The organism is Vibrio profundi, assembly GCF_005281835.1.
GTDB classification, from domain to species: Bacteria; Pseudomonadota; Gammaproteobacteria; order Enterobacterales; family Vibrionaceae; genus Vibrio; species Vibrio profundi.
This window is the reverse complement of record NZ_RZIS01000002.1, coordinates 746,827-803,880: the sequence shown is the minus strand read 5'-3', so window position 1 is coordinate 803,880 and position 57,054 is coordinate 746,827. Positions and strand designations below refer to the sequence as shown.

General features: G+C 43.3%; 59 protein-coding genes (2 of these 59 cut by a window edge). 21 read left to right on the top strand and 38 right to left on the bottom strand.

The annotated features are described in order from the left end of the window. Both ELZ11_RS08550 and ELZ11_RS24080 read left to right on the top strand, forming a co-directional pair. A protein-coding gene (locus ELZ11_RS08550; RefSeq protein WP_137356955.1) for a phage portal protein crosses the window boundary here: on the top strand, positions 1-873 show its 3' portion. 96 nt of this gene lie to the left of the window's left edge; only the last 873 of its 969 coding nucleotides appear in the window; its start codon lies beyond the left edge, outside the window; it ends in the stop codon at positions 871-873. A 185-nt stretch (positions 874-1,058) separates the two neighbouring features. Then, a complete protein-coding gene (locus tag ELZ11_RS24080) occupies positions 1,059-1,277 on the top strand; it encodes an RING finger domain-containing protein (protein WP_137356954.1) in 219 nt (72 codons plus the stop codon). A gap of 119 nt (positions 1,278-1,396) precedes the next feature. Here the strand turns inward: ELZ11_RS24080 and ELZ11_RS08540 are convergent, their stop codons facing one another. The 11 genes from ELZ11_RS08540 to ELZ11_RS08490 form a co-directional block, all read right to left on the bottom strand. After that, positions 1,397-1,903: a hypothetical protein gene (locus ELZ11_RS08540; RefSeq protein WP_137356953.1), complete on the bottom strand. Its 507-nt coding sequence runs from the start codon at positions 1,901-1,903 to the stop codon at positions 1,397-1,399. Between the two features lie 2 nt (positions 1,904-1,905). Next, positions 1,906-2,451, bottom strand: coding sequence for a lysozyme (locus tag ELZ11_RS08535; RefSeq protein ID WP_137356952.1), 546 nt, complete (start codon positions 2,449-2,451; stop codon positions 1,906-1,908). Continuing rightward, positions 2,448-2,690 (bottom strand): hypothetical protein, encoded by a 243-nt coding sequence (locus ELZ11_RS08530; RefSeq protein WP_137356951.1) that lies wholly within the window; start codon positions 2,688-2,690, stop codon positions 2,448-2,450. Before ELZ11_RS08530 ends, ELZ11_RS08535 begins: the two co-directional genes overlap by 4 nt. A gap of 151 nt (positions 2,691-2,841) precedes the next feature. Continuing rightward, a complete protein-coding gene (locus tag ELZ11_RS08525; RefSeq protein WP_137356950.1) occupies positions 2,842-3,321 on the bottom strand; it encodes a hypothetical protein in 480 nt (159 codons plus the stop codon). Further along, complete coding sequence (locus tag ELZ11_RS23875) at positions 3,321-4,829, bottom strand: hypothetical protein (protein ID WP_208746691.1); 1,509 nt, start codon at positions 4,827-4,829, stop codon at positions 3,321-3,323. The genes ELZ11_RS08525 and ELZ11_RS23875 overlap by 1 nt, the downstream gene beginning before the upstream one ends. Continuing rightward, positions 4,826-5,356, bottom strand: coding sequence for a hypothetical protein (locus ELZ11_RS08515; RefSeq protein WP_137356949.1), 531 nt, complete (start codon positions 5,354-5,356; stop codon positions 4,826-4,828). Before ELZ11_RS08515 ends, ELZ11_RS23875 begins: the two co-directional genes overlap by 4 nt. Continuing rightward, a complete protein-coding gene (locus ELZ11_RS08510) occupies positions 5,338-6,381 on the bottom strand; it encodes a baseplate J/gp47 family protein (RefSeq protein WP_137356948.1) in 1,044 nt (347 codons plus the stop codon). The genes ELZ11_RS08515 and ELZ11_RS08510 overlap by 19 nt, the downstream gene beginning before the upstream one ends. Beyond that, entirely contained in the window at positions 6,378-6,779 is a 402-nt protein-coding gene (locus tag ELZ11_RS08505) for a phage GP46 family protein (RefSeq protein WP_137356947.1), read from the bottom strand. The genes ELZ11_RS08510 and ELZ11_RS08505 overlap by 4 nt, the downstream gene beginning before the upstream one ends. Further along, the gene (locus tag ELZ11_RS08500) at positions 6,776-7,381 is read right to left on the bottom strand and encodes a phage baseplate assembly protein domain-containing protein (protein ID WP_137356946.1); all 606 of its coding nucleotides are present in this window, start codon (positions 7,379-7,381) and stop codon (positions 6,776-6,778) included. Before ELZ11_RS08500 ends, ELZ11_RS08505 begins: the two co-directional genes overlap by 4 nt. After that, entirely contained in the window at positions 7,374-8,312 is a 939-nt protein-coding gene (locus ELZ11_RS08495; protein ID WP_137356945.1) for a phage tail protein, read from the bottom strand. The genes ELZ11_RS08500 and ELZ11_RS08495 overlap by 8 nt, the downstream gene beginning before the upstream one ends. Continuing rightward, the gene (locus tag ELZ11_RS08490; RefSeq protein WP_137356944.1) at positions 8,309-9,499 is read right to left on the bottom strand and encodes a DNA circularization N-terminal domain-containing protein; all 1,191 of its coding nucleotides are present in this window, start codon (positions 9,497-9,499) and stop codon (positions 8,309-8,311) included. Before ELZ11_RS08490 ends, ELZ11_RS08495 begins: the two co-directional genes overlap by 4 nt. A gap of 501 nt (positions 9,500-10,000) precedes the next feature. Here ELZ11_RS08490 and ELZ11_RS08485 point away from each other — a divergent pair. Together ELZ11_RS08485 and ELZ11_RS08480 are read left to right on the top strand one after the other, a co-directional pair. Further along, positions 10,001-10,663, top strand: a complete 663-nt coding sequence (locus tag ELZ11_RS08485; RefSeq protein WP_137356943.1) for an extensin family protein — start codon at positions 10,001-10,003, stop codon at positions 10,661-10,663. Positions 10,664-10,689: 26 nt separating this feature from the next. Next, entirely contained in the window at positions 10,690-11,838 is a 1,149-nt protein-coding gene (locus tag ELZ11_RS08480) for a hypothetical protein (protein WP_137356942.1), read from the top strand. Between the two features lie 46 nt (positions 11,839-11,884). Here ELZ11_RS08480 and ELZ11_RS08475 read toward each other — a convergent pair whose 3' ends face one another. The 10 genes from ELZ11_RS08475 to ELZ11_RS08430 form a co-directional block, all read right to left on the bottom strand. Further along, positions 11,885-12,118 carry an ogr/Delta-like zinc finger family protein gene (locus tag ELZ11_RS08475; protein WP_137356941.1) on the bottom strand — a complete coding sequence of 78 codons (234 nt, stop codon included), beginning with the start codon at positions 12,116-12,118 and terminating at the stop codon, positions 11,885-11,887. Between the two features lie 25 nt (positions 12,119-12,143). Beyond that, positions 12,144-12,362, bottom strand: a complete 219-nt coding sequence (locus ELZ11_RS08470; RefSeq protein ID WP_031342464.1) for a hypothetical protein — start codon at positions 12,360-12,362, stop codon at positions 12,144-12,146. A gap of 251 nt (positions 12,363-12,613) precedes the next feature. Next, positions 12,614-13,636, bottom strand: a complete 1,023-nt coding sequence (locus tag ELZ11_RS08465) for a pentapeptide repeat-containing protein (RefSeq protein WP_137356940.1) — start codon at positions 13,634-13,636, stop codon at positions 12,614-12,616. 6 nt (positions 13,637-13,642) lie between these two features. Next, positions 13,643-15,757 carry a rolling circle replication-associated protein gene (locus ELZ11_RS08460; RefSeq protein WP_137356939.1) on the bottom strand — a complete coding sequence of 705 codons (2,115 nt, stop codon included), beginning with the start codon at positions 15,755-15,757 and terminating at the stop codon, positions 13,643-13,645. A 3-nt stretch (positions 15,758-15,760) separates the two neighbouring features. Continuing rightward, on the bottom strand, positions 15,761-16,045 hold the full coding sequence (locus ELZ11_RS08455; protein ID WP_137356938.1) for a hypothetical protein: 285 nt from the start codon (positions 16,043-16,045) through the stop codon (positions 15,761-15,763). Positions 16,046-16,052: 7 nt separating this feature from the next. Beyond that, positions 16,053-16,346 (bottom strand): hypothetical protein, encoded by a 294-nt coding sequence (locus ELZ11_RS08450; RefSeq protein WP_137356937.1) that lies wholly within the window; start codon positions 16,344-16,346, stop codon positions 16,053-16,055. Then, positions 16,343-16,570 (bottom strand): hypothetical protein, encoded by a 228-nt coding sequence (locus tag ELZ11_RS08445; RefSeq protein WP_137356936.1) that lies wholly within the window; start codon positions 16,568-16,570, stop codon positions 16,343-16,345. The genes ELZ11_RS08450 and ELZ11_RS08445 overlap by 4 nt, the downstream gene beginning before the upstream one ends. Beyond that, positions 16,558-16,770 carry a hypothetical protein gene (locus ELZ11_RS08440; protein ID WP_137356935.1) on the bottom strand — a complete coding sequence of 71 codons (213 nt, stop codon included), beginning with the start codon at positions 16,768-16,770 and terminating at the stop codon, positions 16,558-16,560. The genes ELZ11_RS08445 and ELZ11_RS08440 overlap by 13 nt, the downstream gene beginning before the upstream one ends. Before the next feature lie 28 nt (positions 16,771-16,798). Next, positions 16,799-17,338, bottom strand: coding sequence for a phage regulatory CII family protein (locus ELZ11_RS08435; protein ID WP_137356934.1), 540 nt, complete (start codon positions 17,336-17,338; stop codon positions 16,799-16,801). A gap of 67 nt (positions 17,339-17,405) precedes the next feature. Beyond that, complete coding sequence (locus tag ELZ11_RS08430; protein ID WP_019275486.1) at positions 17,406-17,618, bottom strand: hypothetical protein; 213 nt, start codon at positions 17,616-17,618, stop codon at positions 17,406-17,408. 89 nt (positions 17,619-17,707) lie between these two features. Here ELZ11_RS08430 and ELZ11_RS08425 point away from each other — a divergent pair, with 89 nt between their 5' ends. Beyond that, entirely contained in the window at positions 17,708-18,334 is a 627-nt protein-coding gene (locus tag ELZ11_RS08425) for a phage repressor protein CI (RefSeq protein ID WP_137356933.1), read from the top strand. Beyond that, complete coding sequence (locus tag ELZ11_RS08420) at positions 18,335-19,330, top strand: HNH endonuclease (RefSeq protein ID WP_137356932.1); 996 nt, start codon at positions 18,335-18,337, stop codon at positions 19,328-19,330. It begins immediately after the preceding gene. An 11-nt stretch (positions 19,331-19,341) separates the two neighbouring features. Here the strand turns inward: ELZ11_RS08420 and ELZ11_RS08415 are convergent, their stop codons facing one another. The 4 genes from ELZ11_RS08415 to ELZ11_RS08400 form a co-directional block, all read right to left on the bottom strand. Continuing rightward, positions 19,342-20,016 (bottom strand): hypothetical protein, encoded by a 675-nt coding sequence (locus ELZ11_RS08415; protein ID WP_137356931.1) that lies wholly within the window; start codon positions 20,014-20,016, stop codon positions 19,342-19,344. A gap of 42 nt (positions 20,017-20,058) precedes the next feature. Further along, complete coding sequence (locus ELZ11_RS08410; RefSeq protein WP_137356930.1) at positions 20,059-21,159, bottom strand: hypothetical protein; 1,101 nt, start codon at positions 21,157-21,159, stop codon at positions 20,059-20,061. A 112-nt stretch (positions 21,160-21,271) separates the two neighbouring features. After that, positions 21,272-21,619: a nucleotide pyrophosphohydrolase gene (locus ELZ11_RS08405; RefSeq protein WP_137356929.1), complete on the bottom strand. Its 348-nt coding sequence runs from the start codon at positions 21,617-21,619 to the stop codon at positions 21,272-21,274. Continuing rightward, on the bottom strand, positions 21,603-22,415 hold the full coding sequence (locus ELZ11_RS08400; RefSeq protein ID WP_137356928.1) for an HNH endonuclease: 813 nt from the start codon (positions 22,413-22,415) through the stop codon (positions 21,603-21,605). Before ELZ11_RS08400 ends, ELZ11_RS08405 begins: the two co-directional genes overlap by 17 nt. Positions 22,416-22,607: 192 nt before the next feature. Between ELZ11_RS08400 and ELZ11_RS08395 the strand changes: the two genes are divergently transcribed. Then, the gene (locus ELZ11_RS08395; protein ID WP_137356927.1) at positions 22,608-23,639 is read left to right on the top strand and encodes a phage integrase; all 1,032 of its coding nucleotides are present in this window, start codon (positions 22,608-22,610) and stop codon (positions 23,637-23,639) included. Positions 23,640-23,774: 135 nt separating this feature from the next. Here the strand turns inward: ELZ11_RS08395 and ELZ11_RS08390 are convergent, their stop codons facing one another. Beyond that, positions 23,775-24,818: a GMP reductase gene (locus ELZ11_RS08390; protein ID WP_137356926.1), complete on the bottom strand. Its 1,044-nt coding sequence runs from the start codon at positions 24,816-24,818 to the stop codon at positions 23,775-23,777. A gap of 578 nt (positions 24,819-25,396) precedes the next feature. Here ELZ11_RS08390 and ELZ11_RS08385 point away from each other — a divergent pair. After that, on the top strand, positions 25,397-25,951 hold the full coding sequence (locus ELZ11_RS08385; protein WP_137356925.1) for an outer membrane beta-barrel protein: 555 nt from the start codon (positions 25,397-25,399) through the stop codon (positions 25,949-25,951). Positions 25,952-26,149: 198 nt separating this feature from the next. Continuing rightward, positions 26,150-26,713 (top strand): outer membrane protein, encoded by a 564-nt coding sequence (locus ELZ11_RS08380; RefSeq protein ID WP_137356924.1) that lies wholly within the window; start codon positions 26,150-26,152, stop codon positions 26,711-26,713. A 37-nt stretch (positions 26,714-26,750) separates the two neighbouring features. Here ELZ11_RS08380 and ELZ11_RS08375 read toward each other — a convergent pair whose 3' ends face one another. The 5 genes from ELZ11_RS08375 to ELZ11_RS08355 form a co-directional block, all read right to left on the bottom strand. Continuing rightward, a complete protein-coding gene (locus tag ELZ11_RS08375) occupies positions 26,751-28,229 on the bottom strand; it encodes an NAD(P)H-hydrate dehydratase (RefSeq protein WP_137356923.1) in 1,479 nt (492 codons plus the stop codon). Between the two features lie 90 nt (positions 28,230-28,319). Beyond that, the gene (locus ELZ11_RS08370; protein ID WP_137356922.1) at positions 28,320-28,757 is read right to left on the bottom strand and encodes a PAS domain-containing protein; all 438 of its coding nucleotides are present in this window, start codon (positions 28,755-28,757) and stop codon (positions 28,320-28,322) included. Positions 28,758-28,759: 2 nt separating this feature from the next. After that, positions 28,760-29,764, bottom strand: a complete 1,005-nt coding sequence (locus tag ELZ11_RS08365; protein WP_137356921.1) for a response regulator — start codon at positions 29,762-29,764, stop codon at positions 28,760-28,762. 194 nt (positions 29,765-29,958) lie between these two features. Next, positions 29,959-30,204: a hypothetical protein gene (locus ELZ11_RS08360; protein ID WP_137356920.1), complete on the bottom strand. Its 246-nt coding sequence runs from the start codon at positions 30,202-30,204 to the stop codon at positions 29,959-29,961. Positions 30,205-30,450: 246 nt separating this feature from the next. Further along, positions 30,451-32,343: a methyl-accepting chemotaxis protein gene (locus ELZ11_RS08355; protein WP_137356919.1), complete on the bottom strand. Its 1,893-nt coding sequence runs from the start codon at positions 32,341-32,343 to the stop codon at positions 30,451-30,453. A gap of 419 nt (positions 32,344-32,762) precedes the next feature. Here ELZ11_RS08355 and ELZ11_RS08350 point away from each other — a divergent pair, with 419 nt between their 5' ends. Then, positions 32,763-34,634 (top strand): PLP-dependent aminotransferase family protein, encoded by a 1,872-nt coding sequence (locus ELZ11_RS08350; RefSeq protein WP_137356918.1) that lies wholly within the window; start codon positions 32,763-32,765, stop codon positions 34,632-34,634. A gap of 182 nt (positions 34,635-34,816) precedes the next feature. On the opposite strand, the gene ELZ11_RS08345 is transcribed toward ELZ11_RS08350, so the two are convergent. Then, on the bottom strand, positions 34,817-35,194 hold the full coding sequence (locus ELZ11_RS08345) for an NADH:ubiquinone oxidoreductase (protein ID WP_137357044.1): 378 nt from the start codon (positions 35,192-35,194) through the stop codon (positions 34,817-34,819). A gap of 596 nt (positions 35,195-35,790) precedes the next feature. On the opposite strand from ELZ11_RS08345, the gene ELZ11_RS08340 reads away from it, so the two are divergent. The 3 genes from ELZ11_RS08340 (at position 35,791) to ELZ11_RS08330 (ending at position 41,268) form a co-directional block, all read left to right on the top strand. Then, entirely contained in the window at positions 35,791-37,029 is a 1,239-nt protein-coding gene (locus ELZ11_RS08340; protein WP_137356917.1) for an L-lactate MFS transporter, read from the top strand. A 74-nt stretch (positions 37,030-37,103) separates the two neighbouring features. Continuing rightward, complete coding sequence (locus ELZ11_RS08335; RefSeq protein ID WP_137356916.1) at positions 37,104-38,708, top strand: VRR-NUC domain-containing protein; 1,605 nt, start codon at positions 37,104-37,106, stop codon at positions 38,706-38,708. Positions 38,709-38,913: 205 nt separating this feature from the next. Further along, positions 38,914-41,268: a fatty acid cis/trans isomerase gene (locus ELZ11_RS08330; protein WP_137356915.1), complete on the top strand. Its 2,355-nt coding sequence runs from the start codon at positions 38,914-38,916 to the stop codon at positions 41,266-41,268. Positions 41,269-41,368: 100 nt separating this feature from the next. Here the strand turns inward: ELZ11_RS08330 and ELZ11_RS23780 are convergent, their stop codons facing one another. After that, positions 41,369-41,536: a hypothetical protein gene (locus tag ELZ11_RS23780; protein WP_167494651.1), complete on the bottom strand. Its 168-nt coding sequence runs from the start codon at positions 41,534-41,536 to the stop codon at positions 41,369-41,371. A 401-nt stretch (positions 41,537-41,937) separates the two neighbouring features. Here ELZ11_RS23780 and ELZ11_RS08325 point away from each other — a divergent pair, with 401 nt between their 5' ends. Then, entirely contained in the window at positions 41,938-42,126 is a 189-nt protein-coding gene (locus ELZ11_RS08325) for a hypothetical protein (protein ID WP_137356914.1), read from the top strand. Positions 42,127-42,241: 115 nt separating this feature from the next. Here the strand turns inward: ELZ11_RS08325 and torS are convergent, their stop codons facing one another. Next, complete coding sequence (torS, locus tag ELZ11_RS08320) at positions 42,242-45,166, bottom strand: TMAO reductase system sensor histidine kinase/response regulator TorS (RefSeq protein ID WP_137356913.1); 2,925 nt, start codon at positions 45,164-45,166, stop codon at positions 42,242-42,244. A gap of 94 nt (positions 45,167-45,260) precedes the next feature. Here torS and torT point away from each other — a divergent pair, with 94 nt between their 5' ends. After that, on the top strand, positions 45,261-46,310 hold the full coding sequence (torT, locus tag ELZ11_RS08315) for a TMAO reductase system periplasmic protein TorT (RefSeq protein WP_137356912.1): 1,050 nt from the start codon (positions 45,261-45,263) through the stop codon (positions 46,308-46,310). Positions 46,311-46,336: 26 nt separating this feature from the next. Then, positions 46,337-46,792 carry a methylglyoxal synthase gene (locus ELZ11_RS08310; RefSeq protein WP_137356911.1) on the top strand — a complete coding sequence of 152 codons (456 nt, stop codon included), beginning with the start codon at positions 46,337-46,339 and terminating at the stop codon, positions 46,790-46,792. 55 nt (positions 46,793-46,847) lie between these two features. Here the strand turns inward: ELZ11_RS08310 and ELZ11_RS08305 are convergent, their stop codons facing one another. Together ELZ11_RS08305 and helD are read right to left on the bottom strand one after the other, a co-directional pair. Further along, positions 46,848-47,204, bottom strand: a complete 357-nt coding sequence (locus ELZ11_RS08305) for a VOC family protein (RefSeq protein ID WP_137356910.1) — start codon at positions 47,202-47,204, stop codon at positions 46,848-46,850. Positions 47,205-47,213: 9 nt separating this feature from the next. Beyond that, the gene (helD, locus tag ELZ11_RS08300) at positions 47,214-49,283 is read right to left on the bottom strand and encodes a DNA helicase IV (protein ID WP_137356909.1); all 2,070 of its coding nucleotides are present in this window, start codon (positions 49,281-49,283) and stop codon (positions 47,214-47,216) included. Positions 49,284-49,460: 177 nt separating this feature from the next. Between helD and yccS the strand changes: the two genes are divergently transcribed. The 5 genes from yccS to ELZ11_RS08280 all read left to right on the top strand — a co-directional run bounded on the left by yccS (position 49,461) and on the right by ELZ11_RS08280 (position 56,446). After that, positions 49,461-51,614: a YccS family putative transporter gene (gene yccS / locus ELZ11_RS08295; protein WP_137356908.1), complete on the top strand. Its 2,154-nt coding sequence runs from the start codon at positions 49,461-49,463 to the stop codon at positions 51,612-51,614. A gap of 287 nt (positions 51,615-51,901) precedes the next feature. Beyond that, positions 51,902-52,063, top strand: coding sequence for a hypothetical protein (locus ELZ11_RS23775; protein ID WP_167494650.1), 162 nt, complete (start codon positions 51,902-51,904; stop codon positions 52,061-52,063). Between the two features lie 93 nt (positions 52,064-52,156). Continuing rightward, on the top strand, positions 52,157-52,462 hold the full coding sequence (locus ELZ11_RS08290) for a hypothetical protein (protein WP_137356907.1): 306 nt from the start codon (positions 52,157-52,159) through the stop codon (positions 52,460-52,462). Positions 52,463-52,633: 171 nt separating this feature from the next. Further along, positions 52,634-53,893: a hydroxymethylglutaryl-CoA reductase gene (locus ELZ11_RS08285; protein ID WP_137356906.1), complete on the top strand. Its 1,260-nt coding sequence runs from the start codon at positions 52,634-52,636 to the stop codon at positions 53,891-53,893. Positions 53,894-54,064: 171 nt separating this feature from the next. After that, the gene (locus ELZ11_RS08280; RefSeq protein ID WP_244291625.1) at positions 54,065-56,446 is read left to right on the top strand and encodes a bifunctional diguanylate cyclase/phosphodiesterase; all 2,382 of its coding nucleotides are present in this window, start codon (positions 54,065-54,067) and stop codon (positions 56,444-56,446) included. Between the two features lie 48 nt (positions 56,447-56,494). Here the strand turns inward: ELZ11_RS08280 and ELZ11_RS08275 are convergent, their stop codons facing one another. Both ELZ11_RS08275 and phhA read right to left on the bottom strand, forming a co-directional pair. Further along, positions 56,495-56,830, bottom strand: a complete 336-nt coding sequence (locus tag ELZ11_RS08275) for a 4a-hydroxytetrahydrobiopterin dehydratase (protein ID WP_137356905.1) — start codon at positions 56,828-56,830, stop codon at positions 56,495-56,497. Further along, positions 56,823-57,054 carry the 3' portion of a phenylalanine 4-monooxygenase gene (phhA, locus tag ELZ11_RS08270; RefSeq protein WP_137356904.1) on the bottom strand. It continues 560 nt past the right edge of the window, so 232 of the gene's 792 nt are visible here — the last part of the coding sequence; its start codon lies beyond the right edge, outside the window; its stop codon occupies positions 56,823-56,825. Before phhA ends, ELZ11_RS08275 begins: the two co-directional genes overlap by 8 nt.

Below are 57,054 nucleotides of genomic sequence, written 5' to 3'. Positions count from 1 at the left end.
CCTATTCCTTTCGACACCTTGGCCAAAGCACTGCGCGTTAACCCGATGCACTCGAGCGCGATAGAATTTAAACGCAATACCCTCGCTTATGCTGTGAACGTTTCGCCAGTATTATCCCGTCGCGACCTTAAGCGGTTTATCCAAGACTATCTCACCTTTGGCAACGGCTATTTTCAAATTGTTCGCTCACACGCGGGCAAAGGCCCTATCGTTCAGGTTAAACACATTCCCGCTTTGTATATGCGTCGCCGCGAGGACTTGGGTTATACCTACAAGCCAAAAACTTATGAGGATGATGGCAGAGTTGATTTTAAGGAGGGACAAATCTTCCATCTGTCTGAATACGACGTTGCTCAAGAGATCTATGGGTTACCCGGTCACGTAAGTGGGCTCACCTCCATCTGGCTTAATGACGATGCCACATTATTTCGCCGACAGTATTACCGCAACGGCCAACACGCGGGCTACCTGCTTTATATGAATGAACCTAGCATGACGAAAAAGCAGGAAGACGAAATTAAAACCAAGCTTCAGGCAAAAGAAGGCATGGCGTTTAAGAATATGTTTGTGAATGCGCGAGGCAAAGACACTAAGGCACCAGAACTTAAGCCGATTGGCCAAGTAGAAGCAAAGGATTCATTTAAGGAAGTGAAGAACCAAACTATGAATGATGTGCTGGCTCTCCATCGTGTCCCTATCGAGCTGATGAGCGTTCGCCGCGAGAGTATTACCTCTCTCGATCTCAATAAGGTTGATTGGCTATTTCATAAGAATGAATTGCTGCCGATGATTGATGCGCTGAAGGAACTGAATGAGTTTGTGCGATCAGAAATTCTTACCTCAGAAAACTATAAGCAAATTGAGTCTAACTAGACTAGTGGGCCTTATATCGCAACAATTATTGCTAAATCAGTCACATCATTTACAAAGGTTGTTCTTCAATCAAGATGGTTGCATATCATTTATTTCATAAAGATTTGTGATATGCACGAATACTCATATACACCAAATTAAATAATACTACCCAATCCTAACATAAACACAAAAAGGGATTAATTATGTGTGCGATATGTCTTGACGATCAACTGAACGCGAATAATGCAACATATATACTCTCATGTGGGCACGAGTTTCACAGAGCATGTATATCCGCATGGTTTTGGCAAAACTTTAACCCCAACGCTATATTCCCCCCTGTAAATCGAAATCAACGCACTTGTCCTATATGCAGACAAGTAATCGGAGATGGCCAAGCCTACCAAGCACTTCCTAATTAGAAGCGTCTATTCCACTTGCCTCAAATACTTCTTTCAAAGCATTTGAGGCCCCAACCTTACGATTCAGCGGATTTGTTCCCTACGTTTCACTATCAGGGTAATTAATGGGTTCTTTTTGTTCACAATTGTTTTTCTATCCAAGCTTGAAGCATCATTAATTGCTGTGCATTTTCAGCACACATTTGGATATTAACTACGTCTTCTGCTAGTACTTCGACGTCTCGTTCGTAACTTGTAGCGGTTTTGGTGACACCATCAGAGACGGTGGAGGGTTGCTGAATACCGATCGCTCGATTATGCGCTCGCACTGATTCGGCGCGGATGTGCATCCAGTCAGGATCATTAACAACACACTGCTTATCACTGTTCTTTTGAGCATACTTGATCACCTCTTTCTCTATTTCTCGAAACTCAATTCGAATATCAGGTTTTTGGCTAGCGAGTATTACAGCTAGCTGGAAAGCCTCGTCTTGCTTCCGTTCTACTTTGTCCCATAAGGCGTTTTGCGCTTTTAGGGTCTTAGCTTCTGTAGTCGTTACGCCGTAGTCATATGAAAGGTAAGCGACACTACCAAGAACGGCAGCAAAAGCAACGGCTTTAAACAGGGTTAGATACTTACTTAACATGGTTACTCTCCTTGCCAACCGTTTAGACAAACGTCTTGCTCTTTATTTCGGCGTTTAGGAATACCGGCACAGTTGCTTTTTTCTAGTCGGCAATCTTTACCATTCACAAACACCCACTGCGGATACTCATTACAAGCACCAGTGCGATCACCCCGGTTAAATTTTTTCAGCAACGTAGAGCGAGCGAAGTTACCTGCACCAAGGTTATAAACAAAGCTCACCATCATGTCGTACTCGCTTTGATTAGGCTGTTGGGTGATGTATTTGTTTACTACACGCTCAGCGGCGGCAATATCTTTAACGAAGAACTCAGCGGCTTGTTGTTCAGTGAGTACAGTATCTTCCGTTACGCCTTGGGTATGACCTAGCCCAGCTGTCCACACATCAGCACTGCATTGGTATGGCTTTAGTCTGCACCCTTCCTCATTGGCGACATGGCTTAGGCCGTTTTCACTGGTTGTTAGTTCTGAGTCAATAGTAAATACAATGGCAAGAACGGAAGTAACAGAGCACACCACCGCCTGTATTGCTTTGGTTTTTAGGCTCATACCGCGCCGTCCTGTTGCGAGTTCAGCTTGTCGAGCTTGGCTTGATTGAGTTTGGTGGCAACGGCATAGTGACGAATCGCCATGACGCCCGAAACAATGCCTACGAAGATTGCAATAAGCTGAGCAATATCATTCACACCAAAGCTGATTAGGGTTGCACTAACAGACGTTAGAATTTTCTTTAGCCCAGTAATGTCTAGCAAAGAAACCACTAATGCTTTTACCTCTGTTTGATTCATTGATTTTTCTCTCGTAACTAGTGATTAGTGCCCCACAAAACCAGTGTATCGAGCTGAGGTTTAAAGGGTACTTATGGCATTTCTAGTGCGGAGATATAGAAGTTTGGGAAGGCAGAAACAACAAACCCAGCGTCTAGGCTGGGTTTGGCGGTTAGTTAGTTGGTGGTGTTGGCCAAGGGTGCTCCGTCTGAACTTTCTCACGTTCTTGGACGGCTAAGTCCATTAAACGGTCGTATTCTGATTGCTCTCCCATGTGCTTTTTGATTTCGGCTTCTTCTAAATAAGGCCGAACTCGCCGTGTGTATTCTGATTGGCGAAATTGATCTACTTTTCGTTTCTCTTCTAAGTAATCGTCATTCGCATTTCTCACACGCCATGAGCCATTTTCGCTAACTAATGCATCGGTAACTTTGCAGACTAGAGCCTGCCATTTTTCATCTGAATTAACGATATGTTTCTGCCCTAACTCATCGATGGAAAACTCATCATTAGTTAACGTGTTCACATTAACAATATTTACCCCATCAAAGCGTAAATGGTGAAAAGGGATAGCCCCCTCCAGCTTTTTACCATGTTTTTGAGGCTCAGTTGTACGCCCCAAAATAAGATCGTTTTGAATAATTGCGTACATTACACCCTCACTATATCAATGGTGGACACTGATTTTTGCCAACCAACATGACCATTCACTGCAGGGTCAGTGTTAAAGCAGTATTGACCGTATTCTAAATGGTTATCCAATGACACTACATGCGCGCCACGATTAAAGGGCATCTGGCAGGAAATGGGGACGTTTTTATCGTAATAGTAACCAATAAGTCCTGCACTGGTTCCAAGGTGCATACGCTGCTTAACGGTTTTTTTTCCATCACAATAAGCGGTCAGATAGCCGTACCCCGTCGCCCCCGCAAGTGCCGCACCTAGCACCGCATCAATAGAAACATTGCAGGTAAAGCCTCGGGCATAATCATTGACCGTCTCAAGGCGCATGCATTCCACATTCTGAGCAGGCGCATTCAACATCACCGCCGCCGTGGTTTCTAAACGAGCAATGTTAATAGGCAACTCTGTCACATTGCGATAAGCCGTCACCACGCCGCTTTCAATCGCAGCAATCAGCACATTATCTAGCGTTGAATCAAACGCACTGTTCGTTTGCGGTTGACTGGTTGGGTTATAGGAAGCGCTGGCTAAATCTTCCAAATAGAACCCCGAGGACACGTTAAAGCGCAAATGGTACGTGTTACTTAAATCAATGGTGAATTGACGCTGCTCAAGAGCGTAGTCAGACGCTTTAATTCGATTCCATCCTCGCAACGCAATGACATTGCTTTCCGCTACCGTCAATGTTGTTCCTGATAAGGTTAATACGGCTTTGTTATCACTGGTTAATGTTTCAGGATAAATGGGCAGATGATTAAGCTTGTCCTCTAAGCTTTCGTTTATATTGGAAAGCGTGGCGACTCTTTCCCATGGTTGCCATTGTCCTGATATTTGATAACGAACAAATTTCTTAACCTTTGTTCCGACTGGTTCAATCGAAAACAGCACATCTTTTGCATTGCCATAGTGCGTAATATTACGGTCTAAGAAAAAATGATAGCCGTCCGTCAAACAGTCCGGATTGTGCGCAGGGCTATTGGTGAAATAGAAATGTCCTTCCCCAAAGTTTTTGTTTAGATCGTCACTCGGGTTTAAAATTGTTTTTCTTACGTATTTTGGTAAATGTAACTCAAGCAACTCAGTCTCAGTCACAAACTCACTATGTTTAAAAATGACTTGCCCAGCCTCGCCTGAAATCGCGGCTTTGAGTTTCACCATACCGCCAATTCCCTTCGGCAGTGCAACTTTCGGTGTTGAGCACTCGATCACGGATTGATTGCTGCTATCGAGCACATGAATTTGATGTAGGTACTCATCAAAGTGCTGCTCTATAGGCAGATTCAAGATAAAGGTTAAAACGCCATTTTCATCGTAGTAACTGGTTTCAATGGTGTTTTCATAAAATGAATACAGTGATTCACTTGGGGCGTTATGAGTTAACGCGCCAATGAGCCGATACTTGGTTACAGTATTTTTCAGCTCACTGTTTAAAATGTCTATCCCGTGCTGAGTCGGAATAGCTTGCAGTGTGCTCATTCGGTGTCTCCTATTTCAAGTTGCCAAGTAATGGCAGTGCGGCACAATATTTGAGTTTCAGCGTCTATTTCTAACTGTGAGCTCAACTCTGACTTTATCGTTAAGGCGGTGGTCTGTTCCAATTGGGTTTCGGCTTCCAGTGGGTAAAGCCAGTGAAACTCGGTATGAGGTAATCGGACATTTTCAAATGCGTTGATGGCTGCACCATTGTCATAGCTGAATAGGTCAATCAAAATCAGATTGGGCCTTTTCACATCGTCATACACCAATCCGTTTGAGCCCAACGTCCCAAGCAGACTTTGATAATCGCGAACCTTCCAACCAAACCCTTGCTCTTCAAACTCCGTTAATAGTGATAATTCAATATCGTCATGGGTTTTCTTAAAGTCTTTCGCTATACCGTTAATGGTATTGGTCAGCTCTGCGTTCTCGGTGTCTTGCCAGTATTCACCTTGAGGAAGTAACCCACGGTACGCATCTGCAAAATCACCTTCGCTGTATTCAATGATTAAGTCGGAGGTGTCCATGTGACGGCTCCTAGTACATGAATCTGGTTATTGTTGATAGCCACTTCACCTACGGGCGATTTGACAATAAAGTTATTGGTCACCGTTGAAATCACTAACACAATTTCGGTGTTGGTGATGGATTCAGGCTTTTTAGTTTCTGGGTCTATCTTGCCCATTTTCCCTTTTACAAAGTTTTCAAGGGCCGTGACCACATCATCACGAATCGCTAGGTCTTCAATACCTTGAATCTCTATAGTGAGCGGCGCTTTTTCTGGGAGATGAGCAAATGGATGACAACCAGCGAGTCGGTTAGTTTCAAAGGTCTCTTGAACAAGATTTACCACTTCACTGCTTAGCGTTGGGTCGTTTTCACGGGCGCCAATGTAGATCTCTACCATGCCGCGCTCTGGCGTGTTATCGAGTGCCCAAGCAAAATCAACATCAGAGTGAGCCGACACTGCCCACACTTCGTAATCTTCTGACTTGCCGATCAGCTCGTTCTTCTCGAATGCCACGATTACTCGCGCTCGCCAGTGCTCTAACTCTTCGATATCTGCACCACCTTCAATACCAAGCGATAAGATATTATTTGGGTCGATACCGCTTAGCCCTTCAGTGAGAGTGAGTTTGGCGCCATTTGGTAAATTGCTTGCTGTCCCTGATTCAAGTGCAATGACGTCTACAGGCACATTGCTGTATTGCTCTTTATTGGTTTCATACTCTTTATCACCGTAGATTAGGCGAGTACCTTTGGCGATCACTACAGTTCCACCTAGCTCAGTAAACTGCACTGTACCTTTTGCAAAAGTAGGCAGTAGTCGTGGTATATTGTGGCGATTTGCATGCAGGTATAGCCATGCTTCAGAGCAGGTTTCAGGGTGCAATTGTCTGAAAAGCAAATCTTGATAGCCATATTGCCCATAGCTGACGCCAGCAATGGCAGAGGCTATGGCTTTGGTGGCTGGATTACTTTGCCCTGTTTTTGCTGTCAGGTTGGCTTCAGCACGAGCGATTAAGCTCTCAAGGCTCACTTGTGTACTCATTTATTTACCTTCGACAGTGGAACATCAAATGTTGAGCCGTCCGTTAGGGTTATCATGACATTACGGCCCATTTGGTTTGGCTTCTCTCTCCAAACGGTCACTTCAATGGCTTTGGCGTGACCTTGCTGAGTTAACCAGACGAGAGCTTCTTCATAAAAGCGCTTAGCAAGCCTTAGGGTTTCGTCAGTCAATTTGGCTCGTTTGAGAGTCCAATCACGAGAGCCAACAAACTCTATCAGTTCATTGCTCCAAGTGCCGCCGCGTTCATTGTGGCCCATTCTGGCGCGGTCATTTTTGGTTGACTCAGCGTAGTTGTAGACGCTTTGCAGCACCGCATGAGTCATGCCTTCTTTGGAGTCCACCGAATCGGTAAGCGCGTTCAGTTTAAAATGGCTCATGCTTTGTTAGGTTCCCGTGTCGTTTTGATTGCGCTGTCGTCTTCATAATCGTGGTCGTGCGTCTCGACTTTAACGCCGCCGAACGTACCAGACTGACCACCGACAGAGCCTGCAACTTCTGCATTCTTCGCCACACTCAGGTTGCCGCCTATATCTACATCATTAGAAAACGTGGTTTTGTCAGCGATCACGTTCACCTGTGGCGCTTTGATAGAGACTTCATTCGCGGCTACCACATCGACCTTACCTTGGGTTGCGTAGACCTTAATTCCTTCCTCGGTTTGATGGATTAAGTTGCCCTTGTCATCGAGCATGGCGACCTCACCGGGCTTTAAGTCGATTTGGAAGCGCTCATCTTCAACATTGACGGTAATCCCACGTGCAGTCACACCGCCGATAAACAAGTTGTAAGCCTTGGCCTCTGGTAGTGGTCGGCTCATAAAGCCGTAGTTGTGGACGCGCTTAATTCGGTCATTAGTGCGGCCTGTTGCAGTTCTAATTTGCAGGATACCCGTAGTTGCACCTGTTACCGTGCCTGTTCCAATCACGTTCTTGATGCGAGCCATTAATCGCTGTTGTTGCTGACGTTGAGGACTAGACATGGCTTTGCTCCTTAAACGGCCTGACCAACTCCACGGAAGTGCTCGAGGAGCTTTCGGACACAGATAGGCCAATAGACTTAATCACCAGCATTTCGCTAAAGCTCTGCTCTTTGTCGATCACTCGAATTACTCGATTTAATCCATCAATCGCAAGCTGAGGAAAGATATCTGCGACAGATGTTGAAGCGGTCAGGCTTTCCGCTATCGCTAAGTTGCGTTCATATTTGGCTCGAGATAAACACGCCGCACTGCTTTGCAGTTGGTCACAGGTGATTACCAGTGTGCGCGAGCTATCAATGTTTGGGTTGGTAATTTGGGCGCTGGCATCATCCCACTGGCCCTGCACATCAATGGTATGAAACTGCTTATTGAAGGAGCGTTTTACCTTTAAGCTGTCTATGTTATTGCCTGTTTCAAAACCCACATTGTTAATCGTTGCATGCGCCGTGTTCTCTATAGTCAGCACACCGTTTCGCTCGATGAGCATGTAGCCTTGTTCGCGGATGAGCTGAGCAACATTTTCAACCGGAGACTCAGCATTAATCTGAAACTCTTCAATCTTTGGCATGCCTTTAACTAGGCTCTTTACACCTAGGCCAAATGGCTTAGCCAGTTTTCTAAGCAGCTCTTCAACATTGAGGTTGTAAAGCGCATCCATAGTGATGCGCGAGTCAATCATGTTGGCGCTCTTGGAACGTCCTACTATTGGCATAGTTAAAGCGCTTGCGCCTGTCACGTTTTCTGCTTCATCTATCTGACCGATTAAGATGGATTGGTCATTTAGAAAAAACTCTACCGACAACGGGCGATCAATGTTTATGGGTTCAATCGAGCAGTTGAAGGTGTGGGCCAATTGCTCTGTTGAGTAGTTCAAATTGGCTTGGTAGAAAGTATGCGGCTTTCCGTCAATGTACATCGTAAGTTGATTCATCGTGCATCCCTAACCGCGATATCACCACGGATAAATAAAGGATGCTGAAGTGCATTCATTTTGGTAATGATGTTCTCATAGGTGTACTCGTCATGGGCAATGGTCAGCGCTGATTTAAAATGAGGTGATTGCACTGTTCTGTGTGCTTTGGTTCCCTCTGCTACTTTGTCGTGCTGAGTCTGCACATTACTTTGCAAGGAAGTGAGTGCGTCATAGAGCTCTATGCTTTCTTGCGTAGAGACTTGAGTCGTTTCCTTGATGCGTTCATCAAGATTGACAATCAGAGTTGAGAGATCACTTTGAATAATCTCTGGTTGCTTTTGGGCTAGGGTGATCTCAAAGCTGTCATTGGCTTCTAGGTCAGTCACGTCTTTACTCATCTTCACCGCGCCCGTCACCATCTGTACATTGTGGTGTTTGGTTGGGCTGTCGGTTTTTACTTCGCCAAGCAGCAGAGCTTGAGCACTCCGTGAGTTATCGACAGCTTCACTCTCGGAAGCTGGCTCTGATTGAACACCTTCAGACACCGAATCGACAGCGCTAGAAAACAGATCAGCGAACTCGGCAGGGTTAGCGTTCAAACTGCTCACAGCTGAGAAGGCCTCATTTATCGCTAGGTTAATATCTTGCAACGAATCATCAGCTAGGTTCAGGCGGTTAGTAACATCAACCAACACAATAAGCGCACTGGTTGCGTTGTTTTGTACTTCGTTGATTTGAGAAACATCCAGCCCTTTCACCTCTTCAACAAATGATTGCTTAGACAGGCTTTCTACTATGTCAGCTTGTGCTTTGGTGCGTACTGTTCTCGGTGCAGTGATAGAAGTTGAAGTACCGGCACGGACAAACTTCAGGCTCAGTGTCACTACACCTTTCTTAGTGTTAATGCTTAGGGAATGCTCTTCGAACACTAACGCCAACTCACCTAACCAGGGATGTTCAAGTTCTCCTCTTGGTTGCTGGACCAGGCTTTCGATAAGTGCATTGGCGTCAGCTAGTGAGCTTGCACCTACGAATATAGATTCGATAGTAAATGTTCGGGCTTTAGTGCCCATGACTTTGATGTGCGGTAGGTCAGCGTATGGGATTTCTCTCACTTGCAGACGCTTACCACCATCAAAAGAGGTAGACAGGATGTTGAGCTTCAGCCCATTCCATCTAGCGTGCTCGTGTTGTCGTTCCCACATCAATAGCCTACCAATCGAAGAAGTTTGGAGTTTAAAGAGCAGAGATTATTTAGATGGTGAAAGTGTGGTTCCAGCCCTTATTCGGACTCACCCCTCCCCCCGCGCTAAAATTCCGCACTGTAATTTTGCGATCCTTAAAGTGATCGCGTTTCGGTAGGGTTAGTTAAGCACAGCTCCCGGTATATCTACACCGAGGGCTGTTTTAGATTGGGAATTTAGAGATCCTCGGAGATCGCTTTTGTTCGGTGGCGTTATTTTTTTTGATTAGAGCTTTTTGAAAGCATAGCGATAAAAGTTAAGAGCCAGCATTCCTGTCAACATACATAGTTTACAGCTGAGATATTCATCAAAACAATACCAAAACTTTCAAGTAAGTTTTTGTGCCTACCCACATATACTTGAATGCAAATTGTCGAATTTAGAATTTGTACTATTTTTTACAGGTAAAAAAGCAATTAGAAATCACATAGATATTGATGTTGGCTAGATTAGGAAAATAATATGAATTTACAGGTATTTTCTCATTTGGGAGGTGTCCCAGTACATTATGACAGGTATGATGAAAGTAGTGGGCTTGGTTATGGAAGCAGAGGGAAACCTTTTAAACCAAGAGCAACCAATCAAATGATCGCGCTACTTGACGCTTGTTTTACAGAGATTTTCGCTCAAACGCACAGCAAACTGGGTCTACCGCAAGTAATCGCCTCTGCTGGAGCATATGTCAGCAAACCAGGATTCCACGGCAAAGGTGAGGCATTCGACTTAGATGGAATTTTTTGGAAGAACACGTCCCTTATTGCGATTCAATATCCACAAAAACCTCACCTATATCTTGCTGTTGAATCAGTACTAAGGCAATACTTTGGAACAGTCCTATCCTATAGCTACAACACCGCACATAGAGATCACTTCCACATTGATCTAGGCTCAAAAGTTAAGTTTGAGAAAATGTCCAAATCAAGGGTCGAATATCTCCAAAACTCATTGTTCTACATTCATGGTTTTCAACTTGGTCGAGATGGTGTTTGGGGACCTGAAACGAAACTCGTAGTAAAAGAAGCCTTCAACGTACTAAATATTGAAGGAAGCCTTTTTTCTACTGAGGCATGGCTTTCGTATTTAAAAATAACAGCCGAGATAGGAATAGAGTTAGCTGATATTTAGTGTAAGCGTCAGAAGGACTAAACATAATGAGACTCAGAATTATAATACTAGGAATTTTACTTCCAAATTTTTTGATTGCATGTACTAGCAAGTCTACCTCTTCCGAGTTCGCCAATAAGAACCACTTGCTCAATAATGTCACAGAAGAAACTACAGGCTATTTTGAGGAGTATGCTCTATCTTCTTCCAACCCAAACAATACCGCAATGGCATTGAAGTACCTAGAAAAAGGCGTAGCTCTATCAAGAAGCGTATGCTTCGAACATTTAGATTATTTAGTAGCTAGTGAAAACGACACTACGTTTGGTCAGAATGAGCTCGGAGTCCTAGTTATTCTCGCTACAGGTATCATGGGGCTAAATGGTGTAGATCAAGACAATTTCTCAAAACTAGCTTTAGGAGCAGCTGCTGTTAACTCTAGCATTGACCTATATCGAAACCACTATCTATTGGGACCTGATAGTGACGTAATTGTAGACCTTGTAAAAAACGCCATGAATACTGCTGAGTCAGAAATTAGCAATAGAGCCCCTACAAACTTCATAGACGCGTATACGCTTCTTGAAAGTTATTCAAGGTTATGCAGTGACAGCCAAATTAGAAGGTTGGTTCGTGATGCTATTAAGAGTACTGAATTTGTTGCAAATGAATCTATCACTAACAGAGAAGAAGCTAATAAAACTATGACTGAAATCGCTGTTGCTCTGGGCCGTTCAGGTTTATCAAACAAGCAGTACTTTGGCCTCTACTGGAAAGCAAAAGAATCACCAACGAAAACAGAATATCTTCATGTGGTTAACAACGCGTTAGGTGACGCGAAAGAAATGGTGGATTCACTACCGATAGACGCTCTAGTAGAAATCAAGAGACTCTACTCAAAAAGCCCATACGCCTCAGCTGAATACCAACTTATTGTCGACGAAACAAAATCTGCAATTCAAAAGATAGAAAACAATCCTCTCAATGAATCTACCTTCAAGGCGGTTCTAAATGATTACATTTCTAATGAAGAGTTCATAGAAGTAAGACAGGCATTGGGTGACTTCGATAATCAGGAAACGGTAATGAAAGCCGCACTAAAAAATATTAGTGAAGTTACACTTACAAGAGCTTCAGCTATAGATGCCTCATACTCTCCATCCTTTGGCTCGACCATAACCGTCAATGTAAAATAGGACGTTCAAACAGCTAAAGCCCGAAGCAAGTAGGAACATTATTTTATTAGCCAAAGATCTCCAGCTGATCCAAATCTCCCTTACAAAGTTCAGGTTGGAGCTTTGGATCAGGTTTATCACCACTAGGTTCGATGATGCGGTGAACGGATGTGTAAGTGACAAAGACTGTGCCACAATTTAGGTTGAGGCACTGGCAGTAAGCTTCACGAGTTTCTTTACTCATCGCTCTGGATGTAGCAATGCGGGCTTTGCTTTCGCATTTGGGGCAAGTGATTAACATGGCAACTCCTTTTCAGTAATTGCGCCTATAGCCTAAACTGCGGGCTTTCGACTTCGTCAGCCATTTCGATAATGGCCTTGATGGCTTCCACTTTCTCGCTATCAAGTTCACCTTGATTGTCAGCAACAACTAATCCCATTAAGTAAGCACCTGCTTGGGCGCGGTTTTCACCGTTCGTACTCAATGCGACCCCGTCGAGAATTAGCTCCAGTGCTTGCTGGAAAAGCTGTTTTTTATTAGACATATCAATATCCTTACCAATGACACCCAAAATATACTGTATATTCATACAGGTTTCTACCTGCGTTTTGATGTCTATGTCACTGAATAAGGAGTTGGTAGTATCAGTGAAATTCCTCGATCAACTTTGTTAGGTAGTTGCCTGCCCTCCTTAAATGAGATTTATTGGAACGTAGCCTAGCCGACATATGTAATTAGTAATGAGTATTTAGAACTGCTTTAATCAAACCTAGAATTACAACCTTTGAGCCAAAACTAGTAAACAGGTGCAGAAGGGTCAGCGTTTAGATCAATCATCAGACCTAACGAATCCAAAACTTTTTCAATGTCCGACATAGAGTCCTTGTTAGAGTAATCAGGGATAGCTTTATTACAGCTATATTTGGAATCCCGGTAAGACTCTTCCCAATTCTCTGCCTTTGATAACATTTTGCAAACCTGAGCTACCGGCAATGGCTCAAAGAGATTTTGTTCCAGGTCGCTCTCGCTTAAATCACTAGACATGATCAGTTGAAACATTAGCTTCTTAAAAGCTTTTTCATCAACAACACGTAGAAATGTAACCTTGGTAAAATCTGCTCTAGATAAATTCGCATTGGAAAAGTCAGTGTCCTCAAGTATCGTTGCACCACGAAAATCTGAATATGGAAGGATTGCCCCATTGAAACTTGTCTCATAAATCCTTGCATTCAGAAATGTGGCGACTGCTGACTTAGAATTCACGAACGAACTATCATATAAAACTGTATTGTCGAAGTTAGCAAGGACCAGTTCAGCATCATCGAATTCGGACGAAATTAAACTTGCATTTTGAAAGTTAGCAGAAACTAAAATAGCGCTATTTAGTTTTGCCTGATACAAGTTAGCATTCTTTAAGTTAATGTCTTTTAAATATGCCTTGTTTTCTTTGGATGCAAGGTCAACATAAGTCAAGTCGACCCTTTCTTTCCAGCACAGACCGAAGCACTTCTGACTATTAAGATACTCTAACGCTTCGCGCTCACCTGAAGAACCAGGTTTGTCATTATGTAACAGTTGCCAAGCTGAGTTAATTTGACTGATTTGCTTATCATCTAAATCATTTACGAATGTAAACAAAGCGATCAAAAGCAAAAAGCTCGAGAGAGATGCGAAAATCCTAACCAAGTGTAAGTTGTCAATCCAATCAGCGAAATCAATTAGTCTACGATTTAATGATGATGCCTTATCTTCTACTTTTTTTGCTTCAGAAAATGAGTAACCACTGCCCTTTTTAAACCTTGTTTTTTTTTTGAACATAAAAATTCACTCCATGACTACGTTGTTTTTTGACGTATATTCCTTGAGGAAGGCTTGTCCCTCGGCATACTCTGCATATTTACTAAGCCAATAATCTCGTTCTCTATCACTTGATTCTGGTATTGGTACTGTCGAGGACAGAACACTCTTCCAATAGTACTTTTTATCAACAAAGCGCTGGTATTCATATTGATATTTTCCGTCGGCATTACTTTTGATATCACTAATATCAATATCGCGACATTCCATCGGCCAACCTCGAGCACCAGCAGCCCAGAGCATAAACTTATCTACCTTTTGTCTCGCATCCTTACCTTCGAATGTAATGCAGAACCTATTGTTTGAACTGGCATGCACTCCCCGCTCTTGAATTACTTGGTGAAGCTTCTCGGCTTGCTTTTCTAATCGTATGATTCGATTGTATAAGCGGTTCTGGTACTCCTCAGGTTTGTTTTGTTTAATAGCAATCGACTTAGCTTTAATGGTTTGAGCTTTGGCCGCCTGAAGTTTCCGCACTTGTCTTTTAATCGGCTTCTTCCATTGCTCAAGCTTGTACCCCAACTCTTTTATGATTGCTGTCATGTTGTCGGCTTCAAAACTTGCTAACGTTTCCCAAGCAGGAGCTCTCGAGCATTTAGCAATCGCATACCGATTTCCTTTAATTAACCCTTGGCTCTCATTGGCACCTTTTGCTGCATAGCCAACTGCCTTGATGATGTATGAGCCTGCAGCTTTAGGTTTTTTAATTCTCTCGAGCTTTGCGAATCCGTGCCCCCATATTTTCTCAAGTCGTTTCGACCAGGAACTAAACAGATGCTCTGGTACGGTCCACCGGAGTAACAAATGCACGTGAGGATTTGGTTCGCCATCCTCATTGGCCGGACACTCAGCTACCCAAATGTAGTGAAAGTCTGCCGGTGTGTTCATCGGTCCCATGTCATTAGGTTGAACGTACTTTGGTACTTTCTCTTTAGTTAGATCGCAATACTTCTGACCTGACTCAGGATCAGTTCGAACCGTATGGTCTGCAAGCCAACCTCTTTGGTACATTTTCTTAGCTGCATCTAGAAACCTTGAAACCTCATGCCCAATCGTCGTCTCTAGAGTTTTTTCCATGGTAAATTCCTGCTCAGGTTTCTGCTTCAAATCGCAGTATGCTCCGGCGATTACTCCATCTGGATTCATCTTTCTTGGTAAGGGGTTATCTTTGGTTGGCACCGTCCAATACTCACCACCGATATCCGTTATTGGGTGCCAGATTTTTTTCTCCAGAGCACGCGGATGAGCAGTCACCATGTTCCGCCTATAAGCAATTGGATGGTTAGCTCCCATTGAACGGCACTCGTCTTCATCGAGCATTCCTCCAAACATGGCCAGACGCTTAGCTTTAGTAAACGTTAGGGTCAGGAACGTGGAAAAGCCACCGTGACAGGCAGCAGTATAAGCACCCGCTTCAAAAATCTTACTCACGGATCGAGAAGTTAACTTCTCTGAAAACCGCTCGCCCACATTGGCAGTTGGCGCTGCACTTGAGGGCGTCTCTGTTATTGCCTGAAACTTGTATGTATCGTTCCAAGCACGATGCATCAACTGCATTGAAATAGGTATTCTGCTCGTTTCTCCTCTCGCTCGCCGCCCATTCTCATTCAACACAGCTGGTTTGGATCGCTCAGTAGTCTCATACAGTGCAGAATGGTTGAAGTAAGCCTCGGGAGAATTGAGCACTGACTTGGCTCTAAGAGACTTGTTCAGAGTCCTGATTCTCTTAATTTGGCGCTCTTTCCGATCGCGAAATTTCTTTGTCGGACTTTTGCGGCCTTTGACTAGACTAAGTCTTTCGGCGATTCTCGCCGCCGCTTCGCGGTCGTGTTTTGAGCGATAATTCTTCGCTTTGTAGAAATCAGTTCGAACATTTACATCGCGTTCGCGCTTGGATAATCGGTTTGATACTCGATCATAAACAGGAATCTTCTTAACTAAACCACTATCGAGTAGCGCTTGCTCCTGGTCTGAGTGAATTTTGGAACCTAAAAAACCAGCTCGATGGCTGGCGTCATTTTGCTTGATTCTGTCCAGGGGCATTACTGCCCCTGCAACATACAACAACTCACTTTCTTTCATTGGTCAATGCCCCTCCTCCCGGCTCGCATTACTTACCGATCCCCATGACTCGATACAACCTTGAGCTGTACACATGTAGTTCATGGGTCTTTGAGTAGGTTTAGTTCGTTTTTTGATACCGTGTTTTTCACGTAGCTTAGATAGTAGAAATTGAGCCCGCTGCGTTTTACTCGGATCATAACTTTCAAGTGCCGGCATATCAGGGCAAGGCAAATGACTAGGTGACGTCGCAATAATGCCATCATCGTAGATAGATACCGCAGGTCTGAAGTCAATATCTTCACTCATTCTCACCTCACCCAGCAGAGCTAACATTGAACGTAAAGATGCCTTCTGCATTCAAAAACAACATGGCTTCATGAACATCTGGAAATAGTTCAAGCTCATTGCCTTGAGAAACTAAGTAGATGGCTTCTCGGTGGGCTTGGCTAAATACCGATATTGCCCAACCTAAGAAGTTGCCCTTAGCGTCTAACTTTATGAATACACAAGGAGGATGATGAACCACACTGTCTAAGGCTCTAGCTATCGTGCAAAAGTCTTTGGCAGGTAGGCACCTTTCACTAGGATGAATTAGGGATACACTCATATCTCAGCAAACTCCTGTGTGTCTACGACGATAAAACCGCCCTTCCCCTCACCTTCGCTTAATACTCCGTGGCGAACGTGATTACATTTGAGCTGTTCGCAGGCTTGGCTTACGGCATCGTCTAATGAATCGAAATCACCAATAGCCGTTGTTTCTGGCTCTTGAGTTTGTTCGTGGCGCTTCATGGCACCATCACCAAACAATCGGATAGCTACGTATTGCATGAGGCACTCTCCGAACGCGCGCCTAATGCCTTCATTGCTAGCCCTGCTTGACGGCCAATGTTTTGCCACAGGCGAATGTTCAAGTTTTGCTGGCGCTCTTGCCCCTCGACAGGGTTCTCTTGGTACTTGGTGACGTTTAGTGCAGCGACGTTCTGTAGGTGTAAAGCTTCTTCCAGAGTGTTGAGCTCAATCGTAATCATGTTGAAACTTCCTTTCTGTTTTCTTCAGTTAACTCAGTCCGGGGACCGGCGCACCGTTGGCAACAAAATCCACTCCCATAGCTAAAAAGGGAGACACGCCTTTAGTGCGTTCTTCGAGATCACTAATCAAAAGCACAAGGTTGCCAATGCTGGCTTGAGCCTTCTGAATAATGTTGTGTTTGGTTGTGCGGCTTAAGCGTACGTTTCCGGCTTGGTCTAACGCCATTTGAGACAGGTCACCCGAGTGAATCGAGTTCTCTAGTGCACGTTTGATAAAGGTTTCTTCAGTTGCATCAAGCGGTATGTGAGCGGTAACAACACCCAACCCAAGAAGCAGGCTGTTTACTATGGTGTGATTGCCACTGGCTTTAGTAATCGCGATTAGCTCTACACACGTTAAGACATGAGGTTGCTCTGGGTTGAGCTTGTTGCGAAGCATTGTTGGGCTCATACCTATGCCTTCTGCCAGCTTGGTCATATTCTCAGACTTCGCAAATGCACAACACGCTTCGTTAAATGCCACTTGTTTCGTGCCAATAAATTCGCACATTGAGTCACTTTCGTTCATATCCAATACTCATTTGCATACCAAGGAGATGAAAATGAAAAACCAACCAAGGTTTAGAAACCGTTATTTAGCCGAGGTTTTGCATTGCTTCACGTGTTGCCATTTCTAGCAAAGCAACCATGTTGATTAGCGGCGTTTCTTTAGGTTTAGACTTGGCTTTGATAGGCAGGCGACCGTCAGAAACCCAGTCCATAATGGTGCGCTTAGGCATACCAGAGAACTGCGAGTATTGGTCATAGGTCATGAAAGGCGTATTTAGGACTACTTGATATGAAAGCATAATGCTATCCTTGTAAGTTATTGATTGTTTAATTTCGGGTGATTGAGTTGCAGCTCGCACCCGATTTCATTTGGAATTATTGATCGCATATGGAATCTTGTCAATTCCCAATTCGACCGCCGGAGTATGTTGGTGGGAAAGAAGTTATCGAAAGGTTGATGCAAGCCACAAATACCAGTTCTAACCAAGCATTGGCTGATGCCTTTGGTTTACCTAAATCAACCGTTGGCACATGGCGACATAGAAACTTAGTCCCTTACGAAATTGTAATTCGATTGCATTTGGAAACAGGCATCTCTATAAAATGGCTTACACTCGGTCAGGGCGAGCCATATGAAAGCCCAAATGAGCACTCTCATATTTCAAAGAAAAACGAAGCTAAGCAAATTTTTGATGCCGATTGTTTTCAAATAGAGGAAGGTAAACTAGTTAATCAAGGCACACTATCTTTAGATAAGGCGATGCTCGAGGAACTTGGTGTTGTAAATGTACTGGCATTAAAAGGCGAATCTGTTATCTATCTCGTAAACAAAGAGTCTAGTCAGGCAGTAAGCGGCACATATCTAGTTGATATGGACGGCCTACTCTCTCTCAACGAAATACAACGTTTACCAGGCAAGAAGCTAGCGATCAGCTTTAATGGTTCAACCCTGACGGTTGAAGAAGATGAAGTTAAGGTTGTTGGGCGTGTGGCGTTGGTGATGGAGAAGAAGTAATTGTCTGAAGGTATTACGTTCAATAAAGCGGGTCAAATTTCCCGCCTAAAAAGCTTGGCGGATTCGCTAACCAATGAGCATGTTCAGAATGCGATACAAAAGTACAAAGAAGCCAATGAAACCGCCCCAACATATAAAGATTCAACGACATACGATTTAATCGTTGATGGAGAACACTACCCACCTAAGGCTATCTTTGGCATGGCAATGGGAGAAATGCTTGGTGTAGAAATTAAGTCTTCATACTTCTCCGCTGGCTTAACCAGTCCAAACTTTTTAACCTTGGAGCGACTAGGGTTCGAAATTAGGCTAAAAGAAGGCAGCCCATGGTCTGACTACGAGATGGAAGACTCTGTTCGAGAATATCTGCGTATGTCGGAGCTCGAGCGTAGGGGAGAAAAATTTAATAAAGCCCAAATATACCGTGATCTAAACAGCAGACATAAGCGAAAAGAGACTGCTTATGAGTTTCGAATGCAGAATATCTCGTATGTTTTCGAACTACTTGAACGTTCATGGGTAACTGGCTTAAAGCCAAGAAGAAACATAACTCCTGACCAAGTTGAACAAATTGAACATCTTATTGCTTCTATCGAAAGTAAGCCCTTCGAAGGTAAGGCCTCCTTTGAAGCTAAGGTAAGGGAATCATCCAAAAAGCAAAACCTAGAGAAGCCTAAAGGTGATTCAAAGCCCAAGACAAGTACAACTACCACAACCAGTTATGCTCGCTCGCCAGAAGTAAAAGCCTGGGTACTCAACCGTGCAAACGGCATATGCGAGTGCTGTAACCAAAAAGCACCATTTGAGACTGAAGAAGGTAGGCCATTCTTAGAGGTTCATCACATCGTCCCACTAGTAGACGACGGTGCGGACACCGTGGAAAACTGTGCTGGTATCTGCCCTAACTGCCACAGGATGCTGCACTTTGGGAAAGGTCGCGAGAATAGAGCTGTAAAGCTAAGTAAAAGTATCATAGAAAAAGAAAGCGGCCTCTAGCCGCTTTCAAATTATTTGGCAAATACATGCTTTGCTTTTATGTAGTTTTCAAATGCTGGCTGTTTCTCTGGTTCAATACTTATGTACTTAGATGAGAACCACTCTCCTGTACTACCAGATTTATCTTTAATTTCGGCCGCTAACTTGTCATCAGTTTTAGCATTAAAAGTTATGTAGTACATTCCCTTATCAGGAAGCTCGACATAAAACGATAGCTCTTTTTTTGCACCAACCAACAGATATAAGCTTTTATAATGCTCTTTCTTCTGCTCTACGGGGTCAAATGGAGCATATATTTTAGGAAGAAATAGCTTCTCAAAAAACAACTTATCCCCATGTTCAATTCTGATTTTGTAGACGGATAATGGTGTATCCTCACCACTCCAATCTATCATTACGTCTCTTGTCCCTGTATTTTGAACATTTACATTAACTATTAAACCAAAGTTCCCATTATCTAATTCAAATGAGGATGGGCTTATCTGAATATTACTGGCGTTAGTGCCTTTAATTCTATCTTGAAGCTCTTTTAGTTCAGCTGCGGCTTTATCCCTTTGGTGAAGAACATCAAATGTATAAAACGTCCAAACACCACCACATATCAATGCAATGCTAAGCATTAGATAATGCAATTTCTCTGAATTACTTAAAATCCATCTAAATGAATTTGCAATAACACTAAACATACTAGATATGCTTACCCAATAACTCATAAAAACCTAATAACATTATAGTATTGAACCATCTACAGGGTCTGAATCAGCAGAATTGTCCTCTAGGCTTATCCCCATTTCTTCCTCACTTTCTCTACCGGAGCTTTCTTTCTTAGGAAGAGAAACTTTTAGATCGCTTTTAACCGACGCGATACCATTTTCTCTAGTTATTTGATTCGCCAATGCTAAAATTTGTTCTTCGGAAACACCTTCAGGAAGATCCATAGCTGAAACATCCGCACTATCAAATGCTATGGCTAACAAAGAGGCAAACATTAAGCGCTTCAGTTCTGAACCTGAAAGCTGAATGAACTGATAGCCAGGAGACATAAACAAATGCTGAGCTTTTAAGCCATACTGAACATCTTCTGAACGAAGGTACTCATTAAACTTCTCTAGGTTAAAGTCTATCTCATTTTGGCTTGCGTATTCAACGAAGCTGGAGAGGGCATCCAAACGGTCGAGCGTTTGTGATAGAAATGTTAGCTGATGATTCGATAGGTCTTCTTCTGAAGCAATTCTTAGTGAGCAACGCACTTCGCCTTCAGCAAAATGTATTGGGTAAAGCCAGTGGTTCAAGGTTCTGACTTGGTGGGCTTCTTTGAATTCCGTAATTGTATGAGGAATTCTAAGAGTTCTATCAAGGTTCATTGGTAGAAGCTCACGATTTCTTGGTTTCCCCCAACTGACATTCATTCGTAAGTTGTAATCGCAAACTTTTTTATCTCCAGTACGACCGTGTAAAACACTGTCAGCGTAGTATGGCTTGGACGTAACGACACCAACAATCACTTTGTTCGACTCTTGAAGTGAAATTACTGTATCCCCTTCGTTCACCTCATACAAAAATCGGCGCAATTGCCCCTTGAGCCGAGCGACTTCCCCCCTTTTCTTTTGGCTTGAGCTTTCAAGAAGTCGAGCGGATGCTGCACCGATCATATGCTCTTTGTCAGCTTCACTCAGGATATGCCCATCTTCAAAATCAAACTTGACATTATTGGCATGACCTATTGCGACAACGCCATTGAGTCTAAACTGCTGGTAATACTCACCACTATTTGTACCCGCTCTAATTAACCAATAACGACGTTCTAAAGGGATTTCAATTGCACTCAAGGGATACTCCAAATATAAGAATCAACACGCATACATTCTATCAACAGATTACAATCATGTATTGCTGTTCATAACGTTATAACGCGTTTTATTATGACAGACATCAAGCTAACTAGAGTTTTGTATACTTTGTTGAAACACCATAACTTTTATCGACTGGATATTTCTGCGCGTTGATAGCCAGCTTTTTAGTACTCGCGTCCTGAAGGTCGATACCAGTTTTGTCAGCCAGCCTCAGCAAGTACAAAAATACATCTGCGATCTCTTCGCTAATAGCGTCTTTTTGTTCCTGAGTTAAGTTCTGGCTTTCCTCTTCGGTTAGCCATTGAAAATGTTCTACCAACTCACCCACTTCACCACTTAACGCCATAGCCAAGTTCTTAGGCGAATGATATTTATCCCAGTCTCGCTCTTTTGCGAATAACTCCAATTCCTTCTGAAGTTTAGATAGCTCTTTCATTGATGATTTCCTTTAATCTATCCACTGAGATCCACGGTCTGCTTCGGTGTATAATCCTGTGACAGTTGGAGCACAGCAATGCAAGATCCTCAAGTTTAGTTTTCTGGCCATTTGACTCTGCCAATGGGTTTTTGTGATGGCATTCAATAAAGTCTATACCTCTGTCACCATAAACCCTTTCGAAATCGAAGCTACACGCTTCACATTGCAATCGTTGGTTCGCCGATTTAACAGCCCGCTTCTTTGCGTTAACCAGTTTTTGACTCCGTTCTCTTACCACATGACTCTTATATACAGGGGTACCTTCAAAGTGCTCTAAATCAATATTGTCAGTTGGGGCATATATATGACCAGGAGAGTTATTTAACTCAATCGCTAAACCCTTTCTCATCGTCGAAACCTGTACCGCTTGTACAAAGTCCTCAGAAAAAAACTCCTCTCCAAACGGAATATTCTCGTGTTTTTCTAGCGCTTCAAAATGATACCTATATGGGTAAGTATCATCCGGCCATACCTTAGAGTCATCTTCATAAAAAGCTTTCGTTACGCGTGCCTTTATTAACGTAGCGATCGAACCTTTATAGAATTTAGCATCGACTCTTGGAGCACCTTTCACCACTCTCCCGTTTTCATCCTTCATAAACGTCAAATGGTGCACAAAGTACAAGATATCGCCTTCTTGTACTTTATCTGTGTTAACCGTTTTATATATTTTTTTGTGTCCCCAGATGCCTCTTTCTAGTCCAATAAGCAAGTTATTTGTTGTTGCTTCTGCGACGTAAATCACCCATTCCATTTTAGATATTACCCTGATATTTCATAATCTTGTGACATTCTATCAATTGTGCACATAGTAACATATTGGATAGCACTTAGCCCTTATTAAGCGACACTGCACTCACATGTTCGTTTTTAAACATTCAAACATTGCCTGATATCGAGTGACCCATTAAACTGTATATAAACACAGTATTGGTGTATTTTGTTTATGTCTACCCGCAACTTAAAAAACGCTTCTAAAAAGCCCTGGTTATGTGAATGCTATCCAAATGGTCGTTCAGGTAAGCGAGTAAGAAAGCGTTTTGCGACCAAAGGTGAAGCGGCTGCCTACGAGCGGTTTGTTATGCGTGCAGTTGAGGAAAAGCCTTGGGAAGGTACTAAACCTGACCATCGCAGGTTAACTGAGCTTATCGACATTTGGTTTACTCGCTATGGCGCCACTCTCGCTAACGGAGCCCCTATTTATAGCAAGCTGCAAAAGATGTGTGATGCTATGGATAACCCAATTGCTACCCTTCTCAATGCTAAGCTGTATTCAGATTTTCGCAGTCAGCGCATGCATGGGCAAATTAGCTTTGTTGATGGCCGATGGCAAAAAGGGGCACCGAGTATCGCTACACTGAATTCTGAGCTTGCTAGATTTAAAGCTGTTTTCAGTAAGCTGAAGGAACTCGGAGAATGGAAACTCCCCAACCCTATTGAGGAAGTTAAGCCCTTTAAAGATCATGAGCGCAGTATGGCTTTCTTACATAAAGAGCAAATTGCCTTGCTATTAGAATTAGTCGCTTTGCACACTAGAGAGGATATGCTCAAGATAGTTAAGCTTTGCCTTGCCACTGGTGCACGTTGGAACGAGGCAGCGCAGCTTAACGGCTCTCAGCTCACTCAATACAAAGTCACCTATACCAACACTAAAACTAAGAAGAATCGCTCTGTACCTATCTCTGAAGCGCTTTATCACGAGATCTATAAGCCAACCTCAGGTAAGTTGTTCGAAGAGTGCTACACACCCTTTTGCTACATCCTCAAGAATAAACTCGGTATTGCCCTTCCCTCTGGCCAAGCTTCTCACGTTCTTCGCCATTCATTCGCCAGCCACTTTATGATGAACGGGGGGAATATTCTTGTCCTACGAGATATCCTTGGCCATGCAGATATTAGTATGACAATGCGCTATGCTCACTTCGCTCCAGATCACCTATCAGAAGCTATCACTCACAACCCACTCGCTAACTTGTAGTTGTCGCCACAAAAAATTTTTTCGCTGGCTGTCGCCACTTTGTCGCCACTTTGTCGCCACTTTACGATTTTCAGGCAAAAAAAGAGCCGCTAAAAGCGGCTCTTAATATTTCGTATTTTCCGAAGAGTCATCAAATTACTCTTTACCGAAAACGTTGTTCTCTTGCTCTTGTACGCGGATGAAAGTAGTACGCTTAGTTAGCTCTTTAAGCTTTGCTGCGCCTACGTATGTACAAGTTGAACGCACACCACCAAGGATGTCTGAGATAGTGTCATTTACGTCGCCACGGAATGGAAGTAAAACAGTTTTACCTTCAGCAGCGCGGTACTTAGCCACACCACCAGAGTGCTTAGCCATTGCCGACTCAGAAGACATGCCGTAGAACTTCATGAACTTCTCGCCGTCTTTTTCAATCACTTCACCACCAGACTGTTCGTGACCTGCTAGCATACCGCCAAGCATTACGAAATCAGCGCCGCCACCGAATGCTTTCGCTACGTCACCAGCACATGCACAACCACCGTCACCAATGATCATACCGCCAAGACCGTGAGCCGCATCTGCACACTCAATGATTGCAGAAAGTTGAGGGTAACCAACACCAGTCTTAACACGAGTTGTACATACTGAGCCTGGGCCAATACCAACTTTAACGATGTCTGCACCTGCTAAGATTAGCTCTTCACACATGTCACCAGTTACAACGTTACCAGCAGAGATAGTTTTTGTTGGGAATTCAGCGCGTACTTTTTGTACGAATTCAACTAGATGCTCTGAGTAACCGTTCGCGATATCGATACAAATAAACTCAAGGTCTTCGCTTAGCGCTAGGATTTCTTTAGTTTTGTCGAAGTCGCGTTCTGATGTACCAGTTGAAACGAAAACTTTGTTAAGTGTTTCTTTATCAGCATTTTTTACAAAATCAGCCCACTGCTCGATTGTGTAGTGCTTGTGCATTGCTGTCATTACACCGTGCTTCGCAAGCTCAGTAGCCATTTCGAAGCTACCTACTGAATCCATATTGGCTGCAATAACAGGTGTGCCAGACCATTGACGGCCACTATGCTTGAATGTAAAATCGCGGGTTAAATTTACTTGAGAACGGCTTTTCAGTGTTGAACGCTTAGGGCGAAACAGTACATCTTTAAAACCTAACTTAAGTTCTTGTTCGATACGCATGGTGTATTTCCTTGATTCATTAGTATATGTGTCACTCGCAATGTGCGTTGTAACACCGTTGGCAGACGGAGTTACATTTCTTTCGGACACAAAAAAACCGGAGCGTTGGCAGACGCTCCGGTTTTCAGCATTATAGGTTGTGATTTAATAACAGCAAGTCTGATATTTTCATTTTTTTTGTGATACCATACGGAAGATTACATACCTACAATTCCTAAACTTTCCATATATTTACCCTCTCCCCTGAAAAATCATCAACTTAAAGTAAAACGCTTGCGCAATCCTTTGCTATCGCAACCACGAACTGCGAGTACAATAAATCAGCAACCGCGCTATTAGCGAACATTTCGTGAACACAATCACGCTCTTTTCCCTAAATTTTTCTCCAACTACTTCAAAAAAATTTCGACTTTTTTACCTCAATATTCACTATTCTTAGCTTATTGATCACTATGGATTGAATTTTGCTTGTATTTCATACAGAGGAATTCGCTTGCCGCAACGCCGATCTAACGGCCGTATAAATGGTTGTATTGGGTTTAAGGCAAATATCAAAGCTTAAAAAGGGAATTGAAGACATGAGCAAATCAAAATATGTATATCTAATGGGACTGTTCCTTAGTGGCTTAAGTGGCAGTACGCTCGCCCAAACCGGGCCAGGTGTCATCAATACCAATGTCGGTGCGACCATAATCTCAGATGGTTCTGAATCTGAAACGGCCTACTTCGGGCAAATAGGCTATAGCCATTACCTAAACGATCTACTAGCCATCGACATCAGTTATAGACATACCGAAACCCTCAATAGCAGCGTTTCAGCAAACAGCACAAGCTTTTCATCTAAATACGACTCTTACAGCTTAGGCCTAAAGGTTGAACGCGGAATGGGAGGCTTTAATATTTATGGGACTGGTGGTGGAAGCTACATCTCATCTGAAACCACTCGCTGGAACACAACTACGAACGCTGCGGAAACCACTAGTGAAGACAGCGTCAAGCCCTACGCCACTGCAGGAATAAAGTTCGCACCGCTGGGATCCCCACTATTGCTCGACGCGTCGTTGACCTACCAAATGCTTCCCAATAAAGAAAGTGCAACATCAGTCTCTGCAGGGGTCTATTTGATGTTTTAGCCAGCTAAAGCAGTGCATTCTGCGAGCGAGAGGCAACCTAACTAGTGCCTATGGTCTTTCCTCGGCACGCTTAATAAAAGTAGCATCGTCGCTGTATAAATTAACATATAAGCCAACAACCCCTTTATGGAACGCAATACCAAAACCTGATAGAATACAGTCTCTCGTACCATATTTGTATTTCTATTAAGAGGCTATATGAAAAGTAACAGCTTGCTCCCCCTACTAAGTGCACTAGCACTTTCTTGCTCTTTTAATGCTAGCGCTAAATCGAATCAATATGAATTCGCCTACGATCTTGGAGTTTCGCAAGTCGACAACGGGGAAGTATCAAAGTCCGGATTTACCAGCCGAGCTAAATTCAACTATTACTTCTCCCATTTCTTCGGATTAGAATTCAGTTATACCGATATGGTGACAAGCCCAAATGACTTTGTTGACAGTGTAGAAGATACAAACACATCAGTGTCATACACTGCACTTTCAGCCGGGGGAATAGCTCGCCAACCGTTAAACAAGTTGATTACGTTGTATGCTTCTGGTGGTATCAGTAACGTAAAGCTGAGCGAGAGCATTTATGATAATGCGACATTTTCCAAGACGGAGAATGAAGAAACAAGCATCAAACCTTACATAAATGCAGGGGTTAGCATGACTTCCCCATGGTCTAACGTTACCTTTTCTTTGGACTACACATATCAAGACCTTGGATTAGATTATACCGCTAGCTACATATCGATTGGCGGCCATTACAATTTTTAACCTTGTCATTGCCTCAAATAGCCTAACCTTGGGTCGATTACACCCGATTTATCAAAGCTCTAATTGAATTGATAACCTCGCTGGCGAGCAAGCCTTGTTCGCCAATACTCTTTACACACACATCGGCTGCACAGCTATGCGCCATTACACCGAGTAATGACGCATCTTCTACACTCAGCCCTTGTGCGAGAAAAGAACCGATCACTCCCGTAAGAACATCCCCCATTCCACCGGTTGCCATTCCTGGGTTCCCTTCCGCGCAAATATACAGCTCATCTCCGTTATATATGATCGTTCCTGCTCCCTTTAAAACAACCACACCACCATACCGCTTCTGAAGATGCTTAACGCTAGAAATTCGATCTTCTTCAATTTCGGACACTGACACACCAAGTAACCTAGCGGCTTCTCCAGGGTGTGGAGTTAGCACACGCTGATCATCAATAGTGGGTATCTCTGCCAGTATATTAAGAGCGTCTGCATCGACCACTTTAGGTAATCTGCTAGTGGCAACTAACTGATAAAGCTCTTGAGAATATTTGTTAGTGGATAAGCCCGGGCCAATCGCTAATGCTGTTGACCAAATCATTCTTCCCTCAAACTGTTCCAAATCAATCCAGTTGCATGACATCGCTTCAGGGGTTCGTACAAGTAACGGATTTAGGTTGGCTTGTGAGGTGGCAGTGCATACCAAACCGCACCCTAATTTAAGTGCAGCTTCTGTAGTGAGCAGTATTGCGCCGCCCATCCCTTCACTCCCACCCACACATAGTAACTTACCATTACTTCCTTTATGAGCTGTGCGATTGCGAGTTGGAATTAGGGATTTGATTGACTCAAAGCTGACTAAAAAAGAAGAAGTCGAAGCCAGATGCTCAAAGTTGTTCTTCACACCTAACCCATCAAAAACTATCTCCCCCGTGTAGCCACGAGCTTGGCCCGTGTATAAGCCCAATTTTCGTCCTATAAAGGTAACGGTGTAAGAAGCCTTTATGCAGCAGCCAAGAGCTACACCTGTATCAGAGTTCAGGCCAGAAGGAACATCAATAGAAAGAACTGGTAAGCCAGATTGTTTAATACCTTCGATGACAACTCGATAATTCGGTCTCACTTTACCGTTCAAGCCAGTACCAAGTAGCGCGTCGACAACGAGATCGACCGTTTGCTCTAACGTATGATCGCTCTGGATCTCACCACCAACTTCTAACCATTGTTCATAAGCTCTTTTTGCATCCCCTTTGAGCTTATCAACAGCGCCTAAGTGCCAAACACTAACCCTCAGTCCACTTAGCTTGGCGAGCCTTGCGACAACAAAGCCATCGCCGCCATTATTACCATTTCCGCAACACACTAAGACATGTTTACATTTGGGGTATTGCTGCTTTAAGACATTAAAAATGGCCGCGCCTGCTCGTTCCATTAACTCAAACATCGGCACGCTAGCTCGTTTCGCAGCCAAAATCTCACCACGTCTTACTTGTTCTGCGGTATACAGTTTTATTCGCGTTTGCTCCATTAAAAATCCCTTTATCACCAACTTCTACCTACAAAAAAGCCAAGGTATTTACCTTGGCTTAAACAATAGTTGGATTACAGTGCTAAGTCATTATCCATTCAGAGATATCAAAGCTTCAGCGGTAGCATCTTGAATAGATAAAAATAGCGAGTTGATTTGCCCGGTAGGTGTCCGCATAGGATTCAAAGTCACGTTCTGGTACATGAAATCCGCTTGCTGCGTCACAGGTCGTACGTTTCGGCATTTAAACAAATAAGGACGTTGTTGCCAGGTAATGAAGCTTCGACATCCTAAATTGTACACAGGCTTAGTTTTAAGTCTGAACCAATCTTCGGGAATTTCAGGAAACAGCTCAAACAAAGATTTTCCAATCGCATCGTGTGATTGTTTTCCACTATGGTGCGTCATGAAGCCATTCCAGACTTGAACATTGTAGTCCTTATCAATGACGATAAGTCCCATATCAACGTTTTGTACCATATCCACCATCCAGTGAAATTGCTCAAATTCTGCTGGGAGATTTAGCATAATTAGAACTCCTCCATTAGATACGCTAATTTGTTGTCTAGTAACGGCAAAGACTCATCGACAAACATAAATAATAAATCGCAGCGGATCGAGGTGCCATCAATATTGTAACTAACCTCAAACGTCATGGTTTTTTGGAAAGAACCAGCGGTATTGGCGATAACAGAGTCAATTGAAATATGCTGGCCGAGTAACACCGGAGAGCTTTGGAAAAACCTCACCTCAGACTGTTCGCCTAATCCGTTCAAGAATGAACCAACCAAGATATTAGAAACGTCCATCAACAGCTCTAGCTCTTCAAGCTCTTCACTGTCGGTTGGGACTTTCATTAACTTCTTAAGATCCGCCACACTGGAATCACTCAACAGCACTAACGCTTCACCGGCGATGCCTTCTCCGCTAAACCCTTGGCAAACCCCCGAAACTTGGTCGTTTTCCGCTAGGTCTCGCAATGCCATATGAAGTTCACTAACTTCGAATATATTGACGTTCGGCAATGGTAAGTGAACGAATACATCAAAGTGACGAGCCAAAGCATCGGCAGCTCGACCAATCGCGACGTTTGCCACTTCCATATAAATATCGCGTCTACGTAGAATTGGTAGATCGAGCGGTTGAGGAGCAACAATTTGAGGTTGCTGAGGAGGTTCGACTAATTCTTTAAGGACTGCTTTAAGCTTTTCTTTATCGATAGGTTTTTGCAAAAAGGCTTTTGCCCCTAGCGACATCACTTTTTCTTGAGCTTTGGGCTGAATATCCCCAGACACAACAACCACTGGTGTCGAATCGCCTAACTTTTGCATCTCTTCTAATGTGCCGTAGCCATCAAGCTCTGGCATGGTCAGATCGAGAAACATCAATTTGAACTGATTCTTACTCAACTCTTCTAAAGCATTAAGCCCATGAACAGCGAAGGTTATATCAGCGTTAAGCGTTGCTGGCAGAGAGCGCGCCATTTGCTTACGAGCAAGCGCGGAATCATCACAAATGAGAACAGGAAACGACATTCATCCACCACTAATAATTTAACTTATAAATATCAGTGTAACAGATTGTTTTAGAACCAGATATAGAACAGCAGCCGCTATTTTAAGGTAAATGAAGTGTAAAATTAGAAACTAAAAGTAGGGAGTTGTGTAACCAATTGATTTCATTTGGCCAATACTAATTTCGAGTATCGACCAAACGAATAAAATAACCATTAAAGTTGATAAGAAGGCCATAAAATAAGTAGAGCAAAACGCAAAATAACGGCGAAAACAAGTAAAGCAATGCCTAAGCGATACCATTTATATTCAGCTACACTCATAGGAATTCGTTTGTAAAACATGGTGATAACACCTTTCCAGTCCTGGCTACGCTTTCCATATTGCATAACACTAGTCAGTACAAATAGTGCACCTAGAAGCAGCATGCCTTTCTCTGCCCAAAAAATTCCGACTTCCATTTCTATTCCCTTCTGGCCATTTGAACCATTTCATTCTATTTAGAAAGCGACGATTGATCTGTACGACTATGGTCTAGGTTTCTGATGAGGTTTTATTGAAGTGGAAAATTATATAGGCTCTAAAGTCACGCTTATTCGATCGGAATAGTTTCTAGGGAAGTATTGAGAACACGTGCAGCTATATGGAAGAGCTAATAAACGAAAGAATTAGGCTCAGGTACAGGCTAAGCACCTGAGCCCACAAGATCAACCTAGTTTGAAGTTAGCCACCTGACGTTTTAAGTCTTCGTTCGACTCTTGTAGCATTTCACCCGCTTCGACGGTTTGCTGACCACTGCTCACTAATGACTCCACGATATCGCGAATAGAGAGCATGTTCCGACTCAACTCTTCGGCAACGGTACTTTGTTGCTCGGTTGCCGCCGAAATTTGAATGCTGACGTCATCAATCTCACGTACAGAATCACTCATCAAGGTTAGGCTATCGGATACTTCAGAGGTTTTTTCCGCTGTCTCCTGACATTGACGTTTCGTTGCTTCCATCGCTTTTACTACGCCTTCCGTACCTCCTAGTAACTGGCTCAACATATCTGATATTTCGGTGGTGCTATTTTGAGTTCTCGCTGCCAAGGCTCTTACTTCATCTGCTACTACAGCAAAGCCTCGCCCTTGCTCTCCAGCACGCGCCGCTTCAATCGCAGCATTAAGAGCAAGTAAGTTAGTTTGCTCGGAGATTTCGCCGATGACGGTTAGAACATTGCTGATTTTGTTCGCGTCTCGGTTCATTCTGATGATGCTATTCGACATATCATCAACTTCAGATACCAGCGCACTCACGGTAGTTACGGCGTTGTTTACGATACTTAATGACGATTGCGCTTCTTTGCTTGCCTCAGCAGTAATCCGATTAGATTGATGTACATTTTCCGCAACGGTTCGGGCACTTTCACTCATTTCTGTAATCGCGGTAACAACTTGCTCAGTTTCGGCTGAGTGAGTCACTAATTGCGTTTCATTGTCTTTCGCGGTGCTTCCGAGTTGGTTAATACTCACCGAAATATTTTGGCTAGCTTGGGAGATATGCAGCATCATGTCCTGGAGGTTTTCCACAAACCGGTTGAACCCTAAGCTAATTTTTGCCAAATCATCATCGCCATCAACTTCTAACCTTTGGGTCAAGTCACCGTCACCTTGGGAAAGGTCAAGCACTGCATGTTTAAGTTTAAGCACTGGTTTATACGCGTAATGAACAATAAGAGAGATCGAACCAAGGCTAATAAGTAACAGGATCGTACCGGTGATCAAAGAGCTGTTCATCGCTGCGAACACGCCGGTGAGCGCAGAGTCTTGGTCAACGAACACCATCAATGTCCAGTACATATCACCGGTCAAGTTCACGCGCTGGAAGTAACCATCAAACTGAATGCCCAAATATGGGAATTGTAAGTGACCACTATTTTGGTTAAAGAAAGCCTTTTCCATCTCAATGAAATTGGAACTAATTTGAGAAGGCGTTCGCCCTATATCAGTTGGATCATCACTGGCAAAGAACACTGCATTCTTGTCTGTGAGCGTCGCAGCACCTCCAGCAAAACGCATGTTACTCACGGCGGTGATGATATCCCCTAATTGAATGTCACCCAGCAGTACGCCAATTACCTTTCCTTGTTGGGTAACAGGCATAGTGACACTTACCACTTTTTGCTGTGTCACTTGATCCTGATAGATCTCGGTTAAAGCAACACCTGAAGCCCTTCGAGCGTTTTTGTACCAATCGCGAGTCCGAAAATCCGGCTTGTCGCCACTCAGCGACATATACGTCCGACCATCTTCATAAGTCATGATTACATTTGAGATCGCGGAGCTATTAGCCAGTAAATTAACTAATTTCTGGTTTTCAGATTCCGAAAGTTGGTTATTAAAGGTTGCTGCGCCTTTCTCTATCGCATTGACCTTAAAGTCCATCATCTGTTCAAGTTCAGTAACATGAAAGCTCAGCTTGTCTTCCGTTTTAGAAACTAACGCGGACACCATTTTTTCTTTCATAGACAGCATGTTGAGCGTCCCGAGCACAATGAGTGATACAGCGACCAGTGCCCCTACACCTAAATATATCCTTGATTTAAAGCCTAAATTCATAACAGATCCCTCACTTACTTGGTTATTCAACCTGAAGTTAAGAGCGAAGTTCAGTTTGTTTTTATTATTCTCGCCTAGGTTTAGATCAACCCACACGGATAGTTCAACCGATAAGCCGCCCAGCCAACTGATACATTCACATCGCAAATATGCAAGTAAACACACATAACAACTAGCGGATAGAACGTCAATAAGCAATGAAACGAGCCATAAATTAGAGCATTTATTTGGTTATTAATTAACCACTCATCAAAACAGCCCATTTTTGCAAGCCACCTTACACTTTGGAATCAAAGTCACATTTATAAAATCACCCAAACTATAGTCACTTTATGCAGCTTGTCTGCATTGGCTAGGCAGCGATTTAGCAATCGCACCTCGTTCCGAATAAAAACTATATTAAATTTTTGGAGCTAAATATGACTAAAAAAGAGATAAAATATGGGCCGAAACAAACGCCCTGGATTGAACAAATACCCGAGTATGCGATCGGAAAAGTTTCTCCTCCGAGTGCAGACCCCATTCAAGTTTACGATGATAGAAATTACGACTTCGACTATGCCGAACATGCCATTAATGGGTTCGATATAGAGCTCCCTGCAACCGGGCAAACCTCCCTTGAGCAAGATAACGCCTACCAGCAAATTCAGGCATTTGTTGATACGCAAAAGAGCCACTTTTTAGGCTATCAAACCGAAGAAAGGATCAAGTACAAACACCGACTTGCACCATTTTTGAACGTTAGCTTAAACAACGTTGGCGACCCATTTGTGAATGGCAATTACACCATTAATACGAAATGCGTCGAACGCTCAGTTCTTGATTACTATGCCTCACTTTGGAATGCGAACTGGCCATCGCAAGGGCCATATTTAGATGAACAAGGCGAGTTTCAGCCAGGCAACCCTGAAAGTTACTGGGGCTATGTGCTAACCATGGGCAGTACCGAGGGAAACCTCTACGCCATGCTCAATGCCCGAGATTACCTCAGTGGAGTAATGTTGCTAGAAGAGGAAATACGTGGCGAGGACGAATCCGGTACAACAGTTTCTAACAGCCAACTTTACGCTCACTACCCTTCTCCTCCCGATCACAACCCAAATGCCTATACCCCAGTCGCCTTCTTCTCTGAAGATACACACTACTCCATCGTTAAAGCGATGGCTGTAGAAAAGATAGATACCTTCGGTGAGCTAGGTAACCGTTTATATCCAAACGAAAATCCCGTCTCACCTAATGAACCTTGGCCCACGGAAGTACCTTCGGAACAGCCAACTCAAGCTTTACCAGCAGGTTCTGGCGCGATCGATGTTGATAAGCTGATCCAATACGTCGAGTTTTTTGCAAAACGTGGTTATCCGATACTAGTGGTGCTCAATTGCGGTACAACCTTTAAAGGCGCTTATGATGACGTTACACAAGTCACTGACAGGCTGAAAACCACATTAGAAAAATACGGCTTACTAGATCGAACCGTCCCCATTGATAAGACCGATCCCAGCAAAGGAGTGGAACAGCGAACCGGCTACTGGATTCACGTTGATGGCGCACTTGGTGCGAGCTATGTTCCTTTTATTAAAATGGCAAAAAGCTCGGGGCAATACGAAGAATTTTTCAAAGAAGAAGGAGGCTTCACTGGGCCAGACTTTGATTTCAATAATTCGATGATTCACTCCATTGTCACAAGTGGGCATAAATGGCCAGGTGCACCTTGGCCAACCGGTGTGTATATGACCAAGCAAAAGTTCATGGTGTCGCCACCTGACAACCCTGAATATATAGGCTCACCTGACACGACATTCGCAGGTTCCAGAAATGGGCTTTCGCCTTTGGTACTGTGGGAGTACTTCGCGAGAAACAGTTATCAAAAACAAGTTGAGTTAGCGATGTATGGGCAAGAAATGGCGAAGTACGCTCATGAGAAGCTAAAAGAAGTGGCGCAGTGGCATGAAAATCAAGGCCACGCTTTGCCTGAAGGGCTTTGGCTCCAGCGGACGCCTCTATCTTTGTCATTGATCTTCTGCCAGCCAAACGAAGAAATTATCTTCCGTTACTCATTAGCTAAAGAAACCGCCAAAATTGACGGGCAGGTTCGTCAATATGTCCATCTGTTCACAATGTGGGGCGTGACGCGAGAGCTTATTGATGATCTATGTTGTGATCTTAAACAGAAGGATGCCTTCGATCCAAAGATGTTTAAGAAGCTATCGAATGTGAGAACCCACCGCAAACTCGAAGCTAACTGCCTTAAACAAATCAGATTACCAATAAAAGGACGTTCATTCCGCTAATCGAACAAACAGAAACCAAAGCCCTCTCTAGAGGGCTTTTTAATGTAGCGTCTTTGAATCGTCTATTAGGCTTCCAATCTCATATTCTCAGCACCTTGAGTGGGAACTTCGATATAGAAGGCTCTATATTGCACGATCAAAAAAGCCTTCCGAAGAAGGCTTTTCATTAATCTTTTAAATACTTAAGCTGCAGCAGCGTTTAGCTCTTGTTGTTTCTTCTGTTTCTTTTTCGTTTCTACTCGGTCGCGGAATGCAAACCAGAAGTAAGTAACAACAATTGAGAAGAACAAGTATGACAATGAGAAAATAAATGGTGACGAGATTAAGTCGTTCGAAATTCCCCAGCTAACACCTGCCACCGTTACAGCGATTTTAGCGAAGAAACCACACAGCAATAAAACAAGCGCTAACTGTGGGAAACGAGTACTACGGAAAGCCAACCAGTAACAGCTACCGACAGCTAGTGACGAAATATACAAACCAAGAAGAAATGAATGTAGATGGTCGGCAGCGGCAAAACCACCAGAAACTGACAACACTAAAATTAGAATTAACTTGATCATAAACGCCTCACAATAAAACTAGAAATGCATCCTTTCATATTTGCAATCTCATTTTGCGGGCTATTTTCCTTGTTTTTTTGAACAATACAAGAGGTAAAAAAGAACAAAATGTGTGCAAACATTAACCAGCACAATAGCGTTTACATGGTATTAACAATTGGAAGTTGTAAAGATACTGTCCTTATTAGCTTTCATTAGTAAAAGTCGCATTTTGTATGGTTTTGTTACAGATTATTAACCTTAAAAATATTATGAATATTTTTTAAACAATGTGAACTGTGACCACAGATCCTACCAGTATAATCATTTACGCACCCGATCCCTTATATAAGAAGAGGCAGCGCCTTCCATTAACGGCCTCACCCTTTAAATTAAACACTTAAACAACCCAATAAAAACAATTCTTTAACACCCCGAAATTAATTGCCTTTAAAGCACAAAAAGAGATTCCAATCACATTTATATTGGTTATAATCCGCGCTCTTTTGCGCTATCAGTTGATAAACGCAAACTAATTTTGAGAAAATATAATACTAACCCGTCCATATTGAACTGATCCCATCATTCAAATATCGACAAAACCGAGAATGAAAATGAGCAAGATTGATAAAGCTATGCGCATCCTGCTAGCAGGTTTCTGTATCAACCTGTGTCTAGGCATCCTGTATGCTTGGAGTGTATTTAACAAAGCACTTGTAACCGATTTTGGCTGGAGTGCAGCTGAAGCTTCTTCTCCTTACGCTATCGCAACTATCACTTTCTCTGTTTGTCTTCTTGTTGCTGGTATCCTTCAAGACCGTATGGGTCCACGTAAAATTCTTATCTTAGGTACTGTTTTAACAGGCTTAGGTATGATTGCATCTGGCTTTGTTAACTCGCCACTTATGCTAAACATCACATTCGGTGTAATCACTGGTGCTGGTATCGGCTTCGGCTACGCGTGTTTATCGCCGTCTGCAATGAAATGGTTCCATGCTTCTAAGAAAGGTATGGTTAACGGCCTTATCGCAGCTGGCTTCGGTCTTGCGGCTATCTACCTAGCGCCGTTAACGTCTATGCTGATCACTGAAATGGGCATTAACACAGCGTTTATGATTCTTGGTGTGGGTGTTCTTGCTATCGCAGTACCTCTTGCTTGTACAATCAACAACCCACCAGCAGATTACACGCCAGAAGCGCCTAAAGTAAAAGCTGGCCAAGCTCCAGTTGAAGTGAAGAAAGCAACAGACATCAGCTGGAAAGCAATGCTAAAAACGCCTCAGTTTTACTCTCTATGGGTAATGTACGCGTTCGCTGCATCAGTTGGTCTAATGATCATTGGAAACATCACGAACATTGCTAGCGTTCAAGCAAACCTGCCAAATGCAGTTTACCTTGCGTCTATCCTAGCCATCTTTAACTCTGGCGGCCGTGTTGCTGCAGGTATCCTTTCAGATAAAATTGGCGGCGTTCGTACTCTTCTTCTTGCATTCATCCTGCAAGGTGCAAACATGGTACTTTTCGCAACGTTCAACACTGAATTCACGCTAATCATCGGTACTGCAATTGCAGCGGTTGGTTACGGCACTCTACTAGCGGTATTCCCATCTCTAACTGCAGAGTTCTACGGCCTTAAGAACTACGGTACTAACTACGGTGTGCTTTACACATCATGGGGTATTGGCGGCGCAATCGGTGCAGCAGTTGTAGGTTTCTCTATGACTAACGGCGGTGGCTATGGCCTAGCTTACACAGTATCAGCTGCTATGATGGGCGTATGTATCGTACTTGCTTTCATCACTAAGCCAATTACTGAAGCTAAAGCAGCAGAATTAAAAGCAGCTAACGCTTAATCTCTACAATAGATTGATTTCAAAACGAAAGAGCTTAACCTTAGGGTTAAGCTCTTTTTGTATGTAGTAACGATATGGAATCCCAAGTTCAACTCGCTGACGACTATTACCTGGATAATTTTTTAAAGCTCACCAAACACGCTCTAACTTGGTATGACGATTTGCTTTCACGCGACGAGCACCTTTGGCTAAGTAACTTCAATGAGTTAAATCGCCAAGCACAATGTCTGTTGGTCAGAGTACTGGCGAGAAAAGGATATTGGTTTCGGAGCGATAAGCTCAACTATTCAGAGATTCCAAACCAAACTATCGCGTTAGAGCAACTGGCTTCGGCAAACTTTATTATTCTATCTCCCACAATTGATGAGCAAACACTCGCACGTGAATTATTAACCAAACCAGAGTTAGTTAAGCTATTTCCCAGCGTCTCGAAAAGTCTCAGCAAGACTCAATTTATTGAAGCACTTTCTTCTGCAGTATTTACAGGCGAGCTTGAGTTTACTTACCTACGCCTACTGCAACCTGAAATCATTGATGTTCTACTCGCGCTTTTCTTTGCAAACACCCATCAAGACCTTAGCCAGTTCGTCTTAAGTGACCTCGGCCTAAACAAATTTGAACCTTATCAGCTTAGTAAGCAACTGCGGTTTTTTGATAGTCGAGAACAAGTTGATCAACTACTGTTTATCAGCAGACTAAAACAAGAATATCTGGAAAGTGATAAAAAGAATTTAGATAGCCTCAGCGCCATTAAACGAGCGCTCCCAGTGCATGGAACTCACCCATATGTGAACCGTAAGTTGGATCGCTTAATCAATGATATCGCTCGGGACTTTGAGCGTTTAGAAGAGTACACCTTCGCACTCGACCTGTTCACAATGACGACTTTGCCTCCAAGCCGAGAGCGACAAGCACGTATCTACGATAAACTGGCTGATTACGACCGTATGCGTGACATAGTCACTTCTATGCAATCCTCCCCTAATGATGTCGCAGAACGAGAAGTAGCGCTCAAACTATCACAACGACTATCACGTATCGAAGGGAAGAAAGTTTCTCGCATCAAGAATCCTGAAATAAATACAATCGAGCTAGAGCTAGACCTGTCTCAGCAACGAGTAGAGCTCGCAGTTAAAGAACACTACGAGCAACAAGGGTGGACGGTTTACTTTATTGAAAACCAATTTCTCAATGGGTTATTTGGACTTGCGTATTGGGATGCGATTTTTGCTCCCATTGATGGTGCTTTCGTCAATGAATATCAATATAAACCCATGGATCTCTACCACTCAGATTTCGTCGGTAAACGGAAAACATTGGTCGATAATTTAACTCAGCAGATCCTGAGCGAAGGGTTGTCTCCTTGCTTCAAGCGATACCAACAAAAACTCAATACCGCGAACCCTTTTGTTCATTGGAATAGCATCGACTTACCTTTACTTGGATACGCATCTTCCGCGATTCCTAATCATCAATTAGTAGCCCTGTTTAACATCCTGTTAAGTGATCTAAAGCTTTATCGAAATGGCATGCCCGACCTCATCGCGTTTAAAGACTCACAGTTTGAGTGGATCGAAGTAAAAGGCCCTGGTGACAAACTTCAAGATAACCAATGGCGTTGGATAAGCGAGTTCAAACGTTTAGGCATCCCGTTTTCACTGTGTTTGGTCAATCAATGATTGGCCCCGTTATTTGTTGCTAAATGACGAACCATTAGCACGTTCCTCCAATAAAAACTAAGGCTCAACCAACACCCCCAATCCATGCTTGGTTGAGTCTTTTTAGAGACATATATCAGTTTAGATGAATGCTAAACGCCACGACTATGAGCATTTTCAATCGGTTGCGATATACTTAGAAAAAATCAAAAATCTAAATGTGCGCATGAATCTAAAAAAAATCCTTCTACTAGCAGTGGTCAGTATCTTCTCTGGTTGTGCAGTCTACGCAGGCCTTAACTACGATGAGCTCTTTGGTGAACAAGAAGTTCGTGAACGTACTGCTCCCGTTGTTTCTGCTCAAGCTCAACACTTTCTGAATGAAGTCAAACCTATCATTGATAACCGCTGTGTGGTTTGTCATGCATGTTACGATGCGCCATGTCAACTAAAGATGTCCTCTGTAGAAGGAATAGATCGTGGTTCAAGCAAAGCCCTTGTTTATGAAGGCACTCGCCTTACGGCGGCCGCACCCACTCGATTATTTGAAGATGCGCTCACAACACAAGAATGGCGTGATGCAGATTTTCACCCAGTTCTCAATGAGCGTATACAAAGCCCGGCAGCGAACATTGATGCTGGTTTGATGGCTAGAATGTTACTGCAAAAAGAAAATCACCCACTGCCAGATCAAGTCCAACTTGAAGGATTTGATTTTTCAGTAGATAGGAAGCAAACCTGCCCAACAATAGAAGAATACGCGAAATACGAGCAAGACCACCCGACTTGGGGGATGCCTTATGGGATGCCAAACCTAGATAAGACTGAATATCGCACTCTTATGGGTTGGCTAGAAAATGGGGCAATTATGAACTCTAAGCTTCCTCTCTCCGAGGAAGAACTAAAACAGGTGGCGGCATATGAGCAATTACTGAACAAGAGTGCTCGTAAAAATCAGCTAGCCGCTCGTTACATATACGAGCACCTATTCTTGTCCCATCTATATTTTTCCGAGCTTGATGGCCCAAAAACCTTTTTCTCACTCGTTCGCTCTGCAACTCCGCCAGGCCAACCAATTCAAAGAATATCCACTAGGCGGCCATACGATGATCCGAAAGTTGATCGTGTTTTCTATCGCTTAGTACGTGAACAAGGCACTATTGTCGACAAAACACACATGCCATTCGCTTTAAATGCTGAACGTTTAGAAAACTGGAAAACTTGGTTTATCGATACGCCTTACCTCGTTGAAAAACTACCAAGTTACAAAATTGATGTTGCCGCAAACCCAATGACGGCATTTGAAGCAATCCCAGTAAACTCACGCTTTAAGTTTATGCTCGACAATTCACAGAACACCATTATGGCCTTTATCAAAGGTCCGGTATGTCGTGGTCAGCTAGCACTCAACGTCATCAATGACCGTTTCTGGGTATTCTTTGTCGATCCAGACAAAGCAAACGTTCCTGAAATCAACGAGTTTTATGCAAGCCAGCGAGATAACTTGAAGCTACCTAGTGAGCTCGACAGCAATACTTTACCTGTCACTAACTGGGTAAAATATGCAGCGCAGCAAGCTCGTTACCTAGACGCCAAGTCGAAGTTCAGTAACCAATGGTTCCAGAATGGTGAGTATTTATCTACGGATGTAGTGTGGCAAGGTGGTGGCGTTAACCCCAATGCTGCTCTCACAGTATTCCGTCATTTCGATAGTGCATCGGTTGTCCAAGGTTTAGTCGGCACTAAGCCTAAAACAGCTTGGATTATGGACTACACACTATTAGAACGCATTCACTACCTGCTGGTCGCAGGCTTTGACGTATACGGAAACTTTGGCCACCAGCTAATAACCCGTATGTTTATGGATTTCTTACGCTTAGAAGGTGAAAGTAACTTCATTACCCTTTTGCCAAAAGACGTTCGTCACCAAATTCACTCTGATTGGTATAAAGACCAAAGCACACAGCTAAGCGACTTCTTACAGCGAAATGTTGCACCATTTGATCAACCTTCGAGCGTCGTTTACGAAACTGAAAACTATAAATCTGAACTTTACGACAAGCTAATTGAACGACTTGAACCGGTGCTCAGTGATCGCTATAAGATCGTCGACACAGGCTTCAGTGAGAACAACCAAAAGTTACTTGATTCAATCAACAACATTAAAGGGGAAGGATTAATTCACGTTCCTCAAATCATGATGCTGATGATCAAGAGTGAAAGTGGTGAGGATCAGCTATTTACCTTATTGCACAATAATGCACACAGTAATATCTCAAGCTTATTTGATGAAGAAAGTAATCGAGATTATGCCAATGACGACTTAACCATTGTCCGAGGTGTCATTGGTAGCTACCCTGCAGCGTTCCTATCTCTGGACGAGAAAGACATCGAAGAATTAGTCAAAACACTTGGTAGCCTAAAAACGGAACAAGACTACATTAAGCTACTGGATCGCTTTGCCATTCGACGTAGCTCAAGTGAATTCTGGCCATTCAGCGATCGAGTTCATAAGTGGTACCAACAAAACCAACCTATCGAGTTTGGGCTGTTAGATTACAACCGATTCGAGAACAGATAAGTCAAGTCAGAGTAAAGCATCAGCCAATAAAAAAGCCGTAAGTGCAATCACTTACGGCTTTTTAATGTTCTATTAATGGTCAAATCTAACTGCGAATATTTTACTTCTTCGCTTCACGGCAAGCATTGATTTCCATCGTCACCGCTTTGCCATCCACTACGCACTCAACAAGTTTCATCCCGCCAGTACCAACACCAGAGCCTGCACCGTTGTGTGCAAATGCATTAAAAGAAAGAGCTGCAATCATTAACGTTAGAATTACTTTCACTTTTCAACCTTTATGGAATGGTATTTTGTCAGGGTAAATTATATACACCATACGGATTAATGCAATGTGATATACGCTTATTAGACAGATATGCGCATACCGGTTCGAAACAGCCCGATGGAAAAAGTATGTACAAAGCGGCTTACACGATGTAATTCCCTGCCCAAAATCGACTTAGAAGAAAACGGCATAGAAGAGTACCGTGAAATACTTATTTGTCTCATAACTGAGCAGAGTCTAATAAGTTATTGGATCGCTTTGTAATTCGGATCTACATCTGTAAGTTTGGGTGATCAAGCTAACCAATTGACTCACTAAGCAAAGAAAATCGACCGATCGAATCCAATTTGCTGGACTATAATCGCAGTGAGAATCGGTAATATACTCACTGGGAGGCTCCTATGAGGATTAGAGACAATATCGAAGCTCTTGAGCAACAAATTTACATTGCATGCTCCGAAGGTGACTACGACACCGTGAACATGTTAGAGAACCAGCTGGAACTTCTCAGAGGGCGTGCAGAGCACCCATTTGACGATGATGCTAATGCCTTAGATGTACAGATGTTTAATGATAATGATTGGTCTTGATATGCCCACTCTAATATCAGTCTCAAGCAAATTAAAAAATCCTCTACCATGTAGAGGATTTTTATTTAAGGAAATCTCGTACTGAAAACTGTCATCGATTCAGCGTTTCACCGGGCTAGCGATAAACCTGCAAAGCTTGTTTAGATTGCTCAAGCATAGATTTAAGCTCACCTTGTTTTGCTCGATAACAATCCAGCGGATCGCCACTAATTTCGATATCACGACAAAGAGAAAACAGCGCACTCAGCCCTAAGCTTCCCGCTGAACCTTTGAGTTTGTGCGCCAAAGACTTTATCAACGTTGGGTTCTCATCAAGCAAGCTTTGTTCAAGTTGTTTAACGATGTCATCGCTACTCGACTCAAATAAGCCAATAATGGTACTCATTTTCTCTTGCCCAAGTATTTTCAGGTCAGACTCAACCACTTTTGAGTTAATGATCTTACTTGATAACGACTGCGCAGTGAGCTCTGCTTCTTGCCTAGCTGTCTTTTCTATTTCAATCTCTTGGGGTAATAACAAGGCCTTACCTCCTAGTTTCGCAGCTATCAATGCTGCCAAGGCTTCTTTTTCAAGTGGCTTAGGTAGAAAGCCGTCAAAGCCTGCATCGAGATAGCTCTCAACTTCTTCATTGAACACATGGGCAGACACTGCAATCATAGGCGTTAATTCTGAAGCTTCAACGTTACTTTTCGCCCGTTCGATTGTTTTAAGTTCTTGCAATAAGTCGGTGCCGTTGCAATCGGGCAAGTTAATGTCTACCAAAGCAATATCAAAACTTTGTTGTTCTAGTTGCGTTTTTGCCTCTACCCCGGACATCGCTACCACCACCTCATGGCCAAGGTTATTCAAGAAGCCTTCAGCGACAATGCAGTTCACCGGATTATCTTCAATCAATAAAACTTTGGCTCTGACGCTCTCTTCATCCGCAGTTAAAACGGGAAGTTGAACTTCCTCACCGGGCTCTAGTTTCAGTGAGAACCAAAAACGGCTGCCCTCTCCTTCTGTCGAATCAACACCTATTTCACCGCCCATGGTTTCCATAATACGCTTACTGATCGCCAGTCCAAGCCCTGTACCGCCCGCTTTGTGATGGCCGGAACTTGCCTGAGTGAACGCATCAAACAAGCCGTTCAATTCAGATTCAGCAATACCGGCACCAGTATCAGAAACTTCAAAAAGCAGCTTTTTCGAATCATCTAAATCTAGGCTGATATAAATATCGACCGAGCCACTGTCGGTAAATTTAATCGCGTTACCAACAAGATTATTGAGTATTTGGCTCAATCGAGTCACGTCACCTCGCCAATATTTTTCAACATCGCTTTCAATAAAATAACTGAAATCGATCGACTTCTCTCCAGCCCGACTTTCCATCAATTGGTAAGTATCTTGCACCATTTGATGCAGATCGAACGACGCAATACGGATTTCCAGATGACCCGCTTCTATTTTCGAATAATCTAAAACATCGTTCAAAATCGCCAATAAGTTTTTACCGCTTCGGTTAATAATATCGGCATAGCCAAGTTGTAAGGCATTTAGCCCCGTATCTTTAAGTAACCTCGCAGTACCAAGCACACCGTTCATTGGTGTACGGATTTCATGACTCATCGTTGCTAAGAATGCCGATTTAGCACGGCTTGCTTGTTCGGCCGCTGAACGCGCTTTGGCATGGTTTACTACCTCTACGTTCAATCGTTCATTAGTCTGCTGTAGTTGATAAGTACGTTCCGTCACCAGCTCTTCAAGGTGCTCTTTATGGTCTTCTAACTCGCGCTTCGCTTTTGCTTCTCCAACAGCAACCACTTGTAATGCTTGCGCAGTGTTGCGCGCAGTAATAATCGCTTCACCAATATGAGCCAACTCGTCATTACCTTTGACCGGAATATCGATATTAAGCCGGCCTTGAGCGATAGACATTAGCGCCGCAGAGTATTCCGTTAGGCGTTTTACAACCGAAACGTACACTACTCTCCACACAATGAAAGCCACAATGATCAAACCAATGATCGAGATAATGGACAATGACCACTGCGCGTAATTCAGCGTCGTTGTGAGTTCTTCTACTGCTTCTGTTGTACTAAGATTTGAATCGTCTACTAAGGTATTGACCGTGGCGTTTAACTGAGCAAACAATTCCAAGGTATTACGCATCAAATATTCAGATTGCTGCTCGTTTTCGTATTGCCTTAGCAAGATATCGAACACGACTTTGCGTTTTCCTAACTCAGTTAGCAGATCCGCCATTTGCTGAGAACGAGTCGGGTCTTCGACCGCTTTCACCCGTCGTTTCATTATGGTTAAGTTGGATTCAAAATCAGATTGAATTTGATAGATACGCTCGACATTGGTAACAGTTTGCGTTTCTTCAATCTGATTAAGCATACGAAACGCCAGTAAATGCAGTTCATGTAAGCGTTCAGACAAGTCCAAATCGACTTCAACTAATGCATCTAATGCTTGGTACGCTTTTTCAGTTTGGGCTGTTTCTAATAAGTCGTAGATATGAGTGACATTTGCCACCGCGATTGTGCTGGTATTGAGAACTTGAGTACGGGTTAGCTGCTCAAGCTCTTCACCCAATTTACGCATTTCTCCAACGCGTGACGTGAGCTCTTTCGCCAACCACAGTTTACGTTCAACAGAGACACCCAGCTCCCCGAGCGTATCGATGACACTTTGGACATTGGTTTCCAAATTCGACAGTAGCTCAGAATCAAATGAGTCCACGCCTAGATCTTTAATATGCTGAAGTAAGGATTCGAGCTGATCGAAAAGTACAGTGCCAGCAGCTTTACGCTCCTGCTCATTTTTAGCGTTAGAAAGCGTATGTACGGAAGAGATAATACGAGTACTAAGCTCTGATACTTGCCTAGCTTCAATCATGGCAGGGATAGCTGAGTCCACTACGTTACGCTCTGTCTTAGCAACAAAGCTAAATCCTGACACCCCTATCAATGCGGAAAGTAATACCAACAGCGCCATCGCTAAAAAAGACACCAATAACTTTCGGCCTATACTCGCCGTTGCTAACCACATATTCCGTAAACCTTAAAATCGTTCTTCTTTACCCATCCAGAATACGCTATATTTTGCAATGTTTACTTATTCAATGCCAATAAACTGCTTATTCATGCCAATCAAACGCGCTGCATTATCATTATTTCTCACGCTAGGCGGAGTATCCTTCTCTTCGCTTTCTTATTCAGCCAATTCAAGCTTCGATCAAAAAAACACCCAGCCTATTGAAAAAGTCTGCGCCATTTACCCACACTTAAAAGACTCGTACTGGCTCTCCGTTAACTATGGAATGGTTTCTGAGGCAGAAAAGTTAGGCATCGACTTACGAGTGTTAGAGTCTGGCGGCTACCCAAATAAAACTAAGCAAGAAAGGCAACTGGAAGTATGCAATGAATGGGGAGCCGACGCGATTATTCTGGGTACCGTTGCTCCTGACGCTTTCTACAACAATCTAAGTAATTGGGTTGGCACCACTCCAGTATTTGCAACGGTGAATAAGTTATCGGTCAATGACAAGCAATCGGAGTTAGTTAAAGGCACAGTAGGCGTAAATTGGACGGAGATGGGTTACCAAGCCGGACAGTACCTCGCACAAAAGCACCCTAAAGGTTCCGAGAAGGTAAACATCGCCTTGCTACTTGGACCACAATCTAGCGGTGGAACAAAACCAGTGGCTCTCGGTTTTTATGACGCAATCCAAAACAGTGAAATCAATATTGCGATAAGCTACTGGGCGGACAATGATAAAGAGCTGCAACGCAATTTAGTACAGCGTGTCATTGATATGCCAAATATCCAGTATATTGTAGGCAGTGCGGTCGCCGTTGAAGCTGCAATCAGTGAGTTAAGAGCAGCAGGTAAAACTGGTGAGATCGGCTTAGTCTCAAGCTACTTAAGTCACGGAGTGTACAGAGGGTTACTTCGTAACAAAGTGCTTTACGCTCCCACTGATAAAATGGTCGAACAGGGTCGCTTATCTGTACAGCAGGCGGTAAGCTATCTGCGTGGACAATCTTATGATACCAAAGCGACACCTACTATCGAGTCACTTACTCCAACAACTTTAGGTGGTAAAGTCATTGCTGACTCTTTGTCTCCTTCGGAGTATCGACCTATTTTCAGTGTCGAAACGCGTGTAGATTCAACGGACGATAACAAATAAAAATTCCAATAATTAGGTAGACAATAATGCAAAAAACAACGAGAACAATGCCAGCTCATAAACACGTTGCTCTAGTTGCTCACGACAACTGCAAACCAGAATTATTAAGATGGGTAACGGAAAACAAAGAAAAGCTGCAAAAGCACTTTCTCTACGCGACAGGTACAACAGGTTCAATGCTAAGCAAAGAAACAGGCTTAGCCATTAAAAGCATGATCAGTGGCCCAATGGGTGGCGACCAACAATTAGGCGCACTTATTTCTGAAGGCAAAATCGATATGCTTATTTTCTTCTGGGATCCGCTCAATGCGGTACCGCATGACCCAGATGTCAAAGCACTGCTTCGAATCGCAAGCGTTTGGAATATTCCAGTGGCGGCTAACCGCGCTACGGCAAACTTCCTATTCAGTTCAAGCTTATTGGAAGAAGAAGTGGCTATCGAAATCCCAGATTATGAAGCCTATTTAGCAGAGCGTACATAATCTAGCCTACTCTAAACACTAAAAAGCCAGTCTCTCGACTGGCTTTTCTTTTGAACTATTTATCGCTCCATACCGCCATTTCATTGCCACTTGGCTCAATGAAATGAAAACGTCGGCCGCCAGGGAAAGAGAAGATGTCGCGATTAATTTTACCATTAGCTTGTTCAACTGCAGCCAATGTTTCTTCTAAGTTCGCACTATAGAACACCATCAGCGCTCCCCCTTTTTCCGCACTTGAAGCTAATTCGGCTTGGTAAAAACCTCCTGTTAGCCCCTTAGCGGTAAAAGCTGCATATTCTTCGCCGTAGTCTTCAAAACTCCAATCAAAAACAGATTTGAAGAATACTTTAGTCGCGGGGATATCTTTTGCTGCAAACTCTATGTAGTTAATCGAACCATGTTCTAATTCCATTTCGTATCCTTACTTTTTCTTAATCACTGGATAATCAAATTCATGCAGTTCTTGGACAAAACCGGAACCGTCACCACTGTGTGTAATCCACACTTTTTCTTTGGCTCTGGTCATTGCGACATAAAACAGGCGACGCTCTTCCGCATAAGGGAACAGATCTGATGACGCCGTCAACGCGCCATCAATATGCAGCTGTTTTTTCTTCGCTGGGAATTGACCTTCATCCACAGCCAAAATGATCACGAAGTCAGCCTCTTTACCTTTGCTGGCATGGCATGTCATAAAGCTAATATCGACCGAGGTGTAGATCTGCTTCCAATCCTCTAGCAGCTCCGGCTTATGGTAATGATTGCGTCCAAGTAACAGCACTGATTTCTTTTGCTTGGCTTGGTGATCAATCTGCCCCAGTATTTTTTCGACATCCTTACTCGGTGCAGTATAGACCGCCTTTTGCTTCTGCTGTTTGAAGCTATTGAGTGTTTTTGGCAGCTGTTTGGGGTTTTCCTGAATAAAGCGATTAGCCACCTCACCCAGCATATTATTAAAGCGATAAGTTGTATCTAAATGGTGAATCGTCGAGCTTTCAAAACGCTCTTTAAAACCGGTGGTTAGATCAACATCTGCCCCTGCAAACTGATAGATCGATTGCCAATCGTCGCCTACCGCAAAGATTGAGGTTTGTTGGTCATCTTTGCTTTGAGCACACAAGGCTTCCACCAATGCTAAACGGTCTGGCGAAATATCTTGGTATTCATCAATCATGATGAATTTCCAAGGTGAAACAAAACGTCCTTTTTCGATGTACTGAGTCGCTCGACTGATCATGGTTGAGAAGTCGATATGCTTTTGTTCTTTGAGCATTTTTTGCCATGCCGTGACACATGGCCAACATAATGCAAGTTCGCTATTCAAACGCGTATAGTCGGAATGATCCACCAGCTGTTGCTGAACTTCTTTCTTTGTTAGACCAGAAGCCGATAACTGATCTAACTGATTTTCTAGCCAATTGATAAGCTTAGGGTTTGAAGCATGGCTACCTAACTCATCATCACCCGTTAGGTAGGCGATAGGCCACTTAGATAAATGCTTTTGCCAGCGCTTAAAATTGGTCGGTGTCATCCAGTGCTTTTTCAACCAATCAATGCACCAAGCTTGCTTCTGGTTACTATCTAAAGCTATAGGTGAAATCACGACGGGTTCAGGCTCAACTTGATTGAGTATCTTTAATCCCAGTTGGTGGAAAGTGTTCACCTGCACTTGTTCGGCAGACATCCCCACTTTGTCATCTAAGCGCTGTTTCATTTCGTCTGCCGCTTCACGGCCAAACGCCAATAACAGTAGTTCATGCGCTTGAGCTTGATGACTCTGTAATAAATAAGCGACACGCGCTGTCAGAACGCTTGTTTTACCAGAACCAGCGCCCGCCAAAACTAAGTTATGATCATCGTTTAGAAGAACTGCATATTGCTGAGAAATGTTAAGCGGAGACGATTCACACTGCGAAAAGAGCACCTCCCAATTTGCTCGCTCTGTATCTAGCCACTCCTGATTTCGTCGCTGAAGTCTCTCAGCAGTGTCGTTCAACCAAGGTTCAAGCTTCTCAACTCGATGAGGTAATCTTTGCTGTGCTTCGTCCAATGTCATTGTCATCGCTTCGAGATCTTGTTTGACCTGAGCGACCCAAGTATTTACTTTCGAATTAGATAGAAAGGCTGGAAGGTGTTCTAAGCGATTCAGTTCAACTTCCCACTGCGGAAGATGTACAGCAAGCTGTTCACATTGTGTATTGTGCCATTGCTGATAAGCAGCAATCGCGACCCGCGCGAATTTACGACATTTTTCCCAGGGTAGCCCTTGCACCAACCAGCTGCGTTCAACACCGTCATTAGTGTGAGCAAAAAACTGAATCGAACCCCAAAATATCCCACGACGTAATGCCACTTTCCCATTCCACACGGTAAATGGAATGCGCTCTTCACTGCCTATTGAAGAAAGTAATAACTTTTGATCGTCGAGTTCAACTTGATGGTATTCATTTTGAATAAAAAACTGTGCAGTCTTATTCGCGCTTAGCTGCATTGGTACTACGCTCTTAGTTTGGGAATCCCCAATTTATATCATGCCGCCACTGGAAATAATAATAGTCAGCATCCTATTGGTGATTTCCTGAGCATCTAAAGGAAAATATCGACCTGTATCATAATCTTGCTATTGATATCTGCTAGGATTGTGGTTTTCCATTGCCTGTTCATCACTGTGAAATTATCTGCAAATTTACGCCTCTATTGGGCCAATAAAACCATCAACTACAGCATTCTCATTTTAATTACTTTACTTGGTGTGGTGATTCCGGCTTGGTACTTCAAACAAAATACGCTGATCACTCCGTTGATTTTAGGCGTGATCGCTGCGGCACTAGCAGAAAGTGATGACAGTTTTACCGGTCGTCTCAAAGCACTAACTTTAACCTTTATCTGTTTTGCCATTGCTGCTTTTTCCATAGAGCTGCTCTTTGATACTCCTTGGCTATTTGCCGCAGGGCTATTCATCTCGACTTTCGCCTTCATCATGTTAGGCGCCATTGGGCCCAAGTATGCGAGTATCGCTTTTGGATCGCTATTGATCGCGATCTATACCATGCTTGGTGCTCACGAAAGCCACAACTTATGGTTCCAGCCTTTATTGCTACTTTCTGGAGCGGCTTGGTACTACTTTATGTCTATGATTTGGCAGATATTTTGGCCAATGCAGCCCGTGCAACAAAACCTCGCTAAAGTGTTTTCCGAAGTGGCCGCATACATGGACACGAAATCCGAATTATTCCACCCTGTCCGAGATCTCACTCCTCAGCCTTTTCGTATTACAGAAGCGAAGTTAAACGCCAGCACCGTCCTTGCGCTAAATACATGCAAAACCACACTGCTTAATCGTTCAAAGCGTGGTCATATTGATGGGCCTAGTGACCGCTTTCTGAACATCTATTTCATGGCACAAGATATTCATGAGCGAGTCAGTTCAAGCCACTACCGCTATCAAGAGCTTGCACAACATTTTGAACGTTCCGATGTATTGTTCCGATTTAAGTATTTGCTAGAAGCGCAAGCGAATGCCTGTCGTGATATCGCTCATTCCCTAAAAGTTGGATCAGAGTATCAGCACAGCGATAAATCCATGATGGCTTTGGATGAACTGCAATCCTCCCTGCACCATCTTCAACAGCAAAATAATCCGCAGTGGAAAGGATTGCTCGGGCAGCTAGGCTATCTGTTTAACAACCTTGCGACGGTTGAAAAACAGTTATCAAACATCAACAACCCAGACGCAGAAAAGTTAGAAGAAGACACGCTTGATGATACCAACCCACACACGCTCAAAGCGATGTGGCTAAAAATCAAAGCTAACCTCAATAAAGATTCCATGCTATTTCGCCACGCGATTCGTATGTCGTTAGCATTGACTGCTGGTTATGCGATCATTCAAGGGTTAGAGATAGAAAAAGGTTACTGGATCCTGTTAACCACGCTGTTTGTTTGCCAGCCCAACTACAGCGCAACACGTCAAAAACTGACTGCGCGTGTGATTGGTACAGTAGCAGGCTTGTTAATTGGTGTGCCATTGCTGACCTTCTTCCCATCCCAAGAAAGCCAATTGGTGTTCATTGTGGTTAGTGGCGTAATGTTTTTCGCTTTCAGAATCAATAACTACGGTTTTGCGACTGGCTTCATCACCTTATTGGTCCTGTTCTGCTTTAACCAATTAGGGGAAGGCTACGCAGTAGTATTACCAAGGCTCGCAGATACGTTTATCGGCTGTCTGCTCGCAGTATTAGCGGTAATATTTGTACTACCAGATTGGCAATCCAAGCGCCTTCACCGAGTAATGGGTGACGCCATTAACTCAAATAAGCTTTATTTGGGTCAGATCATTGGACAGTATCGGATCGGCAAAAAAGACAATTTGAATTACCGCATTGCTCGTCGTAGTGCCCACAATAACGATGCGAACCTAACTTCTGCGATTAGTAATATGCTCGTTGAGCCAGGTAAATATCGAACTGCTGTTGATGAAAGCTTCCGATTCCTCACTCTAAACCATGCGTTACTCAGCTACATTTCAGCTTTAGGCGCCCATCGAACTCGCATTGATGACGAAAGCACGCACAAACTGGTGTTGGACGCTCATCGAGTTATCCACCAACACTTAGAAGCACTGCATCACCAACTCGACAGTCATTGTGAAGAGTGTGATGTCAGCGATATCTATGACCCAGATCTAGATAAACGTCTCACAGAATGGCGTGAAGAAGATGAAGGATCAGTGCGCATGGTGTTGCAACAGCTCCACCTCATTTATCGAATGCTGCCAGAATTACATGAACTGGCCACTAAATTCGCCGTGAAGGCACATTGATTTCAATTTAGAGACATCAATCACTCAACTTCAGTCACGTGTCATACGCACTTTTCAAAGACTTATGTTGACATTCGGTTAGGTTGACGTTTTGTTGACCTTGCCTGACAATTCTCGGACAAAAAACGACCGCTGCAATTTATAGTAGATTCATCATTTGGAAAATGAGTTTTGTTATGAAAGGACCTCACTCACAATCCAACATTTTTCAGTGCTTAAAAACCAATACCCTAAGAAGTAATTTTCTCGATGGTGCCGTTATCAATCGAGCAGAAAAGGTGAGCGCGATGAATACACAACAATTTGAAGCATTAAAACAACAAATACAATTACTGACCCCTCAGCAGCTGAAGTCGCTACAAGGTGAAATACATCAATCATTAGATGTACAACCTTCAGATTTAGTGACCGATGAAGAGCACTCTGTTATTTCAGCGCTGTTCAATTAATCCATACAAAAAACGAATATTTCAGCTCAGAACATTGCGTACATTTTTTCGCCGTTCTAAACTTACTAGGTAAGTTATTGCTTAGAGGTATTTATGCCAATTTCGGGTGTGCAATCTGGTTATCAGCTCATTCAACAGTCATCAAAAATGGCTGAAGAAGCTGCGCTTGAAGCAAACCAAGCAGCCCAACAAGAGCAAGAACGAAACGACCTTTCTTTCAACAAAATCGAGCCTCAAAAAGAGGAAGTGAAAAATGAAGAAAAGTCATCGCCTCCCCCCGCATCCCAAACCGACGCTTTAATGAAACTCAACCAGAGTTCGAGTTATAACCGTATCGGTGCCAGTGTGGTAGAACGAAACAATGAAATGATTGGTAGCCTTCTCGACATTCACATATAACGTTTTTCGTTTTATATATCGCGAATACTTGGTTAACAAATTAGCCAAATATGTATGAAAATACCGCGATTTACCTCGAAAACCTGTTCAAACTGTAACTCCTTATATCCAGTGCTTGTTTCTGAGATTTTCCTCGGTAAAATCAGCGCAAATTATTTACGTTGTACCACTATGCCTAAACTGAATCTGCACCGCCGTGACTATGTATCCATCTTAGGGGGCGACATCTCCGCAGACGAATTAGAGTTAAAACTCGAACCTCATTTTGACAAGCCAACCAATAAACTGACTCCGAGCCCTTTTCTAACGGAAAAGAACATTGGACGTAGATGGTCTGCCATTGACAACTCTGAAGCTCAAGCTGAACTGCTCGATCCACATACTCAACAGCAGTGCCACGTGTACGAAAAAAATATCGAGCACTTTATTGGCACAGTAAATGTTCCTGTTGGTATCGCAGGGCCATTACGTGTAAACGGCCTGTTTGCCAAGGGGGATTATTTAGTTCCTTTAGCGACAACCGAAGCGGCGTTGGTTGCTTCTTATAACAGAGGTTCCCAGCTATTAACGGCATGTGGTGGCGCAAGTGCAATGCTGCTCAATGAAGGGGTAACTCGCACTCCTGGTTTTGCTTTCTACGGTTTAGTGGAAGCAGGTCAGTTTGTCGCGTGGGCGGTCACGCAATACGAAACCTTTAAGGAACTCGCAGAAGCCACCACTTCTCACGGTAGGCTGACCGACATCAATATTAATATTGAAGGCAACCATGTTTATTTAGTGTTTGAGTTTTTGACTGGCGACGCCTCTGGTCAGAACATGGTAACTATCGCGACCAATGCTGTTTTTGAATACATCATTAACCATACTCCCGTTCAGCCTGAATACGCATTTTTAGACGGAAACCTATCCGGCGACAAAAAAGCCAACTCTCAGACGCTACGCAGTGTTCGTGGAAAAAAAGTGACCGCTGAAGTTCATATTCCTGCAGAGCTGGTTAAAAAGTACCTGCATACCACACCTGAAAAAATGGTTCAGTTCGGTCAAATGACGACCGTTGGTGGAGCATTAAGTGGCACCATTGGTATCAACGCTCATTATGCTAATGCGTTAGCGGCGCTTTATATTGCGTGCGGGCAAGACGCCGCATGTGTGGCAGAGTCTGCCATTGGTATGACGCGTATGGAGCTGAATAAAAAAGGCGATCTCTACGCAAGTGTTACCCTTCCTAATCTAATGCTGGGTACTGTCGGCGGCGGCACTGGTTTACCTAGCCAAAAAGCGTGTCTGGATCTGATGGGTTTGCATGGTAATGGCAATTCGCAAGCACTAGCAGAAGTATGTGCGGCTTTATGTTTAGCGGGTGAGCTATCTATTGTTGGTGCATTCTGTGCGGGCCATTTCTCACGAGCTCACCACAAGTTAGCACGCTAGTAACCAGCCAGAAGCCACGCTTATTCCGGTTGCGCTTCTGCAAATAAGGCGGTGTATTACGCTGCCTTATTGAACCAATTCTATAAAACCACAAACAGCAACAATTATCATTTGCAATTAATCACTTTATCACTATTATAACTTCCAGTGATAATTCATTGGGTTAATTCGTTGTTTCGTTCTTTTAGTCACAGAGCCGTCAGCTTCATTTGGTTTATCGGTATTCTCACCGCCGTGGCCAGCTTCCTAACGATTAGCTTTTACGAAACAAGGCGAATTCAAGACCAACTCGATATTCAGTTCAACAACAAAATCAAATCGCTCAACGCTTCTTTTGAGTCTCTTAGTGACTTAATGAGTTCGACCCGAGCATTCATGCTCAATGCCAATACACCCAGCCAAGAACAATTTCAGCTTTATCTAGATCAAAAAACAGGGATCGACTCCGGGGTTCAATCCGTATTATGGGCGCCAAGTACCCCACTTTCTGACATATCAAAACTTGAGTCCCAAGCCCAACAACAAGGGTTACTTGGCTACCGAGTGCTTTTTAACCCTTATGTGTCAGAGCGATGCAATCGCGATATCGTTAATCGAATCTTCCCTGTATTGTTTGCCTCTCCTCAGTTTGAAGGTAGCGACTCGCTTGGTATTAGCATCGATTCTTCTTGTAAGGATCTATCGGCACTAAAAAGTGCACAGCAAAAAGGTTCATTAGTCGCCACCGAAACCGAGCAAGAAGGCTACTTAGGCAGTAAATTGTTTCTTCCTGTGATTGATACGCAAGACCAACTTCAGGGTTACATCGTCGCGAATATACTTTTCTATGAGTTTCTTGGGATCACTTGGCAAGACGAAGTGAACGCCCAATCTTTGAATATTAAGGTATACCACTCTTCCGACTCATCTCCGATTTTCCAATCACATCTAAATAGCGACTTAGTTAGAACAACGGGGTTAGAACGCAAAGTTAGCCGAACCAAAGACCTCTACATTCCTATCTTAGACACCCACTGGCGAATTGAAGTCTCGACCTTAGACAACAGCCACAGCACCCTAATTTATGGGGGCACTTGCGTCACTTTAATCCTACTGCTGACCTTTACCGTGGCGTGGGGCGCAAAATTCTATGCCAATCGCCTCGCTATATCGAATAAGCTCGTGGAAGACAAAACCCGTTCCATTGAACAGCAAGCAATACAAGATGATTTGACTGGGCTATACAATCGTCAGGCTCTCAATCAGCACCTTTCAGAAAAGATAAAGCTTATCAAACAGCCAGAGAATGACGGTTTTGCCGTGTTATTTATCGACTTAGACCGCTTCAAAGTCATTAATGATTCAATGGGACATTTAATTGGTGATTTGGTGTTGCAGCAAGTGGCATCGCGGCTAAAAAACAATACCCGGGAAGGTGACAAATGCTACCGATTTGGTGGTGATGAATTTGTGGTGTGCCTCGCTAATCACGTCCAACAGAGTACTCTGAGTGTCATCGCTCAACGATACAATGAACTACTTTCCCTACCGTACAGTATTAATGGCCGCACCTGTCATTTAGGGGCCAGCATTGGGGTTTCATTGGTCACGGAACGTAGCTATACATTGGCGCAAATCCTCCGTGAAGCCGACACGGCTATGTACAAGGCAAAGCGTTCTAGCAATGAAGGCGTCGTATTTTTCGATGAGACGATGTACGTTCAAGCCAAACAACGTTTTACTTTAGAACAAGAGCTCACCCAGGCCACTGAGTTACAACAGCTTTCCCTAGCGTACCAACCCATTTTTTGCCAAGAAACACAAACTTTCAAAGGGTTGGAAGCGCTGCTGCGTTGGGATCACAAAGATTACGGCAACATCTCCCCGGTAGATTTTATTCCTATCGCAGAAGAGACTGGGTTGATTATCAAGATAGGCGATTGGGTACTGAAAGAGGCCTGCCGAGTACTGGAGCAGCTTTGGCTTAACCCACTGATCATTGAAGTTCCTAGAATTAATATCAATGTCTCAGCGAAACAATTTGAATCCAACCATATCCTTCATACTTTGCTAGATGTGTTGGATAAGGCCAAATTCCCCGCTCACCTGGTTGGGATAGAAATCACCGAATCTTTACTTCTTAGCAATTCTGAGTGCACTGTCCGCGCATTAGAAGAAATTAAAGCGTTAGGCGTAGTCGTGTATCTGGATGATTTCGGATCAGGCTATTCATCGCTATCAGTGTTATGCGATTACCCTATCGATATTCTAAAAATGGACAAAACCTTCATTGAGCATATCGACAAGCCACTGCATAAATCAGGCAAGTTGTGCGAAGCCATTATCAATATGGCGCACACGATCTCTTTACCTGTCGTCGCAGAAGGTGTGGAAACCGAGTCGCAGTTATCCATCCTAAGTGATTTTGGCTGCGACTACATTCAAGGCTATTTAAAATCCAAGCCAATCAGCGCAGAGGGTCTCAATCAGCTATTAGAAGTTCGCCCCTTAGAAGCCAATGATGGTGAGAATAACGCGTCGATTGAGCGCTATTATGAAGAAAAAATAGCCTGATGAAATCTGAAGGGGAATATCATCAGGCTAAGAGGTAATTAGATTCAGCTATTCAGCTAGCAAAGAGTCGCACTTCGCTGCACAGATAAAATCATTTTTGTGTAAGCCTTTTATTGAGTGGCTCCACCAAGTGACCGTCACTTTCCCCCACTCAAGTAAAATAGAGGGGTGATGAAATTCGTCTTCAGCCAATTGTGCAATTTGATTACTAAATGCCCAAGCTAATTTAAAGTTCTTAAATTTATAGACTTTTTCCAGTTGTGGGATGGAATCTCTTTCGAGCATTTCCCAGCCATTCAGTTCAGTCAGTAGCAAGTTCCGTTCTTCTTTTGATAATGCCATTGCATCAACACTGCAAGCCTCACAACGTAGTTCATCAAGCATGAGTTATTTCCTTTGGTTCAAATAATGGTGGGTAAAGTTCGAGAGCCATCGCTTGGTGGACAATCTCCATCAAATCCATTTGGCTCAAATTGTAAAGATCCGCAATATCATTCAGCACAAAGTAAATAGGCTGCATGATATCGATTCGATAAGGGGTTCTTAGCACGTCACTAATATCAAAAGCATGACGTGACGGCGTATCGCTGTCTAACGAGTACACAGTT

What these genes read in the sequence shown, in the direction of transcription:
- ELZ11_RS08335 (WP_137356916.1), top strand. Translation starts at nt 37,104, where the DNA reads ATGGAATCCCAAGTTCAACTCGCTGACGACTATTACCTGGATAATTTT.
- ELZ11_RS08475 (WP_137356941.1), bottom strand. Translation starts at nt 12,118, where the DNA reads ATGTTAATCACTTGCCCCAAATGCGAAAGCAAAGCCCGCATTGCTACA.
- ELZ11_RS08290 (WP_137356907.1), top strand. Translation starts at nt 52,157, where the DNA reads ATGCCAATTTCGGGTGTGCAATCTGGTTATCAGCTCATTCAACAGTCA.
- ELZ11_RS08470 (WP_031342464.1), bottom strand. Translation starts at nt 12,362, where the DNA reads ATGTCTAATAAAAAACAGCTTTTCCAGCAAGCACTGGAGCTAATTCTC.
- ELZ11_RS08435 (WP_137356934.1), bottom strand. Translation starts at nt 17,338, where the DNA reads ATGAACGAAAGTGACTCAATGTGCGAATTTATTGGCACGAAACAAGTG.
- ELZ11_RS08305 (WP_137356910.1), bottom strand. Translation starts at nt 47,204, where the DNA reads ATGGAATTAGAACATGGTTCGATTAACTACATAGAGTTTGCAGCAAAA.
- ELZ11_RS08490 (WP_137356944.1), bottom strand. Translation starts at nt 9,499, where the DNA reads ATGTGGGAACGACAACACGAGCACGCTAGATGGAATGGGCTGAAGCTC.
- ELZ11_RS08340 (WP_137356917.1), top strand. Translation starts at nt 35,791, where the DNA reads ATGAGCAAGATTGATAAAGCTATGCGCATCCTGCTAGCAGGTTTCTGT.
- ELZ11_RS08525 (WP_137356950.1), bottom strand. Translation starts at nt 3,321, where the DNA reads ATGTACGCAATTATTCAAAACGATCTTATTTTGGGGCGTACAACTGAG.
- ELZ11_RS08395 (WP_137356927.1), top strand. Translation starts at nt 22,608, where the DNA reads ATGTCTACCCGCAACTTAAAAAACGCTTCTAAAAAGCCCTGGTTATGT.
- ELZ11_RS08330 (WP_137356915.1), top strand. Translation starts at nt 38,914, where the DNA reads ATGAATCTAAAAAAAATCCTTCTACTAGCAGTGGTCAGTATCTTCTCT.
- ELZ11_RS08440 (WP_137356935.1), bottom strand. Translation starts at nt 16,770, where the DNA reads ATGATTACGATTGAGCTCAACACTCTGGAAGAAGCTTTACACCTACAG.
- ELZ11_RS08495 (WP_137356945.1), bottom strand. Translation starts at nt 8,312, where the DNA reads ATGAATCAACTTACGATGTACATTGACGGAAAGCCGCATACTTTCTAC.
- torS (WP_137356913.1), bottom strand. Translation starts at nt 45,166, where the DNA reads ATGTGGTTAGCAACGGCGAGTATAGGCCGAAAGTTATTGGTGTCTTTT.
- ELZ11_RS08390 (WP_137356926.1), bottom strand. Translation starts at nt 24,818, where the DNA reads ATGCGTATCGAACAAGAACTTAAGTTAGGTTTTAAAGATGTACTGTTT.
- ELZ11_RS08455 (WP_137356938.1), bottom strand. Translation starts at nt 16,045, where the DNA reads ATGAGTGAAGATATTGACTTCAGACCTGCGGTATCTATCTACGATGAT.
- ELZ11_RS08415 (WP_137356931.1), bottom strand. Translation starts at nt 20,016, where the DNA reads ATGTTTAGTGTTATTGCAAATTCATTTAGATGGATTTTAAGTAATTCA.
- ELZ11_RS08360 (WP_137356920.1), bottom strand. Translation starts at nt 30,204, where the DNA reads ATGGAAGTCGGAATTTTTTGGGCAGAGAAAGGCATGCTGCTTCTAGGT.
- ELZ11_RS08285 (WP_137356906.1), top strand. Translation starts at nt 52,634, where the DNA reads ATGCCTAAACTGAATCTGCACCGCCGTGACTATGTATCCATCTTAGGG.
- ELZ11_RS08500 (WP_137356946.1), bottom strand. Translation starts at nt 7,381, where the DNA reads ATGTCTAGTCCTCAACGTCAGCAACAACAGCGATTAATGGCTCGCATC.
- ELZ11_RS08370 (WP_137356922.1), bottom strand. Translation starts at nt 28,757, where the DNA reads ATGCTAAATCTCCCAGCAGAATTTGAGCAATTTCACTGGATGGTGGAT.
- ELZ11_RS08430 (WP_019275486.1), bottom strand. Translation starts at nt 17,618, where the DNA reads ATGCTTTCATATCAAGTAGTCCTAAATACGCCTTTCATGACCTATGAC.
- ELZ11_RS24080 (WP_137356954.1), top strand. Translation starts at nt 1,059, where the DNA reads ATGTGTGCGATATGTCTTGACGATCAACTGAACGCGAATAATGCAACA.
- ELZ11_RS23775 (WP_167494650.1), top strand. Translation starts at nt 51,902, where the DNA reads ATGAATACACAACAATTTGAAGCATTAAAACAACAAATACAATTACTG.
- ELZ11_RS08350 (WP_137356918.1), top strand. Translation starts at nt 32,763, where the DNA reads ATGACTAAAAAAGAGATAAAATATGGGCCGAAACAAACGCCCTGGATT.
- ELZ11_RS08530 (WP_137356951.1), bottom strand. Translation starts at nt 2,690, where the DNA reads ATGAATCAAACAGAGGTAAAAGCATTAGTGGTTTCTTTGCTAGACATT.
- ELZ11_RS08355 (WP_137356919.1), bottom strand. Translation starts at nt 32,343, where the DNA reads ATGAATTTAGGCTTTAAATCAAGGATATATTTAGGTGTAGGGGCACTG.
- ELZ11_RS08445 (WP_137356936.1), bottom strand. Translation starts at nt 16,570, where the DNA reads ATGCAATACGTAGCTATCCGATTGTTTGGTGATGGTGCCATGAAGCGC.
- ELZ11_RS08310 (WP_137356911.1), top strand. Translation starts at nt 46,337, where the DNA reads ATGCAAAAAACAACGAGAACAATGCCAGCTCATAAACACGTTGCTCTA.
- ELZ11_RS08480 (WP_137356942.1), top strand. Translation starts at nt 10,690, where the DNA reads ATGAGACTCAGAATTATAATACTAGGAATTTTACTTCCAAATTTTTTG.
- ELZ11_RS08510 (WP_137356948.1), bottom strand. Translation starts at nt 6,381, where the DNA reads ATGAGTACACAAGTGAGCCTTGAGAGCTTAATCGCTCGTGCTGAAGCC.
- ELZ11_RS08425 (WP_137356933.1), top strand. Translation starts at nt 17,708, where the DNA reads ATGGAATCTTGTCAATTCCCAATTCGACCGCCGGAGTATGTTGGTGGG.
- ELZ11_RS08505 (WP_137356947.1), bottom strand. Translation starts at nt 6,779, where the DNA reads ATGAGCCATTTTAAACTGAACGCGCTTACCGATTCGGTGGACTCCAAA.
- ELZ11_RS08535 (WP_137356952.1), bottom strand. Translation starts at nt 2,451, where the DNA reads ATGAGCCTAAAAACCAAAGCAATACAGGCGGTGGTGTGCTCTGTTACT.
- ELZ11_RS08405 (WP_137356929.1), bottom strand. Translation starts at nt 21,619, where the DNA reads ATGAAAGAGCTATCTAAACTTCAGAAGGAATTGGAGTTATTCGCAAAA.
- ELZ11_RS08400 (WP_137356928.1), bottom strand. Translation starts at nt 22,415, where the DNA reads ATGGAATGGGTGATTTACGTCGCAGAAGCAACAACAAATAACTTGCTT.
- ELZ11_RS08465 (WP_137356940.1), bottom strand. Translation starts at nt 13,636, where the DNA reads ATGTTCAAAAAAAAAACAAGGTTTAAAAAGGGCAGTGGTTACTCATTT.
- ELZ11_RS08450 (WP_137356937.1), bottom strand. Translation starts at nt 16,346, where the DNA reads ATGAGTGTATCCCTAATTCATCCTAGTGAAAGGTGCCTACCTGCCAAA.
- ELZ11_RS08385 (WP_137356925.1), top strand. Translation starts at nt 25,397, where the DNA reads ATGAGCAAATCAAAATATGTATATCTAATGGGACTGTTCCTTAGTGGC.
- torT (WP_137356912.1), top strand. Translation starts at nt 45,261, where the DNA reads ATGCCAATCAAACGCGCTGCATTATCATTATTTCTCACGCTAGGCGGA.
- ELZ11_RS08460 (WP_137356939.1), bottom strand. Translation starts at nt 15,757, where the DNA reads ATGAAAGAAAGTGAGTTGTTGTATGTTGCAGGGGCAGTAATGCCCCTG.
- ELZ11_RS08275 (WP_137356905.1), bottom strand. Translation starts at nt 56,830, where the DNA reads ATGCTTGATGAACTACGTTGTGAGGCTTGCAGTGTTGATGCAATGGCA.
- ELZ11_RS23875 (WP_208746691.1), bottom strand. Translation starts at nt 4,829, where the DNA reads ATGAGCACACTGCAAGCTATTCCGACTCAGCACGGGATAGACATTTTA.
- ELZ11_RS08365 (WP_137356921.1), bottom strand. Translation starts at nt 29,764, where the DNA reads ATGTCGTTTCCTGTTCTCATTTGTGATGATTCCGCGCTTGCTCGTAAG.
- ELZ11_RS08325 (WP_137356914.1), top strand. Translation starts at nt 41,938, where the DNA reads ATGAGGATTAGAGACAATATCGAAGCTCTTGAGCAACAAATTTACATT.
- ELZ11_RS08485 (WP_137356943.1), top strand. Translation starts at nt 10,001, where the DNA reads ATGAATTTACAGGTATTTTCTCATTTGGGAGGTGTCCCAGTACATTAT.
- ELZ11_RS08375 (WP_137356923.1), bottom strand. Translation starts at nt 28,229, where the DNA reads ATGGAGCAAACGCGAATAAAACTGTATACCGCAGAACAAGTAAGACGT.
- helD (WP_137356909.1), bottom strand. Translation starts at nt 49,283, where the DNA reads ATGCAGCTAAGCGCGAATAAGACTGCACAGTTTTTTATTCAAAATGAA.
- ELZ11_RS08380 (WP_137356924.1), top strand. Translation starts at nt 26,150, where the DNA reads ATGAAAAGTAACAGCTTGCTCCCCCTACTAAGTGCACTAGCACTTTCT.
- ELZ11_RS08515 (WP_137356949.1), bottom strand. Translation starts at nt 5,356, where the DNA reads ATGGACACCTCCGACTTAATCATTGAATACAGCGAAGGTGATTTTGCA.
- ELZ11_RS08540 (WP_137356953.1), bottom strand. Translation starts at nt 1,903, where the DNA reads ATGTTAAGTAAGTATCTAACCCTGTTTAAAGCCGTTGCTTTTGCTGCC.